General features: G+C 56.3%; 50 protein-coding genes (1 of these 50 running past the window's edge). 28 read left to right on the top strand and 22 right to left on the bottom strand.

Translation table 11 applies throughout. The features are described 5' to 3' along the window. From ACT3XD_RS11740 to urtE, 10 genes are all read left to right on the top strand, one after another. Window positions 1-506 carry the 3' end of an ATP-binding protein gene (locus tag ACT3XD_RS11740; protein WP_192538655.1) on the top strand. Its footprint begins 1,177 nt before the window's first position, so only the last 506 of its 1,683 coding nucleotides appear in the window; its start codon lies beyond the left edge, outside the window; it ends in the stop codon at window positions 504-506. A gap of 32 nt (window positions 507-538) precedes the next feature. Next, window positions 539-1,270 (top strand): response regulator, encoded by a 732-nt coding sequence (locus tag ACT3XD_RS11735; protein ID WP_192538654.1) that lies wholly within the window; start codon window positions 539-541, stop codon window positions 1,268-1,270. A gap of 188 nt (window positions 1,271-1,458) precedes the next feature. Beyond that, window positions 1,459-2,457 carry a Bug family tripartite tricarboxylate transporter substrate binding protein gene (locus ACT3XD_RS11730; RefSeq protein WP_192538653.1) on the top strand — a complete coding sequence of 333 codons (999 nt, stop codon included), beginning with the start codon at window positions 1,459-1,461 and terminating at the stop codon, window positions 2,455-2,457. Between the two features lie 111 nt (window positions 2,458-2,568). Then, entirely contained in the window at window positions 2,569-3,051 is a 483-nt protein-coding gene (locus tag ACT3XD_RS11725) for a tripartite tricarboxylate transporter TctB family protein (protein ID WP_192538652.1), read from the top strand. A 38-nt stretch (window positions 3,052-3,089) separates the two neighbouring features. Continuing rightward, entirely contained in the window at window positions 3,090-4,589 is a 1,500-nt protein-coding gene (locus ACT3XD_RS11720) for a tripartite tricarboxylate transporter permease (RefSeq protein WP_192538651.1), read from the top strand. A gap of 486 nt (window positions 4,590-5,075) precedes the next feature. After that, window positions 5,076-6,365 (top strand): urea ABC transporter substrate-binding protein, encoded by a 1,290-nt coding sequence (urtA, locus tag ACT3XD_RS11715; protein WP_225736215.1) that lies wholly within the window; start codon window positions 5,076-5,078, stop codon window positions 6,363-6,365. 89 nt (window positions 6,366-6,454) lie between these two features. Next, window positions 6,455-8,071, top strand: a complete 1,617-nt coding sequence (gene urtB, locus ACT3XD_RS11710; protein WP_192538649.1) for an urea ABC transporter permease subunit UrtB — start codon at window positions 6,455-6,457, stop codon at window positions 8,069-8,071. A gap of 6 nt (window positions 8,072-8,077) precedes the next feature. Beyond that, window positions 8,078-9,256, top strand: a complete 1,179-nt coding sequence (urtC, locus tag ACT3XD_RS11705; RefSeq protein WP_192538662.1) for an urea ABC transporter permease subunit UrtC — start codon at window positions 8,078-8,080, stop codon at window positions 9,254-9,256. Continuing rightward, complete coding sequence (gene urtD / locus ACT3XD_RS11700) at window positions 9,253-10,089, top strand: urea ABC transporter ATP-binding protein UrtD (RefSeq protein WP_192538648.1); 837 nt, start codon at window positions 9,253-9,255, stop codon at window positions 10,087-10,089. The genes urtC and urtD overlap by 4 nt, the downstream gene beginning before the upstream one ends. After that, complete coding sequence (gene urtE, locus ACT3XD_RS11695) at window positions 10,089-10,796, top strand: urea ABC transporter ATP-binding subunit UrtE (protein WP_192538647.1); 708 nt, start codon at window positions 10,089-10,091, stop codon at window positions 10,794-10,796. The genes urtD and urtE overlap by 1 nt, the downstream gene beginning before the upstream one ends. Window positions 10,797-10,903: 107 nt before the next feature. On the opposite strand, the gene ACT3XD_RS11690 is transcribed toward urtE, so the two are convergent. The 7 genes from ACT3XD_RS11690 to ACT3XD_RS11660 all read right to left on the bottom strand — a co-directional run bounded on the left by ACT3XD_RS11690 (window position 10,904) and on the right by ACT3XD_RS11660 (window position 20,449). Beyond that, window positions 10,904-13,006 carry a TonB-dependent receptor gene (locus ACT3XD_RS11690; RefSeq protein WP_303393867.1) on the bottom strand — a complete coding sequence of 701 codons (2,103 nt, stop codon included), beginning with the start codon at window positions 13,004-13,006 and terminating at the stop codon, window positions 10,904-10,906. A gap of 248 nt (window positions 13,007-13,254) precedes the next feature. Beyond that, the gene (locus ACT3XD_RS11685) at window positions 13,255-14,226 is read right to left on the bottom strand and encodes a siderophore ABC transporter substrate-binding protein (protein ID WP_192538646.1); all 972 of its coding nucleotides are present in this window, start codon (window positions 14,224-14,226) and stop codon (window positions 13,255-13,257) included. Then, window positions 14,223-14,999 carry an iron ABC transporter ATP-binding protein gene (locus tag ACT3XD_RS11680; RefSeq protein WP_087110694.1) on the bottom strand — a complete coding sequence of 259 codons (777 nt, stop codon included), beginning with the start codon at window positions 14,997-14,999 and terminating at the stop codon, window positions 14,223-14,225. The genes ACT3XD_RS11685 and ACT3XD_RS11680 overlap by 4 nt, the downstream gene beginning before the upstream one ends. Beyond that, window positions 14,996-15,943, bottom strand: coding sequence for an iron chelate uptake ABC transporter family permease subunit (locus tag ACT3XD_RS11675; RefSeq protein WP_087110697.1), 948 nt, complete (start codon window positions 15,941-15,943; stop codon window positions 14,996-14,998). Before ACT3XD_RS11675 ends, ACT3XD_RS11680 begins: the two co-directional genes overlap by 4 nt. Then, window positions 15,943-16,884, bottom strand: coding sequence for an ABC transporter permease (locus ACT3XD_RS11670; RefSeq protein WP_087110699.1), 942 nt, complete (start codon window positions 16,882-16,884; stop codon window positions 15,943-15,945). Before ACT3XD_RS11670 ends, ACT3XD_RS11675 begins: the two co-directional genes overlap by 1 nt. Continuing rightward, window positions 16,884-18,644 carry an ABC transporter ATP-binding protein gene (locus ACT3XD_RS11665; protein ID WP_225733845.1) on the bottom strand — a complete coding sequence of 587 codons (1,761 nt, stop codon included), beginning with the start codon at window positions 18,642-18,644 and terminating at the stop codon, window positions 16,884-16,886. Before ACT3XD_RS11665 ends, ACT3XD_RS11670 begins: the two co-directional genes overlap by 1 nt. 2 nt (window positions 18,645-18,646) lie before the next feature. After that, entirely contained in the window at window positions 18,647-20,449 is a 1,803-nt protein-coding gene (locus tag ACT3XD_RS11660) for an ABC transporter ATP-binding protein (protein ID WP_087110703.1), read from the bottom strand. A 201-nt stretch (window positions 20,450-20,650) separates the two neighbouring features. Here ACT3XD_RS11660 and ACT3XD_RS11655 point away from each other — a divergent pair, with 201 nt between their 5' ends. Beyond that, window positions 20,651-21,268, top strand: a complete 618-nt coding sequence (locus tag ACT3XD_RS11655) for a TetR/AcrR family transcriptional regulator (RefSeq protein WP_192538645.1) — start codon at window positions 20,651-20,653, stop codon at window positions 21,266-21,268. 63 nt (window positions 21,269-21,331) lie between these two features. Here ACT3XD_RS11655 and ACT3XD_RS11650 read toward each other — a convergent pair whose 3' ends face one another. The 6 genes from ACT3XD_RS11650 to ACT3XD_RS11625 form a co-directional block, all read right to left on the bottom strand. Continuing rightward, window positions 21,332-22,252, bottom strand: a complete 921-nt coding sequence (locus ACT3XD_RS11650; RefSeq protein ID WP_087110707.1) for a metal ABC transporter permease — start codon at window positions 22,250-22,252, stop codon at window positions 21,332-21,334. Next, window positions 22,249-23,340 (bottom strand): metal ABC transporter permease, encoded by a 1,092-nt coding sequence (locus ACT3XD_RS11645; protein WP_192538644.1) that lies wholly within the window; start codon window positions 23,338-23,340, stop codon window positions 22,249-22,251. Before ACT3XD_RS11645 ends, ACT3XD_RS11650 begins: the two co-directional genes overlap by 4 nt. Before the next feature lie 3 nt (window positions 23,341-23,343). Continuing rightward, on the bottom strand, window positions 23,344-24,126 hold the full coding sequence (locus ACT3XD_RS11640; protein WP_087110711.1) for a metal ABC transporter ATP-binding protein: 783 nt from the start codon (window positions 24,124-24,126) through the stop codon (window positions 23,344-23,346). Window positions 24,127-24,141: 15 nt separating this feature from the next. Beyond that, window positions 24,142-25,116 (bottom strand): metal ABC transporter solute-binding protein, Zn/Mn family, encoded by a 975-nt coding sequence (locus tag ACT3XD_RS11635; protein ID WP_192538643.1) that lies wholly within the window; start codon window positions 25,114-25,116, stop codon window positions 24,142-24,144. Between the two features lie 398 nt (window positions 25,117-25,514). After that, a complete protein-coding gene (locus ACT3XD_RS11630) occupies window positions 25,515-26,885 on the bottom strand; it encodes a PepSY-associated TM helix domain-containing protein (RefSeq protein WP_192538642.1) in 1,371 nt (456 codons plus the stop codon). Window positions 26,886-26,969: 84 nt separating this feature from the next. Then, window positions 26,970-29,159: a TonB-dependent receptor domain-containing protein gene (locus ACT3XD_RS11625; protein WP_193057258.1), complete on the bottom strand. Its 2,190-nt coding sequence runs from the start codon at window positions 29,157-29,159 to the stop codon at window positions 26,970-26,972. Window positions 29,160-29,372: 213 nt separating this feature from the next. Between ACT3XD_RS11625 and ACT3XD_RS11620 the strand changes: the two genes are divergently transcribed. The 8 genes from ACT3XD_RS11620 (at window position 29,373) to ureG (ending at window position 35,470) form a co-directional block, all read left to right on the top strand. Next, window positions 29,373-29,576, top strand: coding sequence for a hypothetical protein (locus ACT3XD_RS11620; protein ID WP_253926969.1), 204 nt, complete (start codon window positions 29,373-29,375; stop codon window positions 29,574-29,576). A 403-nt stretch (window positions 29,577-29,979) separates the two neighbouring features. After that, window positions 29,980-30,855, top strand: coding sequence for an urease accessory protein UreD (locus ACT3XD_RS11615; protein WP_192538640.1), 876 nt, complete (start codon window positions 29,980-29,982; stop codon window positions 30,853-30,855). A 22-nt stretch (window positions 30,856-30,877) separates the two neighbouring features. Then, the gene (locus ACT3XD_RS11610; RefSeq protein WP_172116959.1) at window positions 30,878-31,180 is read left to right on the top strand and encodes an urease subunit gamma; all 303 of its coding nucleotides are present in this window, start codon (window positions 30,878-30,880) and stop codon (window positions 31,178-31,180) included. Between the two features lie 52 nt (window positions 31,181-31,232). Continuing rightward, complete coding sequence (locus ACT3XD_RS11605; RefSeq protein WP_172117035.1) at window positions 31,233-31,553, top strand: urease subunit beta; 321 nt, start codon at window positions 31,233-31,235, stop codon at window positions 31,551-31,553. After that, on the top strand, window positions 31,550-33,265 hold the full coding sequence (gene ureC / locus ACT3XD_RS11600; RefSeq protein WP_192538639.1) for an urease subunit alpha: 1,716 nt from the start codon (window positions 31,550-31,552) through the stop codon (window positions 33,263-33,265). The genes ACT3XD_RS11605 and ureC overlap by 4 nt, the downstream gene beginning before the upstream one ends. A gap of 278 nt (window positions 33,266-33,543) precedes the next feature. Further along, window positions 33,544-34,128, top strand: a complete 585-nt coding sequence (ureE, locus tag ACT3XD_RS11595; protein WP_444280589.1) for an urease accessory protein UreE — start codon at window positions 33,544-33,546, stop codon at window positions 34,126-34,128. After that, a complete protein-coding gene (locus ACT3XD_RS11590) occupies window positions 34,118-34,828 on the top strand; it encodes an urease accessory protein UreF (protein WP_087110732.1) in 711 nt (236 codons plus the stop codon). Before ureE ends, ACT3XD_RS11590 begins: the two co-directional genes overlap by 11 nt. A 12-nt stretch (window positions 34,829-34,840) precedes the next feature. Beyond that, window positions 34,841-35,470 carry an urease accessory protein UreG gene (gene ureG, locus ACT3XD_RS11585; RefSeq protein ID WP_192538637.1) on the top strand — a complete coding sequence of 210 codons (630 nt, stop codon included), beginning with the start codon at window positions 34,841-34,843 and terminating at the stop codon, window positions 35,468-35,470. A gap of 422 nt (window positions 35,471-35,892) precedes the next feature. Here ureG and ACT3XD_RS11580 read toward each other — a convergent pair whose 3' ends face one another. From ACT3XD_RS11580 to ACT3XD_RS11560, 5 genes are read right to left on the bottom strand one after another with little or no spacing between them, the layout of a single operon-like run. Further along, window positions 35,893-36,144 (bottom strand): formate dehydrogenase subunit delta, encoded by a 252-nt coding sequence (locus tag ACT3XD_RS11580; RefSeq protein ID WP_192538636.1) that lies wholly within the window; start codon window positions 36,142-36,144, stop codon window positions 35,893-35,895. A gap of 11 nt (window positions 36,145-36,155) precedes the next feature. Further along, complete coding sequence (gene fdhD / locus ACT3XD_RS11575) at window positions 36,156-37,007, bottom strand: formate dehydrogenase accessory sulfurtransferase FdhD (RefSeq protein ID WP_192538635.1); 852 nt, start codon at window positions 37,005-37,007, stop codon at window positions 36,156-36,158. Then, complete coding sequence (fdhF, locus tag ACT3XD_RS11570) at window positions 37,004-39,886, bottom strand: formate dehydrogenase subunit alpha (protein ID WP_192538634.1); 2,883 nt, start codon at window positions 39,884-39,886, stop codon at window positions 37,004-37,006. The genes fdhD and fdhF overlap by 4 nt, the downstream gene beginning before the upstream one ends. Beyond that, the gene (locus tag ACT3XD_RS11565; protein ID WP_192538633.1) at window positions 39,883-41,439 is read right to left on the bottom strand and encodes a formate dehydrogenase beta subunit; all 1,557 of its coding nucleotides are present in this window, start codon (window positions 41,437-41,439) and stop codon (window positions 39,883-39,885) included. The genes fdhF and ACT3XD_RS11565 overlap by 4 nt, the downstream gene beginning before the upstream one ends. Next, entirely contained in the window at window positions 41,436-41,930 is a 495-nt protein-coding gene (locus ACT3XD_RS11560; protein WP_018916916.1) for a formate dehydrogenase subunit gamma, read from the bottom strand. The genes ACT3XD_RS11565 and ACT3XD_RS11560 overlap by 4 nt, the downstream gene beginning before the upstream one ends. Before the next feature lie 140 nt (window positions 41,931-42,070). Between ACT3XD_RS11560 and ACT3XD_RS11555 the strand changes: the two genes are divergently transcribed. Further along, a complete protein-coding gene (locus tag ACT3XD_RS11555; protein WP_192538661.1) occupies window positions 42,071-43,138 on the top strand; it encodes a substrate-binding domain-containing protein in 1,068 nt (355 codons plus the stop codon). 207 nt (window positions 43,139-43,345) lie between these two features. On the opposite strand, the gene ACT3XD_RS11550 is transcribed toward ACT3XD_RS11555, so the two are convergent. Then, complete coding sequence (locus ACT3XD_RS11550) at window positions 43,346-44,323, bottom strand: LysR substrate-binding domain-containing protein (protein ID WP_192539885.1); 978 nt, start codon at window positions 44,321-44,323, stop codon at window positions 43,346-43,348. 485 nt (window positions 44,324-44,808) lie between these two features. On the opposite strand from ACT3XD_RS11550, the gene ACT3XD_RS11545 reads away from it, so the two are divergent. From ACT3XD_RS11545 to ACT3XD_RS11515, 7 genes are all read left to right on the top strand, one after another. Beyond that, the gene (locus ACT3XD_RS11545) at window positions 44,809-45,699 is read left to right on the top strand and encodes a dihydrodipicolinate synthase family protein (protein WP_192539886.1); all 891 of its coding nucleotides are present in this window, start codon (window positions 44,809-44,811) and stop codon (window positions 45,697-45,699) included. Window positions 45,700-45,722: 23 nt separating this feature from the next. Then, window positions 45,723-47,051, top strand: a complete 1,329-nt coding sequence (locus ACT3XD_RS11540; protein ID WP_192539887.1) for an NAD(P)/FAD-dependent oxidoreductase — start codon at window positions 45,723-45,725, stop codon at window positions 47,049-47,051. A gap of 69 nt (window positions 47,052-47,120) precedes the next feature. After that, window positions 47,121-48,626 (top strand): aldehyde dehydrogenase, encoded by a 1,506-nt coding sequence (locus tag ACT3XD_RS11535; RefSeq protein ID WP_441676194.1) that lies wholly within the window; start codon window positions 47,121-47,123, stop codon window positions 48,624-48,626. Window positions 48,627-48,871: 245 nt separating this feature from the next. Next, window positions 48,872-49,903: a TRAP transporter substrate-binding protein DctP gene (gene dctP / locus ACT3XD_RS11530; RefSeq protein ID WP_192539763.1), complete on the top strand. Its 1,032-nt coding sequence runs from the start codon at window positions 48,872-48,874 to the stop codon at window positions 49,901-49,903. 71 nt (window positions 49,904-49,974) lie between these two features. After that, a complete protein-coding gene (locus ACT3XD_RS11525; RefSeq protein WP_192539764.1) occupies window positions 49,975-50,493 on the top strand; it encodes a TRAP transporter small permease in 519 nt (172 codons plus the stop codon). A gap of 21 nt (window positions 50,494-50,514) precedes the next feature. Continuing rightward, window positions 50,515-51,813, top strand: a complete 1,299-nt coding sequence (locus tag ACT3XD_RS11520) for a TRAP transporter large permease (RefSeq protein WP_192539765.1) — start codon at window positions 50,515-50,517, stop codon at window positions 51,811-51,813. Window positions 51,814-51,998: 185 nt separating this feature from the next. Then, a complete protein-coding gene (locus ACT3XD_RS11515; protein WP_192539766.1) occupies window positions 51,999-53,045 on the top strand; it encodes a GlxA family transcriptional regulator in 1,047 nt (348 codons plus the stop codon). A 64-nt stretch (window positions 53,046-53,109) separates the two neighbouring features. Here ACT3XD_RS11515 and ACT3XD_RS11510 read toward each other — a convergent pair whose 3' ends face one another. From ACT3XD_RS11510 to ACT3XD_RS11500, 3 genes are read right to left on the bottom strand one after another with little or no spacing between them, the layout of a single operon-like run. After that, window positions 53,110-54,372 (bottom strand): TRAP transporter large permease, encoded by a 1,263-nt coding sequence (locus tag ACT3XD_RS11510; protein ID WP_192539767.1) that lies wholly within the window; start codon window positions 54,370-54,372, stop codon window positions 53,110-53,112. Further along, a complete protein-coding gene (locus tag ACT3XD_RS11505; RefSeq protein ID WP_192539768.1) occupies window positions 54,369-54,896 on the bottom strand; it encodes a TRAP transporter small permease in 528 nt (175 codons plus the stop codon). Before ACT3XD_RS11505 ends, ACT3XD_RS11510 begins: the two co-directional genes overlap by 4 nt. Further along, the gene (locus ACT3XD_RS11500; protein WP_192539769.1) at window positions 54,897-55,916 is read right to left on the bottom strand and encodes a TRAP transporter substrate-binding protein; all 1,020 of its coding nucleotides are present in this window, start codon (window positions 55,914-55,916) and stop codon (window positions 54,897-54,899) included. It abuts the gene before it with no gap. Between the two features lie 322 nt (window positions 55,917-56,238). On the opposite strand from ACT3XD_RS11500, the gene ACT3XD_RS11495 reads away from it, so the two are divergent. Continuing rightward, on the top strand, window positions 56,239-57,624 hold the full coding sequence (locus tag ACT3XD_RS11495) for an FAD-binding oxidoreductase (protein WP_192539770.1): 1,386 nt from the start codon (window positions 56,239-56,241) through the stop codon (window positions 57,622-57,624). Window positions 57,625-57,671 lie beyond the last annotated feature (47 nt).

Below are 57,671 nucleotides of genomic sequence, written 5' to 3'. Positions count from 1 at the left end.
AGGCACAGATGAGTTTCTTGATGCGCAATGTCGCCGATACGGTGCTCAGCGGTACACTGTTGGGTAAACTTACCCGGGCACGTGAACTGGGCGTGACGCTTGAGATCGACGAGCAGAGCTCGCTCTCCTGCCCGCTGACCCCGACCGGGCAGGAAGTCATGATGAGTGTGGTCGGTAACCTGCTGGATAATGCCTGTTACGCCGCGCTTAACGGCCCTAATAGCAGCGCGCCCAGCGTACGACTGTTTTTCACTGATTTGGGTGAGCAGTTGCTGATTGAAGTAGAGGATAATGGTCCAGGCGTACTCCCCGAGCATGCCGAGTCGGTGTTCCAGGAAGGCTTTTCTACTAAAGCGGGCAAGCATTGCGGCATCGGCTTGGCGCTGGTGGCAAGGCTTTGCCGACAGCATGGTGGTGCCGTAACGCTTGAAGAGAGCGAGCTGGGCGGCGCCTGCTTTATTGCAGTGCTGGACCGCTCACTGTGCGCTGAACCTGATGCGCCCTAAGCATAATAATGACGCCCGTAAAAGGAGTGAGCATGCCTGCAACCCAATACGGCATTCTGGTTGTCGAAGACGATTTTCGCATCGCCGACATCCACAAGACCTTCATTGAGCAAAGTGATGCCTTTCACGTAGTGGGTATGGCGCGCAATGGCAGCGAAGCCAAAGCCCTGATGGCCGAGCATGCTGACCATATCCATTTGATCTTGTTGGATGCCTATCTGCCGGATGTAGAGGGGCTAGAGCTTCTATGGGCCATTCGGCGCGACTATGTGCATGTGGATATCGTGATGGTGACCGCTGCACGCGAGGTCGACACCATCGGTGAAGCGCTGCGCTGTGGTGTTTTTGACTACCTGATCAAGCCCATCGAAGCCTCTCGAATGCACCAGACGCTCATGCGTTTTCAGCGTGAGCGCGAAGCGCTGGCCAATCAAAATGAAATGAACCAGGATGAGCTGGATCAAGTATTGGCACGCTTGATGCCTGACGCCAGCCCCCGCACGCCGGTGGGCAGTTTGCCCAAGGGGATTGATCGATTAACGCTGCGCAGCGTGATCGACGCATTGACGATCTCGTCGCTGCCGCTAACGGCGATGCAGGTGTCTAAAGCCATGGGCGCAAGCCGCTCGACTGCCCGCCGCTATCTGGAATTTCTGGTCGCCGAGCAGAGCGTGGCTGCTGAGCTAGGTTATGGCGATGTGGGGCGTCCCGAGCGCCGCTATCGCCTACTTGAGCGGGGCCGGGAGTGGATGGACACATTATAAATTCTATTTACAAGCCCTATTTATAAACCCAGTGCGTGAGCATAATGAACAAAACGCTCACAATGCACTTTTTGTTCTTTATGTTCACAAACTTGTCGGCAAGGGGCGACCTCTTCTAACGTTCGCGGCGTAACCACGAAATAATAACAGTGGACCACACAACAACATATATATGTGGAGAACGCCAAATGACCTCGCTTTCCTTGAAGCGCTTAGCCGTAATTGCCCTACCGATGGCCGCTCTGGCGGGTATGAGTGTCACTGCCCAGGCTCAGGAGTGGACGCCGAGCAAATCGATTGAGTTCGTTGCCCCCGCCAACCCGGGTGGCGGCTGGGATACGCTGGTGCGCACCATGTCGCGTGTTATTCAGCAAGAAGAACTGGCTGACAAGAACTTTGCCGCAATCAACGTACCTGGCGGTGGTGGTGCGGTGGCCTGGGCGCAAATCGCTCGTGATAGCGGTAACCCACACAAACTGTTTGCTACTAGCCCACCAGTGATTCTGGTTCCGCTTGCCGGTGCGTCGCGCTACGATCACACCGACTTCACCCCGGTGGCACGCATCAATACCGATTACTCGATCATTCTGGTAGCCGCAGACTCTGAATATCAGGATCTTAACGATCTGTTTGCGGCACTCAAAGAGAATCCCCGCCTGAGCGTGGGCGGCGGCAGTGCGCCGGGCTCGATGGATCATATTTCTGTCGCAGGCCTTGCTTCGGCAGCTGGCCTTGATGCTTCAAGCATTAACTATATTCCGTTCTCAGGCGGTGGCGATGCCATGACCAACCTGATGGGCGGGCATATTGAAGCGGTCATTACCGGTGCGGGTGAGTCGGTGGGCCAACTGGGTGAGGGCAGTCAACTGCGCGCCCTGGGCGTATCTTCCGAAGAGCGTCTGGGCGGTGGATTAGCTGACGTGCCGACCTACCAGGAACAAGGTATCGATTACACCTTCGACATCTGGCGTGGCGTGATGGGCACCCCGGATATGCCCGAAGAAGCAGTTGCCTACTACGAAGATCTGTTCGCTGAAATGCTCGAAACCGATGCCTGGCGTCAGGCAAGCGACCAGTTAGGTTGGATCGATGCCTATCAGAACAGCGAAGAATTTGGTGTCTTCCTTGATGAGCAGCAAGAGCAGTTCAGCAGCGTGCTGAGCGACCTTGGCCTGCTGCGCCAATAAACACCCTATAGAGCAATGCTGTGTTATCCCAGCGGCCAATGTGCCGCTGGGTGCGTCTGTTCGTGACGTCCCTGTCCGAAACGACTGGGCGTGTGCTCCCGGAGAATTCCAATGACTAAATTGAATACCAACCAGTGGCTGGCGGTGGTACTGGCGCTCTTCGCTGCTGCCTATTTGGCCATGGCGTGGCAAGTGCCTACGTTTCCGTTGCCACGCCCGGTCGATTCTGACCTGTTCCCCAAGGTATTAGGTGTCGCTCTGCTGCTGCTGGCGGCCTTTCTGTTTTTTGAAAAACCTGGCGCGATAGCCGGCGCAGATGAGATTGACGAAGAAGCCACTCAGGGCCCGCTGCTGCTGACGCCTTGGGCGCGCGTTATTGTCACGTCACTGGCGATTGCAGCGTATGCGCTGCTACTAGTGCCGTTAGGATTTGTCCTGGCTTCCACGCTGCTATGCGTAGGGTTGACTGCCTACTACGGCTATCGCCGCCTAATAGTCAACATTGCCACGTCGTTGGGAGTGGTATTAGCCCTCTATCTCACCATGACACGGGTCATGGATGTGTATCTACCGACGGGCGTTTTGCCTTTCTAAACAAGCCGTTTTAGCAGGTCTTTAAGAGGGTAACTCTCATGGATGCCTTGAATAATCTTATGTACGGCTTTGGCATCGCGCTTGAGCCGATCAATATCGCTTACGTTTTTGCCGGCGTGTTTGCTGGCACGATTATTGGCATGCTGCCGGGGTTAGGCCCCATCAGTGCACTTGCCTTGATGATTCCGATTACCTTTGCCATGGAGCCATCTTCTGGCTTGATTCTCATGGCGGGAGTTTATTACGGGGCTATTTTCGGTGGCTCCACGTCATCCATCCTGCTTAATGCGCCAGGGGTGGCGGGCACGGTGGCTACTTCGTTTGACGGCTATCCCATGGCCAAGAAAGGGCTGGCGGGTAAAGCGCTTGCCATAGCCGCCTATTCATCTTTTGTGGGCGGCACGGTGTCGGTCATTTTCTTGATGCTGGTGGCTCCGTTGCTCTCCAAGGTGGCGGTTAGCTTTGGTCCGGCTGAATATTTTGCCCTGATGGTATTGGGCCTGACCGCCGTTGTGTCGCTGTCTGATAAGTCGCTGGTAAAAGGCTTAATCGCCGCGGTTGTCGGGGTAATGATCTCGATTGTCGGCATCGATATGCAAACTGGTACTGAGCGCTTTACCTTTGGTTCGGCGCAGTTGCTTGACGGCATTGATTTCCTGGTGGTCGCGCTGGGTATTTTTGCGCTCGCTGAGGTGTTCTACATGCTGCTGCGTGGCGGGGGCGGTAAAGAGACGCCACGCAATGCGATTGGCTCGCTAAAACTAACCCGTTCTGAAGTGAAAGAGATCGCCGGACCGGTTGGCCGCAGTTCGGTACTGGGCTTTTTCACCGGCGTTTTGCCTGGTGCTGGCGCCACTATTGGCTCGTTTCTGGGCTACAGCATGGAAAAGCGTATTGCCAAAGATGGTAATACCTTCGGTCAGGGCAACATTAAAGGGGTGGCAGCTCCTGAAGCCGCCAACAATGCGGCGTGTACCGGCTCATTTGTACCATTATTGACGTTGGGTGTACCGGGTTCGGGCACCACGGCGGTACTGCTGGGCGCGCTGTTGGTGATGGGCGTTACACCTGGCCCGATGATGCTTGAGCAACGCCCGGACGTGTTTTGGGGCGTGGTAGCCAGTATGTATATCGGCAACATCTTCCTGCTGGTCTTGAACCTGCCGCTGATTCCGCTGATTGCCAAAATTCTCGACCTCCCCAAGCCGCTGCTGCTGTCGCTGATTCTAATCTTCTGCATGATCGGCGTTTACGGCATGAGCTTTAGCGTGTTTGACCTGCTGCTGCTGTTGGGCTTTGGCCTGCTGGGCCTGGGCATGCGCCTGTTTGGCTTCCCGGCGGCCCCGCTGATCCTGGCGTTGATTCTGGGCAATATCATGGAAGAGTCCATGCGCCGTGCGCTGCAGATCTCCGGCGGTGACTGGACGACGTTTATTGATAAGCCGATTTCACTCTCGCTGTTGGTAATCGCGTTACTGTCGCTTGGCTTACCGCTGTTGAAAAAGCGTCGTAAGCGGGCGGCAGCGGCTGCCGAATAAGCATTTTTTAGTGCTTTTTTAAGTACTTTTTGGGTACTTCTTTAAGTGCTCTTTCAAGCTCTAATCCAAAACGCCCTGGAGTTTCCTAGGGCGTTTTTTTGTATCTGAAGCCTTAACGTGCACTGTTGGTGCAAAGCGTCGTCCTGGTGCATAAGAAGTGTGCGCCGCAAATGCATGGACGCGCTACCGCAGTGCAAAAGATCAGAATGGTAGCTTTTTAAATATATCCAAGCAATTGATTTAAAAGTTAATACTAGCTTTTGTTTCAATGTGGCGCACCCCTTGCAAATGCTAGTGGCTAAGTCCTCGTGGACGTACCGAGTCGATGCCGTACCCATAATAATCACGCGTAATGGCAGTCAGCTCGGTCGCGAAGCCCTCATAACAAGCCCCAGCTATAAAGGGTGCAAGGAGATTCAAGTGGCCATACAACATCACAATGTCCTTTCTCGCCGTTTTATTACTTCTCTACTGGCCGCCGCAGTGATGGGTGCAAGCGCCCAGGCCATTGCCCAAAGCGGCGATCAGAACGACGACCCGATCAAGGTCGGTATCCTGCACTCTCTGTCCGGCACCATGGCGATCAGTGAAACCGTTCTCAAGGATACGGTCGAGATGCTGATTGAGCAGCAAAATGACGCTGGGGGCTTGTTGGGCCGCCAACTGGAGGCGGTAGTGGTTGATCCGGCCTCTAACTGGCCGCTGTTTGCCGAACGTGCCCGTGAACTGCTGGCCCAGGAAGAGGTTGATGTCATTTTCGGTAACTGGACGTCGGTATCGCGTAAGGCCGTGCTGCCGGTGGTCGAAGAGTTAAACGGCCTGCTGTTCTACCCGGTGCAGTATGAGGGCGAAGAGTCATCAGAAAACGTGTTCTACACCGGGGCGGCGCCTAATCAGCAGGCCATTCCTGCCGTTGAATATCTGATCAATGAAGTCGGCATTGAGCGCTTTGCGCTGATCGGTACCGACTACGTTTATCCGCGCACCACTAACCGTATCCTCGAAGCCTTCCTTAAGGATGAGCACGGTATTGCGCAAGAAGACATCATGGTCAACTACACACCGTTCGGCCACTCCGATTGGCAGAATATCGTGTCAGAAATCCGTCGTTTTGGTGAAGAGGGCAAACCGACCGCCGTGATTTCGACGATTAACGGTGATGCCAACGTGCCGTTTTATACCGAGCTTTCTAACCAGGGGATCGACGCCGCCGATATTCCGGTTATCGCCTTCTCGGTTGGCGAGCAAGAGCTTACCGGTATTGATACCGGCCCGCTGGTGGGCCACTTGGCTGCCTGGAACTACTTTATGAGCGTCGATAACGACGATAACTACGACTTTATCGACGCCTGGATCGATTACACCGGCGACGAAGAAACCGTCACCAATGACCCCATGGAAGCGCACTACATTGGCTTCAACATGTGGGCCGAAGCGGTGCGTAAAGCGGGTACTACCGATGTCGATTCGGTAAAAGACGCCATCATCGGTGTGACCGTACCCAACCTTTCCGGTGGCTATGCGGCGATGATGCCTAACCACCACATCACCAAGCCAGTGCTGATTGGTGAAATTCAGGACAATGGCCAGTTCGACATCGTTTGGCAAACGCCCTCAACGGTAGCGGGTGATGCCTGGTCTGATTACCTGCCCGGCTCGCGTGATCTGATTGCCGATTGGCGCAAGCCCATGGAGTGCGGCAACTTTAACGTCGTGAACGGCTCGTGCGGTGGCAGCACCGCCGCTGAAGAAGCCGAAGCGGCACTCGCCGAGTAATTAACTGCGCTAAAACATCTCCCTTGCCGCGCCCCGGCGCGGCAAGGAGCACGCTACCTTCTCACCTGGATAACCAAAGGAAGAACCCTATGAGGCGTTTCCTTTCCTTGGCGATGCTCTGCTGCCTGCTGTTGGGGGTCACCCTCACCGCGCAGGCACAAACAAACACCGCCAATTCCTCACCTAATGATACCGCTGCGCTTGCGCTTCTTGACGCACTGGATGTTGATTCTTACCGCGATAAAGGCGAGGCCATCACCGCCATTTTACAAAGCGACGACGAGCGCGCCCGTGATTGGCTGCAGGCCCTGCTGGATGGCCGCTTGCAGCGTGCCGACGATGGTCAATTTGTTGTCGTACTCGATAACAGTGGCCGCGAGTGGCCGGTGGCAGACGCCTTGACGAATGAACCGCTGGGTGAAATGTCACGTCGCGATCTGGACCGCGTGGGCATCAATAACGCCCTGCGTAACCAGCTGCGCAGTGCGATTGCCGTGGTGGATCTCTACTCGCCCAATCTGGAACGCCGCCGCACCTCCGCCGCTCGACTGCTGGGCGAAGTGGACAGCGAGCTGGTCGAACCGATCAATGAACTGATACTGGAAGAAGACGATAGTCAGGTGCGCACCCGGCTAAGCCAGGCGGTGGCGATTTATCGCGCCGAGCAGGGAGAAATGGCCGGCGTCGAGGCGCTTACCGGCAGCCTGCATCCCCGTGCTCGGGTGGCTCTGAACCGCGCAGCCAATGGCGACGACCCGGTAGTTGCGGATGCCGCCCGCGCCGCGCTTGTCAGCGTGGAACAGAACCTGAAAATCAACCGTGGGGTTGAAACGCTCTACTTTGGCTTGAGCCTGGGGTCGGTACTGGTACTGGCCGCCATTGGTCTGGCGATTACCTTTGGCGTGATGGGTGTGATCAACATGGCCCACGGCGAGCTGATGATGCTGGGTGCTTACACTACCTGGATGATGCAGCAGCTATTGCCCGGCCAGCCGGGGCTGGCGCTGGTGCTATCCATCCCGGCCGGCTTTCTGGTCGCCGCCCTCGTGGGTGTCGCGATTGAGCGCAGCGTTATTCAGTTTCTGAAAGGCCGCCCGCTGGAAACGCTGCTCGCCACTTTCGGTATCAGCCTGATTCTGCAGCAGCTGGTACGCACCGGCATCTCACCGCTTAACCGCACGGTGATTACCCCTGAGTGGATGAGCGGCTCGCTGGTGATCAACGATGCGCTGTCGCTAACCATTAACCGCATGGTGGTGCTCATCTTTGCCTTGGTCGTTTTCGCCGCGTTGATGCTGATTATGCGCCGCACGCGCCTGGGGCTTGAAGTGCGTGCCGTGACCCAGAACCGCGCCATGGCACGCTCCATGGGCATCCGTGCGACACGTGTGGATATCATGACGTTTGCGCTGGGTTCGGGGGTTGCCGGGCTTGCCGGGGTCGCGCTTTCCCAGCTCACCAACGTGGGGCCGAACCTCGGCCAGAACTACATCATCGATTCGTTCATGGTGGTGGTATTCGGCGGTGTGGGCAATCTGTGGGGGACGCTGGTGGCCGGGCTGTCGCTGGGCGTGATCAACCAGGTGCTGGAGCCCTGGGCGGGCGCGGTGCTGGCCAAGATTATCGTACTGGTGTTTATCATCCTGTTTATTCAAAAACGCCCGCGTGGACTCTTCCCGCAGAAGGGCCGGGCTGCGGAGGGCTAACCCATGATGACACGATCTTTTTCAAAACCGTCACTTTCAACAACCCCGTCACCATCAAGCCAGTTTTGGCTCACCCGCCCGTTTGGCGAGCGCGCCACGCAGATTTTCCTGGGCGTGTTGTTGGCTGCGCTGCTGCTCGTCACGGTGCTGCATACCGTGGTGCCTCAAGGTAGCCCGCTGCACGTTAACGCCTACACGGTTAACCTGTTCGGCAAGTACTTAAGCTATGCGCTGCTTGCCGTTGCGGTGGATCTGGTGTGGGGTTATCTGGGCATTTTAAGCCTGGGCCACGGCGCATTTTTTGCCATTGGAGGCTATGCCATGGGCATGTACCTGATGCGCCAGATTGGTGACCGGGGCACCTACGGCCACCCGGAGCTGCCGGATTTCATGGTTTTCCTGAGCTGGGACAGCCTGCCCTGGTACTGGCAGGGCTTTGATATGGCCTGGTTCTCGTTTGCCATGGTGCTGCTGGCGCCGGGGCTTCTGGCACTGGTGTTCGGCTTTCTGGCGTTTCGCTCGCGGGTTACCGGGGTGTATCTCTCAATTATTACCCAGGCGCTTACCTTTGCGCTGATGCTGGCGTTCTTTCGTAACGAAATGGGCTTTGGCGGCAACAACGGCCTGACCGATTTTCGCGAGATTTTAGGCTTTAACCTACGCAGCAACGACACACGTCTGGGGCTTTTCCTGGCCACCGGCGTCGCACTCGCGCTGAGCTATATCCTGTGCCGGGCGATTGTTTCCAGCAAGCTGGGCCGGGTGTGTGTGGCCACACGGGATGCTGAAGCGCGTACGCGCTTTATCGGCTACCGGGTGGAGCGCTTTCAGCTGTTTGTGTTTGTGGTTTCCGCGATGATCGCGGGGCTGGCCGGTGCGCTTTACGTGCCTCAGGTGGGCATCATTAACCCCAGCGAGTTCTCCCCGCTGTTCTCCATCGAAATCGTACTCTGGGTTGCACTTGGCGGGCGGGCCACCCTGTATGGCGCGGTCATCGGTGCGATTTTAGTCAACTACGCCAAGACCATCTTTACCGGGGTAATGCCCGATGCCTGGCTGTTTGCCCTGGGCGCGATGTTTGTTCTCGTGACGGTATTTCTACCCAAAGGCGTGGCGGGGCTTCTGCGTAAGCGCCGCCGTGCCGCTACATCAGACAGCGCGGGTACTCAGGAGGCTATCGTATGAGTTTGCTGCAATCACTCAAAGCCCGCGACCGGGTGTTTGACTTTATGGCGCCAGACGCCTCGCCAGTTGATGTTCGCCATGGCCCGATTCTGTATATGGAAGACGTCACGGTAAGCTTTGATGGCTTCAAGGCGATCAACAACCTCAACTTGACCATCGATGACGGCGAACTGCGCTGCATTATCGGCCCCAATGGCGCGGGTAAAACCACCATGATGGATATCATCACCGGCAAGACGCGGCCCACCGAGGGCAGCGTTTGGTTCGGCAGCCGCCATAATTTGCTTCATATGAACGAGCCGGAGATCGCGAGCCTCGGCATCGGGCGCAAGTTTCAAAAGCCCACGGTGTTTGAAGCGCTAAGCGTGTTTGAAAACCTGGAGCTTGCCATGGCGACTGACAAACGAATATTGCCCACGCTAACGGCGCGCATGACCGGCGAAATCAAGGACCGCATCGACGAAGTGCTGCAAACCATCGGCTTGGTGCCACTGCGCTATCAGCCCGCCGGGATCCTCTCTCATGGTCAAAAACAGTGGCTGGAAATTGGCATGCTGCTGATGCAGCGCCCTCGCTTGCTGCTGGTGGATGAGCCGGTCGCGGGGATGACCGAGCAGGAAATGGAGCGTACAGCCGAACTGCTGACCGGTTTGGCGGGTAAGCAGTCGGTGGTCGTCGTGGAACACGATATGGGTTTTGTGCGCTCAATTGCCCGCAAGGTGACCGTGCTTCACCAAGGAAGTGTGCTGGCCGAAGGCAGCATGGATCAGGTCTCAAGCGACCCCAACGTAGTCGAAGTGTACCTGGGTGCTGACGACGAGGAGGCTGCCTGATGCTGGCAATTGAAAAGCTCAACCAGTTTTATGGGGAAAGCCATACGCTATGGGATCTGGACCTGGACGTACCCGCTGGCCAGTGCACCTGCGTGATGGGCCGCAACGGAGTGGGTAAAACCACGCTGATGAAAGCCATCATGGGCGAAGTGGCGGTAAAAAGTGGCCAGTTGCGCTACCAGGCGAGCAGCGAAGCGGTTGAGCTAACCCAAAAAGCCGTGGAAGCGCGCTCGCGGCTGGGCATTGGCTTTGTACCGCAAGGGCGGCAGATTTTTCCGCTACTCACCGTAGAAGAGAATCTGCGTACCGGCCTTGCCGCACGCAGCGACGGACTAAAAAAAATCCCCGAGCGTATCTATGAACTGTTTCCAGTGCTCAAGGAGATGAAGCACCGCCGCGGCGGTGACTTATCCGGCGGGCAACAGCAGCAGCTTGCCATTGGCCGAGCGCTGGTAATCGAGCCCAAACTCTTGATTCTGGATGAGCCGGGGGAGGGCATTCAGCCCAATATCGTCGCGCAAATTGGCCAGGTGATTCGCCAGCTGATTGCCGAAGACGCCCTAACGGTGCTGCTGGTCGAGCAGAAGCTGCCCTTTGCGCGCAAATACGCCGACCGCTTTGTGATAATGGACCGCGGCCGCCCGGTGGCCAAAGGTGATATCAGCGAGCTTTCCAACGAGCTGATCAAGCAGCACCTAACGGTTTAAGTTATCCACACCTACGCCCGCTCGGCGAGCGTAGGTGGGGAGGTTTTACGGAGTTAGTAGTGAAAAATATTCGGTGTTATGGCATTAGCACCGCTTGTTACAGTCGTCTAGAAGTCCAGTGAGGCCGAAAACATAAAGGTGCGGGGGGCGCCTAATGCGAGGCTTGAGAGTTGTGGCATTGCCCAGTACGTTTTATCGGTCACATTGTTAACAGTGGCACGCAGTGTGAGTGGATAGCCGGAAAGGTTAGAGGCGTAGCGTGCTCCAACGTCATAAATAGTGTGTCCGGGTACTGATAGGGAGTTGTCACTATTAATGTACTGCTCTGACATCGCGGTGGCATTAGCGGTCAGTGTCAGCCCTGGTGCTACGGATAGATCCCATTCAGTGCCTAGCTTGGCTTGCAGGTCTGGTACGCCGGTTGCCTGATTGCCTTGTTCTTCATCGCTCGCGGCGCGCGTGATTTCTGGGTTTACATAAGCGATGCCCCCCATCAGGCGCAGGTTGCTGAGAGGACTGCCGAAGAAACTCCACTCCACTCCTCGGTTCCGCTGCTCGCCCCCAACCGAGAAGATATTGGTTGCCAGGTCGGTGTAGCTGCTGGGCCGCTTTATTTCATACAGGCTAAGCGTGTGTGAAAAATCACCCAGATCAAGTTTCACGCCAACCTCGCTCTGTTTGGTCTTGTAAGGCTCGAACACCTCACCAGCGTTGGCGGCAGTCATAGGTGCCGTGGCCCCCTGGCTGAGCCCCTCGATATAGTTGGCGTAGAGCGATACCTGGTCGGTCGCTTTGAAAAGTAGTGCTGCGGCGGGTGTGACCGCGCTTTCATCATAGCGGGAGATACGTGTGCCGGTCATCACGCTGTAGGTGTCGCTCACCACTTCCTGGCGTCGGGCGCCGAGCGTCAGCTGTATGCGATCATCGGCAAACGAGAGCGTGTCTGCCAAACCGTAGCTGTTCAAGCGTAGCTCTGTATGCATGATGTGCGGTGTAATGAAATCAGCGGCGGGGCCCCATTGCGGATTGTATAGGTTGGTGATCCAGTCCGCATCGGGAACGCTTCTGCGCCCGTAATCGTGCTGCTCGTGCTCATAATGGGTGGCATTGACGCTGATGTCGTGACTGACAGCGCCGGTCTGGAAGTGACCGCGAACCCCGACTTCCGCCGATGTTTTTTCGACATCGAAGGCAAGCTGACCAACGCTTGTGCGATAGTTGCCTTGATCATCAAGCACCTGGGCTGACATGGCACCGTTGTAGGTGTAATTGGTTTCGCTTTGACCTATTGACGCGTACCCCATGATCTCGTCGGTAAAGTCGAATTCGCCACGCAATATGGCCCCCTTGTCGCGCGTGTCGGCAAAGGCCCAGTCCGGGTTGATCAGTGTATCGGGGGCGGGAGGCGTCGGAACTGCCAGGCCGGGGGCCAGGTTGATACCTCGAGCGGGTCCATCAATATGGTCGTCCGCACTGTACAAGTCGGCTGATAGTCGAGCGTGATCACCGCGCCAGTCCAACCCCAGAGAGCCCATTTGAACCTTTGGTGTCTGGTTATCCACAGCCCCCTCGCCGTCGCGGTATACGCCGTTAACGCGAACGCCAAACTGCTGGTCGTCACCCAGGCGTCGGCCGACATCAAGGTGCCCGCCAATCTGGGCGTCGGACATATACGTGGTGGTGAAACGCGTCAACGGTTCATCGCCAGCCCGTTTGGGAACCAGGTTAATGGCACCGCCAACGGAGCCACCTGGCGGCATCCCGTTGAGTAGTGCCGAAGGCCCCTTGAGCACCTCGATACGCTCGAACATTTCTGGAGACGTACGGTAGTAGGGGGCCATCCCGGCCAGACCACCGAACGTGACGTCACGTGTGCTGGCGTCAAAACCACGGATCGAATAGGTTTCGCTCCAGGCACTGGTGACGCCGTTGCTGAAGACACTCGGATCCGTCGCTGCAATTACATCGGTAATACTCTGAGCTTGTTGATCCTGGATAAAGCGATCCGTATAGCTGATGGCATTGAAAGGCGTCTCCATGAAGTCTCTTTTCCCCAGGAAGCCCGCCCGGTTGCTGTAGGTGACTTGGCCGCCGGCATACGTATCGTTAACGGATGTCGCTTCTCCGTGTACGGTGATGGGTGCTAGGGCAGTAGTACTGCGGGTCTCGGTCTCCTGGGCCTGTGCGAGAGCTTGTGAAGACAGCAGCATGACAGCACTCGCGCTCAGAGCGAGCAGAAATGCGCTCCTGACGAGCGATAAAGGGTTTGAGCAAGAGGCGCAATGTAGTGCTCTCGTCGGCTGTAGGGGACGGTGGTGGCAATGTAAGGGCATGTCGATCTCCATTTTTAAACACAGAGGAACTACACCGCTTCAATTGAGCGCCTGTTAAAAGGCGCATTGAAGCAGTCGATGAAAGCGTTTTTTTAGGTGCTTTAGTGCTTTAGTGCTATGGTCTGCTAGTGCCGGTAGCCGTCGATAATGTCATCCGCGATGATCGCCAGAGCGCTGACGCTGGCGGCGGTGACATACCAGGCTTCGGGGTCGACAAAGACCACCCGGTCATTTCGCCAGGCGTTAGTTTGGCGTAATAGGGGGTTGGCCAGGCTGTCGGTACTCATGGTGGGCCGGTGCTCCATTACGGCAGTACGATCCACGACATAGATGATGTCGGGGTCGGCCTGCTGGATGAATTCGCTAGAAACCGGCTGGCCGTGCAGGCCGGTATCGATGTCGGGAGCGGCGGGGGCAACGCCGAATTCAGTGAAGATGAAGCCGTAGCGTGACTGCACGCCAAAGGAGTGGAAGGCCCCATTATTATGCAGCAGGATAAGGGCTTTCTCAGGGCGGCCTTGGGTAACACGCCGGACCTCCTCGACGGTATGAAGCAGCTCGGCTGCCCGCTGACGGGCCAATTTCTGTTTGCCAAAGATCTGCCCAAGATCCATGAGATGATCCATGACAACGTCAATGTGGTTGGTCTGACTGTTGCGGTAATCCACGTCAAAGTGCAGCGTGGGTGCGATCTGAGTCAGCTCGTTATAGTCGTTGGCCTGTAACGACGTCATAAGAATGAGGTCAGGGTTAGCGCGATGCACTCGCTCAAGGTTAGGGCGTACGATAGCGCCCAGATCTTCAATCGTCGGGTCGTCTCGATACTTCTCCAGAAAATGGGGAATAAAGTCCTTTGGCATGCCCACCACCGGAACGTCCAACTGATCCAGAAAATCGACTTCATTCATGTCTAATGCCGCTACCCGGTGTGGACGGTGATCGATCACGGTGCTTCCCAGCGCGTGGTGAATCGTGATCGGTGTTATGGCCTCCTGTGCGGACATATTGTTGGCTGAGGGCTGATCGCACCCTTGTAGCAACGCCACCAAGGCGAGTGGGAGAAGGCGTGCCAAGCGGTTGTTTAGAGATCGTTTCATTCCAGGTTTCCTGAGGGCTTGAAGTAATTACATAGATAACCGCGTTCGTTATGGGCGATGTCGAACTTCAGTCCGTAAAGCTCACTCAAGCGCCGTTCGGTGATGACGTCGGTGACGTTGCCATCGCAGTGCACTTCCCCATCCTTCATGGCGACGATGTAATCGGAGTAGTTGGCGGCAAAGTTGATGTCATGAACGACCAGGATGACCGTTCGTCCATGCTCGTCGCAGAGACGGCGAAGAGCCTGCATGATCTGAACGGCATGTTTGATATCGAGGTTATTCAGTGGCTCGTCGAGCAGCAGGTAATCGGTTTGCTGTGCAATGGTCATGGCCAGGAACGCCATCTGGCGTTGGCCGCCGCTGAGCTCGTTCAGATAAGCACCGCGTAGTGCCGTCAGCGATAGAAACGACAGGGCGTCGTCAATCACACGATGGTCGTGCCGAGTGAGTGTGCCACGGCTATAGGGAAAGCGGCCAAAGGCGACCAACTCCTCGACGGTCAGGCGTAGGTTGAACTCAGGCGTCTGGCGTAGCGTGGCCACCTGCCTGGCATACTCGCTGATGGGAATGCGCGTTACCTGGGAGCCGTCGAGTCGAATATCCCCCCGAGAGGGCTTAAGTAGTCTCGCGAGCATCATCAGAAGCGTCGTCTTACCCGCGCCGTTGGGGCCCACCAGGGACGTCAACTGACCTGATGGAAAGCAGAGATTGATCGCCGATAGCACCGAACGGTCGCCGTAGGTTTTATGAAGGTCTTGAACCGTGATCATGCTGCGCCTCGCGTACGCACCATCAGCGACAGGAAGTAAGCCCCACATACGAGGTTGACGAGGATGCCGACGGTGGTTGTGTAGTTGAAGAGATGTTCGACCAGCAGTTGGGCGAGGATGAAAAGGGCGATGGCGAGGGCACAACCCACCGGTAGCGTGACCCGATGACGGTAAGTGCCTGCAAGCGCATAGGCCGTATTGGCCACGAAAATGCCCATGAACGCCGTGGGGCCAAGCAGGCTGGTCGATACAGCCACCAGCGAGGCGATCAGAAAGAGCTGGTGTTGCACGCAGCGTCGATAATCGATGCCAAGTGACATGGCCTGCTCTCTGCCCAGCAAGAGCACATCTAGCATTGGGAGGCTTTTCAGTCCCACCAGACAAATCGCGGCCACGATCAGTGTGGCGTATAGCAGTTGTGTGGTGCTGGCGTTACCGAAAGCGGCTTGGCTGTAACCCATCAGAATGGAAAACTCGCCTGGACTCATTTTGAGCTGAACGAACTGTGTGAAAGTGGTAATGACCATTGTCAGTACCAGTCCTACCAGCAGCAGGAAATAGACATTGTCTCTGCCGTCTCTAAACAGCCATCGATGCAGCGTCCAGGAGTAGCCAAGCATCAGCAGGACCGAGAGTGCGGCGTTGCCATGCTCGCCGAGCACCATCAGACTGTGGGTGCCCAGCACCAGCATCAACAGGGCCTGAAACAGCAGATAGACGGCCTCATAGCCCATGATGGCAGGCGTTAATATCCGGTTACCGGTAAGGCTCTGAAACGTAATGGCGGACCAGGCGACACAAATGCCACCGATCACCATGGTGGCCAAGCGCTCAAGTCGTTTCGGTATCACATACTCGAAGTCGAAACCGGAGCGTACAAAGACAAAAGCGAGCGCAAGAGCGATCACGGCCGCCCAAACGGTGTGGCGAGCTTTGATAGTCATCACTGTGCCCTCCTGACAATCAGGATCAGAAACAGCACGCCTCCGACACAAGCCGACGTTAAGCCGATGGGCACTTCAAAGGGATAGATCAGCAGGCGTCCCGCAATGTCGCAGACCAGCAGCAGTGTTGCCCCCGACAGTGCTACGGCGGGTAGGGTGCGAGCCAGGTTATCGCCGTAGTAGAGCGCTACCAGATTGGGAACCACTAATCCGACAAAGGGGATGGCGCCCACCGCGATGACCGTGACCGAGACAGTAATGGCCACCAGCATCAGCCCAATGGCGGAGGTGACGAGATAGTTCACGCCTAAACTCGTCGCCATGTCTTCGCCCATGCCCAGCACCGTGAAGCGATGAGCGTAGACGTAGGCGAGCACAACGACCGGCAGGATTAGGTAGATGATTTCGTAATGGCCCTGGACGATCTTTGAAAAATCTCCCAGCAGCCAGCCCTGCATGCTTTGCAGGATGTTATGGCGGTAGGCGTAGAACTCGGCTAGGGCGCTTAGCACGCCGCCGTACATCAAACCGATGACGGGAACCAGTACCGTGTTGGTGAACTTGATGCGGCGAACGATAGCGATAAAGACAACATTCGCAGCGAAGCAGAAGAGCAGGGCTGCAAGCATTCGTGATCCAGCGCCAGCCGTAGGCATTAGAGACAGCGATACGAGAATGCCCAGTTTGGCGGCATCAAGCCCACCCGAGGTGGCGGGCTCCACGAACTTATTGCGCACGATATGCTGCAAAATCACACCGCAAATCGCGAGGCCCACTCCGGTCAAGGACACCGTGATCAGGCGCGGCAGTCGGCTGGCCGTCAACGTCAACCAAGCATCATCTGACAGGGTGATAAGTTGGTACCCGCTTATCTGCCGCGCGCCTGTCAGTAATGACATCCCGCACAGCAATACAAACAGGAGAGGCAGATACACGCGCATCACTGTGAGGTTTCTCCCGTTTTATCCGGGGTGATGCGCCACCCTTTGGTGGTTTGGCGTTGGTCAAGAAACGTGGCGTATCGCCCCTGCTGAGCGAGCAGTTCATCGGGCGCGCCTTGCTCAATGATGCGTCCGTCATCTAGCACGATGATCTGATCAGCCATGCTCACCGTAGAGAGTTGGTGGGCGATCACCAATAGCGTACGTTGGCCTCTCAGTCGCACCAGCGCCTGGGTAATGATGGCTTGATTTTCCGCATCCAGTGCGGCAGTCGCTTCATCCACCAGCAGAATGGGCGCATTCTTAATGAGTGCTCGGGCGATGGCGATACGCTGCCGTTCGCCGCCGGAAAGGCGGGCGCCTCCCTCGCCCACTGGTGTGTCCAATCCTTGGGGCAGGCGTTCGACGATCTCGATGACACCGGCCAGACGCACGGCGTCCATCAGGTCGGCATCGCTGGCGTCGGGATGGCCAAAGCGAATATTGTCAGCAATGCTGCCGGCAAACAGGTAGCTCTCCTGGAAGATCTGGCTGACGTGATCCGCCAGCTGGGTACTAGACATATCGCGGACGTCCACGCCGCCGACGAGCACACTACCGTGATCTGCATCGAAAAATCTCGCGACCAGGCGCGCCAGAGTGGTCTTGCCTGAACCTGACTCACCGATCAATGCGGTCATGCTACCGGGCGTGATAGATAGGCTAACCCCGTTGAGCACGTCGGGCTCATGCGGCGCATAGCGAAAGCGGACGGCTCTCAATTCGATGGAGGCATCGCGCGGTGGCTGAGGGACCGTTGGCTCGGTTAGGGGGGCAGCGTCGAAAATCGCCTGGATCTCTTCGAGTTGCCCCCTTGCACTACGCAAAATGTCGCTGTGTTGAGCGATGTCCAGCAGCGGTTCGACGAACCGGCTTACCAGTACCAGCGCAATGATGACGCTTATAATGCTCGCTGCCGTCAGTGATCCTTCCAAAAGCGTATTGATCCACAGGGTTGTGACGATCAGCAGCACGGCAAAGACTGTCTGCACTGCCCAGGCATTGAGCAGCGCCGAAAGTGCCGATAGGCAAGCCAGCCTTGTTCCCGAGCGGTGCTGTTGTTCCATGGCCTGTTCTAAGAAGCGTGTGCTGTGGTTGTTCCCACTAAAGGCGCGTAAGACTGTCTGGGCACTGGCGAACTCGACCATGCGCTGACTGGTATCAGAAAAGTGTTGCTGGAAGGCCCTGTCGGCATGCTGGGCAAGCTTGGCGGTGAGTAATAAAACCCCCAAAAGTAGCGGCAGCGCGACCAGCGCCGCAATGCCCAGCGGTGCATGCAACACCAATAGCGCGGCAAGGAGAACGATAGGCGTGACAAGCCCGCTGATCACCGGTGTAAAGACGTGAGCAGGAAGCTGGGCCACCGCCATCATACCCTGCGTGGTTACATGGCTAAGGCGCGCGGTATTTGTCGCGGTAAACCAGCCAACCGGCAGATGGATCACGTGTTCGCCAAGGCGATGGCGGCCCGACTGCAAGATGGCGACGCCGACACGGACGCCTGCCTGCTCCACGTGCCATCGCACTCCCCAACAGATTAGGATGCCGAAAAGCAGCACTACTAGCCATGTGGTGGCCACACTGAGTTGGCCAATCAGGAGGTAATAGAGAAGAGGGATAAGGGCCAAGATGGTCAGACCGCTTAGCACACCATAGACAGTGACCAGACCGAGATAGCGACGCAAGAGCGCGGTGTCTTCGCCAAGCAGTTGATTGAGCATTTTCAGCACGCTGCCACCTTCGATTCCAGTGAGTTTGTTTTCTCTTCCAGTGCCCAAAGGCGAGCATAAAGGTCATTGCTGGCCAGTAGCTGGTCGTGATTGCCTTGCTCAGCAACCGTGCCGCCATCGAGTACCAGAATATGGTCGGCGTGGATGATCGACTTTAGGTGATGCGAAATAATCACAAGCGTCCGCCCCCGGGTTAAACGCGACAGAGCCTGCTGGATGGCCAGCTCATTGCTGGCGTCAACCGCTGCTGTCGGCTCGTCCAGCACCAATAGAGGCGGATCAAGTAACATGGCGCGGGCAATACTGACGCGCTGTTGCTCGCCACCTGACAGTTGAATATCCTCGCCAACCATCGATCGATAGCCGTTAGGGAGTGCGGCGATACGTTCGTGAATATTCGCCGCGCGAGCGGCATCCTCGATTTCCTGTTGGCTGGCCGAAGGGCGGCCCAACGCAATGTTGTCTCGAATGCTGGCATGGATCAGACGCACGTCCTGCAGAACAAAACCAATCCGCTGGTAGAGCGTTGACATCTCAAGATGGCGCAGATCCACCCCGCCTAACGTAATGCGCCCATGGGTGGGGTCAAAAAAGCGCAGCATCAGGCGTGCCAGGGTGGATTTGCCTGCCCCCGAAGGGCCAACAATCGCCGTAACGCTGCCAGGTGCAAGAGTAAAGTGCAGGTTCGATAGCCCGTTTTGGGCATTGTTATAGACGTAACTGACATTTTCAAAGCGAACTTCATGATCGTTGGGGAGCTGGCACTCACTGGAGGGGATTGATGGCAATACCGGCGTTTCAAGCAGTGCCATGACGCGTTGGGCGGCGCCAACGGCACTGCCTAAGTCGTGCAGCAAGGTATGCAGCAGCAGTAACGGAGCACAGATACCGGGGGCTACTAGAATGAATGGCAACAGATCGACCGGTTCTGACCAGCCGTTGGCGACGCAAAATATGCCAACCGTGAGCGCCAGTCCCAATATCGTCACCGTTGTCACCATCGCATGAACATGTGCCATAGAAGCGACCAGAGGGCGGGTAAATTGCTCAAATGCATGGGCAAAGCTATCCACTGCTGCTTGGTAGCCACGATAGGCTTGTCCGGTCGTACCGAAGGCCTTGACGACGGGAATGCCGCAGACAAATTCATTAATGGCGTTATTCATGCGCTCAAGCTGGGCAATAAACTCACCCATATTGGCTTTGCTGGCTTGCATGAGTCGGCGCAGGAAAAGAAAGAAACCGGGAAGAGGCAGTAACGTAATAACGGCGATTTTCCAATCCAGCATGATCAGGTAGACCACCGAGATCAGTAAGGCGCCAAACGCGCGTCCTACCGCCGTGTAAAAGTGCGCGGTCAGGCTGTGCAGCGTCGCAATATCGTCTTGCATCGCCTGTTTTACGTCGCCGGATGCGCGGCTGGTAAACCAGCCAAGCGGTGCTTGGGACAAGCGTCGCATAACAGCCAAGCGTAGCTGGTAGGTGAGTTTGTTATCCGCCAGGTGCGCTACCAGCTCGCCGAGAAACATGCACCCCATGCCGACAAAGAGGCTCACGATGCTGGCTGCTACCACCCAGCCAATTTCACGCATGCTGGCGGTTGATAACTCCCAGGCGGCGCCTGGATCAGACACAAGAATCTTGGCGATATGTGCCATACCGGCAAGCGGCACCATCGTTAATATCGTGCCGATGCCCGCCAGCATTGCCGCGGCAAAAAGCCGTGTGCGTATAGGGGCCAACACTTGGCTGATGGGGCTCTTACCTTGGGATCTCGATGTATCGTGCGTGCTCATGAAGCGTTATGACTCGGCCATAGGGGATTATCGAACCTGCATAGCAGTAGTTTGTAACGAGAATTAGTCGCGTTTAAATAGGCTAATAGATAATTAGTTTCATGGCAATAAACTAATTAATATAATTGCATGCCAATCAACTAATTGACCCTAAAGTGAGTGAGTGGCTAGATAAGGAACGTCAGCGATTAAGGATGCAATATGACCACGCAACAGCCAGTTAAAGCACGCGGGCGGCCGCCTACCATCACGCTTGAGCGTATTGCGAATGCGGGTATCGAAATCGGCCTACCCAACATCACCTTTGTCGGGGTGGCCAGCGCGCTAGGCATCAGCCATATGGCGCTTTATAAGCATGTGCCCAATTTAAAGGCGCTGAAATGCTTAGTGGCCGAAGAAATATTTCAACGTTGGAATATTCCACGAGCTTCCAATGATGCGCCCGGGGAATTGAAAGAGTATCTATCCACTTTTGCCGCATCGATAAGCGAGTTTGTCAAAGCTCACCCAGGATTAACGCCCTATGTGATCCGTCGCTTGGCTGCCACTCAGCCCATGATTGAAAAAAATCGTGCACATCAAAACCATATTGCTGAGGTTTATGATATCTCCCAGGAGCAAGCTCGCTGGCTTCTGGCGACCATAGCTTTTCAATGCTTTTCCGTCGCCGATACGATTTATTCGGTAGTGGGGAAAGAGCCTGTCGAGGGGGCGAGCCGCGGCCTGGAGGAGGCCGAAATGGAGGCGGAATTAGAGGAAGGTATGCGAGCGCTTATTACTGGTGCGCTAGTAATACTGAACGAGCGCTCACGTGGATAGGGCCTTTATAAAAGCGTGCGTCTTCGTCGTTGCAAGTGGCGCCCTGGTCTGGCGTTTAGCCTTTCAAAACAATGAAGGCGGCTCCATCGGCGCCTGCCGCGCCCGGCGGCGCTTCAGCATTTGGGTAATCAGCCCGTAGCGCGGCCCGCCCAAAAAGGCCAGTATCAGAAATACGCCGGTCATTACCGCCATCATGCCACCGATGGAGACGTTGAAATGCACCGCGAGGAAATAGCCGGAAATGCTCGAGGCGATCGAGATCAGCGCGCCGAAAATGAACATCATCCACAGGCGGTCAGTCAGCAAATAGGCGGCGGAGGCGGGAACAATGGCAAAGGCGATGAACAGCACCGCCCCCACGGCGTCGAAGGCCGCCACGGCGGTGGAGCTGGTCAGCATCAAAAGTACATAGAACAGGATCGTCGGCATGAAGCCAAAGGTTTTGGCCAGCGCGGGATCGAAGGTGGCGAGCTTCAGCTCTTTATAGAAGAGCCCGATAAACGCGTAGTTGAGCAGCGTCATTACGCTCATCGAGACCAGCGCCTGGGGAATCGGCAGGCCGAAAAGCTCGACGGTATCCAGCCAGACAAACCCGATTTCACCCAACAGCACGGTGTGGGTGTCGATATGCACGTCGTGGGCGTAGATATTGAGTAGTAACACGCCAATGGAGAAGAGTGCTGGGAACACCAGTCCGATGGCGGCGTCCTGCTTCACCCGCTTGGTATTGGCCAGCGCCTCGGTGAGAAATACTGTCAAAAGCCCGGTCAGCGCGGCGCCGATGAGCTGCACCGGCCCGCTCTGCTGCTTGGTCAGTATCCAGACGATCACGATGCCGAACACGATCGAATGGCTGATGGCATCCGACAGCATGCTGTTGCCGCGCAGCACCAAAAACGTGCCCACCGCTGATGAGGCGATACCCACCATGGCGCCGACCAGAATGATGGGAAGCGCGGTACTGTTGAGAAGCTCTGCGATCATGGCGCGACCTCCTCGAACGTGGCGACCACCTGGCGCGCTTTTGCCTGCCCTGTTGTCGTCAGCCCCCAGTCCGCTTCACCTTGTGAGCGGGTCAGGTAGCCTTGGCGTTTTAACAGGGCAAGGGTGAGCCGTGCGCTCAGCGATAAACGCCGTGATGCAGGCCGGGCCGGGTGTTTATATAGCGTGTAGAGAAGCTGGCGTTTTTGAAGCTCGGCTTTCTGGCGGTAGTGTTTCATGATGCCCCATAAAAGCCCGCGCCCTGGCGCCAGCGCCAGCGACAGCAGCACGATGGCCGTGGCGGTTAGTACGATCAGCGGGCCGGTAGCAAGCCCGCGCGACAGCGTGCTGATCGTCGCGCCGGAGACTCCGCTGACGATACCCACGCCCGCCGCGATGGCAAGCATGGTGCCCAGGTGGCGGCTCCACTGGCGCGCGGCCGCCGCCGGGGCAACGATCATCGCCGCCATCAAAATGACGCCGACCATCTGCAAGCCGACCACCACCGCCAGTGCGACCATGGCGGTCAGTGTCGCCTCGATGGCCGTGGCGGGCATGCCAAGCGTTCGGGCGTACTCGGCGTCGAACGTGACCAGCTTGGCCTGCTTCCAGAAGGCGGCGAGCAGCGAAAGCGTTACCAGCGTCACGCCACCCATCACCCACAGATCCGAGCGCAGCGTGGCGGCGGCCTGGCCGAATAAAAAGGCCTCGAGCCCGCCCTGGGCGGCGTTGCTGGTGCCTTGAATGTAGGTGAGCAGCACGATACCAACGGCAAAGAAGAGGCTCAGGCAAACGCCTAGCCCCGCATCGGTTTTCAGGCGGCTTTTGCGGGTGAGCAGCAGCATGATCAGCGCTGCAAGAGAGCCGGTAGCAAGCGAGCCGATCATGATGCCGCCAATATCGCGGCTGCCGGTAATGATGAAGCTCAGGCATATTCCCGGAAGAGCCGCGTGGGAGATGGCGTCGCCCAGCAGGCTTTGACGGCGCAGCACCGCAAAGCAGCCCAAGGGGCCGCTGATCAGGCCCAGAAGCGAGGCGCCGATCACCACGTTTTGAAAGGTATAATCCGATAGAAGTTCGAGCCACTGCATGGGTCAGGTCACTTTTGAGGCGGGAAACGTTAATGACTCGTGGTCACCCAGCAGCGCGATCTGGCCGCCGTAGGCCTGGCGGAGGTTGTCGATCTTGAAAACGTCTTTGGCGTCGCCACTGGCAATCACGCGCACGTTCAGTAGCAATAGCCAGTCGAAGTAGGTACCGACAGTTTGCAGATCGTGGTGGACGACGATAAGCGTCTTTCCCGCATCACGCAGGCGGCGCAGTATATCGATGATCGCCCGTTCGGTGGTGGCATCGACCCCGGCCATGGGTTCGTCCAGAAAGTAAACGTCGGCCTGTTGCACCAGTGCGCGGGCCAGAAACACGCGTTGTTGCTGGCCGCCGGAAAGCTGGCTGATCTGGCGGTGGGCAAGCTCGCTCATGCTGACCATGTCGAGCGCGTCCATCGCCTCTTTACGTTCTCGGCGCCCGGGGCGCTTGAACCAGCCAAGGCGCCCGTAAAGGCCCATGGTCACCACATCGAGCGCGGTGGTGGGAAAGTCCCAATCCACGCTCGAGCGCTGGGGCACGTAGCCCACCCGCTTGCGCTGGGCGGCATAAGGCTTGCCGTGCACCAGCACCTCGCCGGAAAGCGATGGCACCAGCCCTAAAAGGCTTTTGATCAGCGTGCTTTTGCCTGCGCCGTTGGGGCCGACAATTCCCGCCATCACGCCCGCCGGGATATCGAGATTGATATCCCAAAGCACGGGCTGATTATGATAGCTCACGGTCAAATTGTTGATGCTGAGAGCGGGCTCGGCACTTGCAGATGTTACCATCGAGAGTATGCCCTTCTATCCCTGTTGGTCGAGCTGCCACTCGCTTGCCCAGTCATTGAGCTCATCGGGCAGTGGGGAAAGTGTGCCGCCGAGTGCGTTAACGATATGCTGGGTATTGCGGTAGATCATACCCATATAGGTGCCGTCGACGGTACCGTCATCGCCCATGGCGTCGGAATAAAGCTCGCCGCCAACCACAACGTCATGGCCACGCTGCTTGGCCGCGTCGATCACCGCCTGGACGGTGCGCGGATTGATGGTGCTTTCAACGAACACCGCCGGTACGTCGCGCTCTACCACACTCGTCGCCATGTTGCGGATATCGGCAATGCCGGTTTCGGTTTCGGTGCTGATGCCTTGAATACCTTCAACGTCGATATCGTAGGCGCGCCCATAGTAGCTAAACGCATCGTGGGCGGTCACCAGCACGCGCTGACTCTCGGGAATGGTCGCGATACTCTCCTTGACCCACTTGTGGAGCGCCAACAGTTCGGTCTGGTAGCGCTCGGTGTTGGCTTCAATAGTATCCGCGCAGTCGGGGCGCGCTCCAATAAAGGTATCGCTTAGCGTCGGCAGCGTTTGCGCCCAAAGCGAAACATCCATCCACAGGTGCGGATCGATGCCGTAGATATCCTGCGCGGTAATCAGCGATGAAGGGTCGATCGAAGAGGGCGCGACAGCAAGCGTCGGGGTGCGCGAAGAGAAATTTTCCAGCACCGAACCCAGCTGGCCTTCCAGGGCGTAGCCCGAGTAAAGAATCTGTTCGGCGCCGCGCAACAGCGAAACATCGCTGGCGCTGGCCTGGAAAAGATGCGGGTCGATCCCGGGGCCCATCATGGCCTGGACGCTAACGCATTCGCCGCCTACCTCCTGTGCCACATCGGCAATCATGCCAATGGTTGCCACCACGTTGAGGGGCGTTTCATCAGCCGCTGCCAAGGTACTGAAAGGCAGCATTCCCAATAGAATCACAGCATGTTTTGTTGCCATTATTAAGCTCCAGACTCGACATGAGGTAGATAGTAGACGAAGCAGTGTTACTCCGTGTAATCATTTTGCGCTGTGGAAACAAGTATAGCCTCGGCTAAGTTTGTGGCGCAAATAATTTAATGTCAAGCGGATAAACGTGCTGAGGTAGACTGAAATAGGCATGAGTTTATGAGGCAATAAGCGCAAATGCGCTATTAATGTATCGCTTTAGTTGGCCAAGGCATCAACGGGTCTTGCGCTGGCATCGTTCGATACTTGAAGGCATACCGATAGTGGCTATTCTGTGGCGCGTGTGAGTAGCGGGAAAGATAGAGCGAGAGGCGTAAATTGAGATTTAGATAAACCTGAGCTTCTGGCCCCAAGGGGGCCAGAAAGAGGGAGTGATAGAAACTGAGGTGTTACCTTGGCTGGTTAACCAGCCTCCGCTCCTGGAGCGGGCGCACAATCAGCCAATCAAGCAGCAGCATGACGATCAACGACGCGCCTACCAGCGGGAAAATCAATCCGCCTATCGCCAGAATGGCAATCAGACCCCGGAAAACGCGTTTGTCTGCCGGTAGTGGCGGTACGCCCATTGCGCGTGAGGGGCGGCGCTTCCACCACATTACTGCGGCCGATACCGCCAGCAGGATAATCGCCACGCACACGGTCAAAAAGAGCAGTTGGTTGGCCAGACCAAACTGCTGGCCCATATGCACGTTGATACCAAATTCCAACCAGCGACCCAGGGGCCCGTAATCGGAGTAGCTCATGTCGATCAAGCGCTCGCCGCTGTACTGATCAAGATGCACCACGCGCTGTTGGCTAAGGTCATTAGGATAGACTGATCCGGTGTACACGCCGGTCTCTGTGGTGGGCAGGCTGACCGCATAGCCATGATGCAATCCCAGCTCATCGAAGATGGCGACAGCGCCGTCAAGGCCAATGCTCGTTGCCTGGCCTGGTCCCTGTGTGGATTCTGGAATTTGTGCCTGTTCGAGTGACCAGTTTGTCGGGCTTTGCGCGTTTAAACGCGCTTCCGACATGGGCACTTCAACGCGCACACCAGAGGGGTAGCCGAAATTGTTACCGTTAGCCCACTGATTAACCTGCGCGCCCCACACGCCCGACCAAGGCATTCCGGTGATCGCCAGAAAGACGATAAACCCACCGACAAAAATACCCAGCACGGCATGCAGATCACGCCAGAACACGCGGCTTTTTGGCTTGCCGCGCACGCTAATCACGCCGCCTTTGCCTTTACGCCGTGGCCACCAGAGGTAAATGCCGGTGAGCACTAGCAGGGTTGCCCAGCCGCCGGCTATTTCAATCAGTTTGCGCGCTGTAGGTCCAAAGTATTTCAAACTGTGCAGATAGCGAACGGTCCACATCACCGTGCCGCGGTCATCCAGCGCCCCCAGCACATTGGCAGTATACGGATTGACGTAAACGGCTAACCGCTCGCCCGAGGCAGTATTCACTGTGATCTCCGCCGAGCTTTTCGGCGTGGCGGGGTCGGTGAATTTTACGGCAGTGCCAGGGTGAGCCGTAAGGGCTGCGCTTACCAGCGTAGAGGGAGGGAGCGTCGCCTCTTGAACGGCTACGCGCTTCACATCAGCGTGTATGAGTGCATCCAGTTCGTCCTTGAAAAGATAAAGGCCCCCAGTAATTGCCAGGGTGATCATGAACGGCAGAACCAGTAAGCCTGCGTAAAAGTGCCAGCGCCAAACGGCGCGATAAAGGTCGAAGGTCTTGCGTTGACCTTCTTGTGGGGGTGACGTGGTCGACATGAAGTCTCTCCAGACCACCAAGCATCTAGCCTGGTGGTTTAAGCGGTAAGGGTAAACAGGTGCTCTACTGAGCACCTGAGTGAATCAGAAACTGAAGTCGGCCCGTGCCCACACCATGCGGCCAGGCTCATTAATGCCGCGATCCAAATCAGCGGGATAGCCAAAGGCCGCATTACCCGCTAGATTCAAGTGTTCGGTGTAGGTGGTATCGAAAACGTTATCCACCCCCACACTTAGCGTTAGGTGGTTGCTTGCTTGATAGGCGCCGTTAAGCGAGAACACCCCGAAGCCTGACGACGATTCCAGATCCTGGCCGACGACATTGCCTTTTTCGAGCGCAATACGGTTTTGTGCCGCAACACCACGCCATAGGCCACCCACAGAGTAGTCATCGTGTGCATAGGACAGGCCGACCTTGGCTTCCAGCGGTGGGATCTGTGGTAATGCCTCATCGTCGTTGGCATTTCGCCCCCAGGCATAGGCCAGCGAGGCATTGCTTACCCAGTTGTCGGTTAGTTGATAGCTAGCGCCCACTTCGGCACCCGCAATCTGAGCATCAATGTTATCGATTTGAGTACCGCTCATGCCCGCGGTGTTGTAATCAAACAAGATGAAATCGTGAACGTATCCTGCATACCCGGACACCCATGCGCTTAAGCGCTGGTCGTTGTACTGCGCGCCGATATCCAGCTGGGTAGTTTTTTCGGGTTGAACACCGCCAAAGGCATTCAAACTACCGGCCGGACCTGCCTGACTAGAGCTCAATTCCCAGTAATCGGGAAAGCGTTCCACATGCCCGACCCCGGCATACCAGGTGACCGGTGCTGAGGCTAAATCCTGCTCATAGCGGATAAAAGCGCTGGGCAGAGTGTCGCGGCGGGTGAGGCCTGCGGTAGCTGTGTCCAGGCTTTCGTCACTGACGCGATAGCGGTCTACGCGGGCGCCGCCAATAAGACGGTCACGTTCATCGATAAAACGGGTGACTTCGCTGAAGGCGCCAAACTGGGTCTGCTCGTAGTCGGGCTGCCAGTGTTCGCCATCCAGATTGCGATGTACCTGATGCTCGACATCGACACCGGCCGTCCACGTGGTGTTTTCCCACTCCCACGTTGATGCGACGCGCGCGCTGCGGGTGCGACGGTCTAGCCGCATGGCCATGCCGTCACTCATGTCCATACCGCCATCCATATCCATGCCGCTGCCCATGTCCATGCCACCACCCATGTCCATGCCGCCGCCCATGTCCATGCCACCACCCATGTCCATGCCGCTGCCCATGTCCATGCCACCACCCATGTCCATGCTGCCCGGTGAGCGCAGCGTGAAGTTATCCATAATATGGTCGGCATAGGCATAGTTGGCCTGCATTTCCAGACGTTTCCAGTGTTCACCTAAATTCTCGCGCTGAAAACGGATGCCCACGGTTTCGCGCAGAAATTTGCTGCCATCCATACCTCGCCCGGCATAGCGCGCTTCGCCGTCTCCTCGGCCTGCGGTGACTTCAAGCCAGGTATCGTTGTCGGGTGTCCATCCAAGCGCTATGTCACCGTTCCACTTATCCCATAACGAGGGCACGGCGTTGCCATCGCCATCCTGATAGTCATTAGCTTCGGATTGATTGCCGGTAATGCGCAGGTAGCCGTCTTTATTGCCTAAAGCGGCATCAATGCGGCGATCAAAGCGCCCATAGGTACCCAGCATGACGCTGCCATCCACTCGCACACCGGCTTCATCGAACTCCTCCGGGCCGCGGTCAAAGCGCACCGTTGCCGCTGAAGCGCCGGGGCCCCACAGAACGGACTGCGGCCCTTTGGTGACGGTGAGGCTGTCGTAATTTTCAGGTGAGATATAAGACGTAGGCGCATCCATTCTTGCCGGGCAGGCGCCTAGCATTTGGCTGCCATTGGTCAGCACGCGAAGACGTGAGCCAAACATGCCACGGAACACCGGGTCACCGTTGGTGCCGCCATTGCGAATGGCAGAGAACCCAGGGATGGTCTGAAGATAGTCGGCGCCGTCGCTGGCAGGGGCCGGTTGCCGCGGTATACGCGGGTCGGTTTCCACCGTGAGCGGTGAGCTTAGCGGTACAGCGGTCACGACCATCGTGTTTAACGCATGATGATGCTCGTGGTGAGCGGCAGTCGCCTGTGCCCATACGCCTTGAGCAACAACGCTCGATGCGGCAGCGACGCTTAATGTCAGTACGTGTCGTTGAAAACGTTTTTTTAAGCGGGCAGGCGTAACGACGCCATGCCCAATAGTTAGATGCGGCATGATGATCCCTTTTTTGGGTGTAGACAGACGCCAGCCAGAAGCAAACTTCAGGCTAAAAAGGCTGACGATGTGGCGTTACACGATCCGAAAAAAGGGCGGAGCGCGCGTTAGCGCGTGGGGGTAGTTATCACAGGACTTTATAGCCTGCGTCGGTTGCGTCAGCAGCTTATTATGCGTAATAAACGCTTGTAAGCTGATCGGAGGGAGAGAGGTATGCGCCGTTGGGAACTGTTGCCAGATGGCACAGTAACCACATTGGTGGAACCAGTTAAATATCGGTTCTACTTCATCAGCATGGCCCGCATGGTGGTGGTTTGCTTGAGGGGCAGTATGTTGATGATGACCGCCGCCTTGATGGTTAGAGTGATGACTAGCTTCGTGATGTGCGTGATGTTGCCCATCGGACTGATACTGTGAAATCAGCGGCCCAACTAACAGCAGCTGCATCGCCACAAACGCCATACAAAGCGCAATGCGATACCAGAGCTTGTTTGCTGAGCATTGTAACTGCACGAAGCCATCTACCTTGGTGGGCAACAGACAAGCTGTTGACGGAGGATGGCCCAATAGTATCGGAAAGTTCCCAAATAAGAAGTGTTGGGCGTGTGGTCTTTTGACACACAAGGGGCGGTTAACTACTTGTTCTTTTTGGTGCGGCCGACCCTTTTAATGATCTTTTTTGGTGCAAAAAGCCGTTAGTGCTGATGGGTTATGACGGCTAAAACTTTGCAGCGATAGTAAAAGTCCACTTTTCACCATTTTGGCGCATTCCTTGCATTTGAAAGGCTATGACCTATTCAAAAGGATGCGATCGTCTTCCATGACCTTGCGCGAACTCGCTACACCGTCCGGCCACCGCTTTGATCAGGAACGCCACTGGGCGGCCTCACTGGCGCTGCGTTTTGCCAAGCGCGATGGCGCTACGCGGTTAATCCAGGCACGTCACCAGGGGCCACTTCGGGTCCAGCGGCCGTTTTATCCTGAAGGCCGCCAGGAGGCGTGCCATATCTACGTGCTGCACCCACCCGGAGGATTGGTCAGCGGCGATGCGCTCACCATCAAGGCGCACGTCGAGCAAGGCGCACATGCCCTGCTGACTACCCCCGCGGCGAATAAGCTTTATAAGGCTGACAGCCAGGGGGTTGCCTGGAGCCAGTGTACCGAGCTTGAGGTCGCCGATAGCGCAACGCTTGAGTGGCTACCTCAGGAAACCATTGCCTTTGATGGCTCTAAAGGTGAACAGCGTACGCATATTGATCTTCATGGTAGTGCTCGCTGTTTAGGCTGGGAAGTCATGGCCTTGGGTCGCCCCGCGAGCGAGTTGCCGTACTTGTCAGGGCGCATTGAACAGTTTTTTCGTTTGACGCTGGATGGCAAGCCGCTATGGCTAGAACGCCAGCCGTTAGACCCGTTACACCCGCGCTTTACGGGACGCTGGGGGCAGGGCGGCGCTACGGTGCAGGCCACGCTTTGGGCGGTGGGAATGAGTGATGCGCCAGCGGCGATTGAGGAGTTGCGTAATGCCCTGCCGGATAATCCACGCTGGGCGGTAACGGTGCGCCAGGGCGTTTTATTGCTGCGCTATCTGGGTAACTCGCGAAATGAAGCCTGGGCGTTGTGCGAACAGGCCTGGAAATTGCTGCGCCCGCGCTGGATTGAGCGTGAGGCCCATATTCCGCGTATTTGGTTAACTTAATCGACTCTGTTGGAGACGCTCTATGGAATTAACCCCAAGAGATAAAGACAAGCTGTTGCTGTTTTCCGCCGCCCAGCTTGCCGAGCGGCGCAAAGCGCGAGGATTAAAGCTCAATTATCCCGAAGCGGTCGCGCTGATCAGTTTCGAGATTATCGAAGGTGCCCGGGATGGTCGCAGTGTGGCTGATTTGATGAGCTACGGGCGCGAGATTCTTGGCCGTGATGACGTGATGGAAGGCGTGGCTGAAATGGTCGACGAAGTTCAGGTCGAAGCCACTTTCCCGGATGGTACGAAACTCGTGACTGTTCATACGCCTATCAACTAGTTATCAGCAACCAGCAATCAGCCATCAGGAGGCTGCCATGATTCCCGGCCCAATGATTCCAGGACAGTATCAGTTAAAAGAGGGTGATATCGAGCTGTGCGTAGGCCGCGAGCGCATCACGGTAGACGTGGCGAACACCGGCGACCGACCGATTCAGCTCGGCTCCCACTACCACTTTGCCGAGGCCAACCCGGCGCTCGTGTTTGATCGCGACAAGACCCGCGGTTTTCGCCTTGATGTCGCCGCAGGTACCGCGATCCGCTTTGAACCTGGCCAGACCCGTGAAGTCACGCTGATTCCGTTTGTGGGTAAGCGGGAAATCTATGGCTTTCGTGGCGAGGTAATGGGACCGCTGGACGGAGATAAACAATGAAACCGGGTAACAAGATTAGTCGGCAGGCCTACGCCGATATGTACGGCCCCACGGTAGGCGACCGGGTGCGCCTGGGCGATACCGAGCTGTGGATCGAGGTTGAAAAAGATGCCACCCACTATGGCGACGAGGTCAAATTCGGCGGCGGCAAGGTGATCCGCGATGGCATGGGTCAGAGCCAACGTAACGATGAAACCGTCATGGACACCGTCATCACTAACGCGCTGATTCTCGACTGGTGGGGCATCGTCAAAGCCGATGTGGGGCTACAGAACGGACGTATTGCTGCGATTGGCAAAGCGGGCAACCCTGACGTGCAGCCCGATGTAGATATCGTGATTGGCCCCGGCACTGAAATTATCTCGGGCGAAGGCAAGATCCTGACCGCAGGTGGCATCGACGCGCATATCCACTTTATCTGTCCCCAGCAGGTAGACGAAGCGCTGATGAGCGGTGTCACTACCATGCTGGGCGGCGGCACCGGTCCGGCCACCGGGTCGAATGCCACCACCTGTACGCCGGGCGCGTGGCACCTTGGCAAAATGCTTCAGGCAGTGGATGACCTGCCCATGAACATCGGCCTGCTGGGTAAAGGTAATGCCAGCCTGCCGGAAGCTTTGGAAGCCCAGCTGGAAGCAGGCGCCATGGGCCTCAAGCTTCACGAAGACTGGGGCACGACGCCCGCCTCGATTGATACCTGCCTGAGCGTGGCCGAGCGTTATGACGTGCAGATAGCCATTCACACCGACACGCTTAACGAATCGGGCTTTGTGGAAGACACTTTGGCGGCGTTTAAAGAGCGCGGCATTCACACCTACCACACTGAAGGCGCGGGCGGCGGGCACGCGCCGGATATCCTCACTGCGTGTTCCAAAGAGTACGTGCTGCCGTCATCCACTAACCCCACGCGGCCCTACACGGTGAATACTATTGATGAGCATCTGGATATGCTCATGGTCTGCCACCACTTGGACCCCAACATTCCCGAAGACGTGGCATTTGCCGACTCACGCATTCGCCGTGAAACGATTGCCGCCGAAGATATCCTGCACGATTTGGGCGTGATCTCGATGATCGCCTCCGACTCTCAGGCAATGGGACGGGTAGGCGAAGTGGTCTGCCGCACTTGGCAAACCGCGCACAAGATGAAAGTACAGCGTGGCTTGCTACCTGAAGACGAAGCCTTGGGTGCCGATAACCTGCGTGCCAAGCGCTATATCGCCAAATACACCATCAACCCGGCAATTACTCACGGTATCGCTCATGAGGTGGGCTCTATTGAAGTGGGTAAACTGGCGGATTTAGTGCTCTGGAAGCCGGCGTTTTTCGGTGTGAAGCCCTCGTTGATATTGAAAGGCGGGATGATTGCTGCTGCCCCCATGGGCGATCCCAACGCCTCAATCCCCACGCCCCAGCCGGTGCATTATCGGCGCATGTTCGGCGCTTTTGGCCGCGCGGCCAGCCAAACTCGGCTCAATTTTGTCAGCCAGGCGGCGATTGATGCAGGCCTCAAGGAGCGCTTGGGACTTCAGAGTGCGCTTGCCGCGTGCAAGAACGTCCGTGGGGTGCGCAAGAAGGATATGAAGCTCAACGACGCCTGCCCCGAGCTGACCGTGGACCCGCAGACCTATGAAGTGCGCTGCGACGGCGAGCTTTTGACCTGCGAGCCCGCCACCGAGCTGCCGCTGGCCCAGCGCTATCACCTGTTTTAGATGCAACCCCGGCAGTGCTGCGCACTGCATCGCTAGCTGAAGCTACTCCTACAGGGGGTGTGTGAGCTACTCCGGCGGGGGGTGCATGCACTTTAACCGGTAGGAGCTGAGTTCACTCGGCGATGGCGGCGTAGCCGCCCTTGGGTGGCGGGGCGCGGTGCATGGTGTTAGCCACCAACCCCGGCAGCGCTGCGCACTGCATCGCTAGCTGGAGCTGCTCCTGCAGGGCGTAGGCTGATTGGAAAGGTTCAATGTATTGGGCGATTAAGAGGTTAATGATGCTGAAACTGATAGAACGTTTAGGCCCGGTGGATGAAAGCGCAGCCAGCGATACGCTCACACTTCCCTTTGAACTGCGCATCCGTGGGCGCCTAAAAGCCGAAAGCGACAATGGCCAGGCGCTGGGGCTATTTTTAGACCGTGGCCCCGTACTGCGCAGTGGTGAAGGGTTAAAAGCGGAAAGCGGCGAGGTCATTCGCGTATGCGCCGCCATTGAACCGGTAGTGACCGCACGAGTAAGTGCTGGCTTACCCCTGGCGCGGTTGGCCTACCACTTGGGCAACCGCCATGTGCAGTTGGCGCTGGGCGAAGACGAGCGCGGCGGCTGGGTACGCTTTCCGCCCGATCACGTGCTGGAGGAGCTGGCTGAACTGCTGGGCGCAACGCTTGAACGTCACGCGGCCACGTTTGATCCAGAGCCGGGCGCCTATAACCAGGTGGGTGGACATGGTCATTCACACAGGCACTCGCATGCTCACGACCACGACCACGACCACGACCACGACCACGACCACGACCACGACCACGACCACGACCACGACCACGACCACGACCACGACCACAGCCATCACCATGCCCACTGAATCCGCAGCGTTGGGCAGCCAGCCTGATCTAGCCCTGCTCGGGCTGATGCAGCTAGTCAGCCCGGCACTGCCCATCGGGGCCTTTGCGTTTTCTCAAGGGCTGGAAAGTGCCTTTGAACTTGGCTGGGTTCACGATGAGCAGACGTTGGCCGAGTGGCTTTCCGGCGTGCTGGAAGATGGCCTGACCCGCTGTGAACTACCGGTAATTGTCCGCTTATATACGGCGTTTACGCAGCACGACAGCGCGGCGATTGCCCAGTGGGATGGTTGGCTGAGTGCCACGCGGGAAACCGCCGAGCTTGCCGCTGAAGACAGTCGCTTGGGAGCCTCTCTCAAGCGGCTGTTGGGTAGCCTTGGCCTGCTACCCAGTGAGGGCTTACTACCGTCCTTGTTACCGGTTCAGCCGGGCTATGTCACGCTGTTTGCGTTTACCGCCCATGCGCGAGGCGTAAGCATTCGTCAGGCGCTGATCGGGTTTGCCTGGGCATGGCTTGAAAACCAGCTGGCGGTGGCCTGTAAAGCGCTACCTCTTGGGCATACGGCCGCTCAGCGGATTATCGAACAGCTGCGATCGCCGCTGGTTAGCGCGGTAGATGAAGCATTAACGCTCGACGATCACGACCTTGGCCCCATATTGCCGGGGCTGGCGCTAGCCAGTGCCCTACACGAAACTCAATATTCACGCCTATTTAGAAGTTAGGAGATACTTACCATGACTCACTGTTTACGTATTGGTGTGGGCGGCCCCGTTGGTTCGGGTAAAACGGCGCTACTCAAGCAGCTCTGTCTGGCGCTGCGCGACTATTACGATATCGCGGTGGTGACGAACGATATTTATACCCGCGAAGACGCTGACTTTCTGCTCAAGCACGATGCCCTGGCGGCTGACCGTATTCTGGGCGTAGAAACAGGCGGCTGCCCGCATACGGCCATTCGTGAAGACGCCTCGATGAATTTGGCGGCCATTGATGAGCTACAGGCGCGCCACCCCAAGCTTGAGCTCGTGTTGGTGGAGTCGGGGGGCGATAATCTTTCGGCGACGTTTAGCCCCGAGCTTTCCGATTTAACCCTTTATGTAATCGACGTCTCGGCGGGCGATAAAATCCCCCGTAAAGGCGGACCGGGAATTACTAAATCGGATCTGCTGATTATCAACAAGATTGATATTGCCGAGCAGGTTCACGCGTCGCTTGAGATCATGGAGCGCGACTCAAAAAAAATGCGCGGCGAACGGCCATTCGTGTTTACCAATCTGTATGACGGCGTGGGGCTTGAGGAAATTATCCGGTTCATTCTGGATAAAGGGATGCTGGACGAAAGACGCCCGCAAGCTATTGAATAAATATAAACAAAAAGGCTGCCATGACCAGGCGGTAAAAGGTCATGGCAGCCAAAAAAAGGTGGTTGGCTTCATGCCAAACGGGCCATCCCTGGCCACCACGCCGTTACAGTGAACGTTGTAATTCTTTATATCCTTAACCTAGGTTATGAATTTAAATTTATACTGTGTTTTAACGCTGTATTGGTCAAAAGATCAGCGTAAATAATGAGAATGTTGATAAAAGTCAATTTGATAGCAGTCATTTGGCGACTGATGAACAGTAGGAAAAATAACTCAATAAGTAGTTGGCTTACCCAATAAAACGATCCTCAGCGCGCATGCTGAAGATGAGTGAGAAGTGCTCAAACGTAAAATAAAGATGTGCGGATGCAAAAAAGGCTTGCCGCGCGGCAAGCCTTATTACGCTCTAACACGATCACTTTCTAACGCGTGATACTTTGCCGTTCTAAAAGCCGGGTCGCCAGCAGCGTGGCAGCACGCCGCGCCAGGGGGGAAAATTCGACGCCCTCAAGTTCGAGATTGGCAACGAGGCGATGCTTCATGGGCCGCGCCCAGAAAGTTTCCAGGTGGCGGCACGTAGCGGTCGCGGCGGCTTCTTCGTCGCGCCCGCCGCCCAGGTTGGCGGCGATCTGATTAATCATGTGAACCAGGTTCGCATCGGTGTGCGTCGACATCGCGTGTCTCCTCAGCATTGAGCCATAGCAGCGGCCGCCACAGGGCGGTGGTAGATTAAATGACGGCCGGGGCGAGCAAAGCCCGCCAGCAGCAAGCCCGCCGTGCGTGCCTGCTCTACCGCCAGGGCCGTCGCGGCGGAAACGGCCACCAGCGCGCCGATCCCGGCACTGGCACATTTATGCACCATTTCGTAGCTGGCACGGCTGGAAACCAGCACAAAGCCCTCTGCAAGCGGCGCTGCATCGCGGGCAAGCGAGCCAATCAGCTTATCCAGGGCATTATGGCGGCCTACATCTTCGCGCAGCCGCTGAATGCGCCCGTGTAAATCGCACCAAGCGGCACCGTGTACGGCGCCTGTCGCCGCCTTTAACGGCTGGTAGGCGGCAAGTTCTCCCAGGGCGTGTTGAATAGCCGCGTCATCAAGTTGCGGCGCTGTTACCGCGGGGATCGGCCGAATGGCCTGTTCAAGGGCTTCTGTGCCGCATAGCCCGCAGCCGGTGCGCCCGGTCAGGCTACGGCGACGCTGCTTGAGTTCGGCCAGCCGCTGGGTGGCAATGGTCAGGTGAACGGCCAGACCCTGGGCTTCCTCACGAAGCTCCAGGTCGTAGCATTCGTGGGGATGAGCCAGAATGCCCTCCGTTAGGCTGAACCCCAGGGCCAAATCTTCAAGCTCCGAAGGGCTTGCCATCATCACCGCATGAGAGATGCCGTTGTAGACCAGCGCCACCGGCACTTCCTGGGCCAGGGTGTCCTCCTGCATATCGGCGAACCAGCCGGTTGCGCTCTTGCGCACCTCAACCGGCAGACGCGCCAGGGCGGTATCCGGTTGAGGTGGCGTGCCGCCTTCGCGGTCTGCGCTCATGGCGCCTCCTGTTGTGCCTTCTCCAGATAGCCGCGCTGGGCCTGATCAAAGGCGTTAAACCGCTGCTGCCAGGCGGAAGGTTGGCTGACTCTTTCTACCTGCACGGCGGTAACCTTGTATTCGGGGCAGTTGGTGGCCCAATCGGAGTTATCGGTAGTGATAACGTTGGCGCCGCTGCCCGGGTGGTGGAAGGTAGTGTAGACCACCCCCGGCTGCATGCGTTCGCTCAGCCTGGCGCGCAGCACCGTCTGGCCCGAGCGGCTGGTAATCCCCAGCCAGTCGCCGTCGCGCACGCCGCGCACTTCGGCGTCACTTGGGTGCAGTTCCAGCACGTCCTCGTTGTGCCAGTGCTGGTTATCGGTGCGCCGGGTCTGGGCGCCAACATTGTACTGGCTGAGTATCCGCCCGGTGGTCAAAAGCAGCGGGAAACGCCGATTGGTACGCTCTTCGGTGGCCACGTATTCGGTAATTGCAAAGCGTCCCAGGCCGATGGGGAAGTTGATTTCATGCATGGTCGGCATGCCTTGCGGGTGCTCGTCGTTGCACGGCCACTGCAGGCTGCCGTACTCTTCAAGCTTGGCGTAGCTCACACCTGTGAAGCTCGGTGTTAGGCTAGCGATTTCATCCATGATTTCGGATGGATGGACATAGTTCATCGGGTAGCCCAGCGCATTGGCCAGATCCTGAGTGATTTCCCAATCCTGCTTGCCAGCTACCGGTGGCATGACCTTGCGCACCCGGTTGATACGTCGCTCGGCATTGGTAAAGGTGCCGTTCTTCTCCAAAAAGCTCGAACCTGGCAGCAGCACATGGGCGAACTTGGCAGTCTCGTTCAAGAAGATATCCTGAACGATCAGGCAGTCCAGCGAGCGCAGCGCCGCCTCGACGTGCTGGGTGTTGGGGTCGGACTGGGCGATGTCCTCGCCCTGCACGTAAAGCGCCTTAAAGGTGCCTTCAATGGCGGCATCGAACATATTAGGAATGCGCAGCCCTGGCTCGTCGTCAAGCTGCACGCCCCAGGCGGCTTCGAAACGGCCACGCGCGATTGGGTCGGCGACGTGCTGATAGCCCGGAAGCTCATGGGGGAAAGAGCCCATGTCACACGAACCTTGTACGTTGTTCTGTCCGCGCAGCGGGTTGACGCCCACGCCCTCGCGGCCGATATTGCCGGTGGCCATGGCCAGGTTGGCGATCCCCATCACCATGGTGGAGCCTTGGCTGTGCTCGGTAACACCCAGGCCGTAGTAGATAGCGCCGTTACCTGCCGTGGCATAGGTGCGTGCCGCTTGGCGTACGGCTGCTGCGGCCACGCCGGTGATCGCCTCGCTGGCCTCCGGGGAGTGGCGCGGGTCGGCGATAAACGTGCGCCAGCTCTGATACGCCTGGGTGTCGCAGCGTTTGGCGACGAACGCCTGGTCTTCCAGGCCTTCGGTGATCACCACATGCCCAAGCGCATTGATCAGCGCGACGTTAGTACCGGGGCGCAGCGGCAGGTGCTGGGCTTCGTTCAGGTGCGGGGTCTTGAGCAGGTCGATACGGCGCGGGTCGGCGACGATCAGCTTGGCACCCTGGCGCAGGCGCTTGCGCATCATTGAACCAAACACCGGGTGGGCGTCGGTGGGGTTGGCGCCGATCACGATGATCGCATCGGCCTTCATCACCGAGTCAAAGGTCTGGGTGCCCGCTGATTCGCCCAGCGTGGTTTTCAGGCCGTAGCCGGTGGGCGAGTGGCAGACTCGCGCACAGGTGTCGGTGTTGTTGTTGCCAAACGCCGCGCGAATCAACTTCTGAACCAGATAGGTCTCTTCGTTGGTGCAGCGTGACGAGGTGATGCCGCCGATGCTTTCGCGGCCATGCTCGGCCTGAATCGCCTTCAGACGGCTGGCGGCAAAGCCGATGGCTTCTTCCCAGCTGGCCTCGCGCCATGGCTGGTCGATGCTCTCGCGAATCATCGGAGTAGTCAGGCGGTCCGGGTGAGTGGCGTAGCCGAACGCAAAGCGCCCCTTCACGCACGAGTGGCCGTGGTTGGCGTCGCCACCCTTGTACGGCACCATGCGGACCAGCTTATCGCCCTTCATCTGAGCCTCGAACGAACAGCCCACACCGCAGTAGGCGCAGGTGGTGACGACGCTTCTATCCGGCACGCCGTGATCGATCACGCTGTTTTCCATCAGCGTGGCGGTTGGGCAGGCCTGAACGCAGGCACCACAGGAGACGCAGTCCGAGTCCATGAACGCTTCGTCCTGCCCCGCCGCCACCTTGGAATCAAACCCGCGTCCGTCGATAGTCAGCGCAAAGGTACCCTGGACTTCCTCGCAGGCGCGTACGCAGCGCGAACAGACGATGCACTTGCTCGGATCGAAGCTGAAGTAGGGGTTGGATTCATCCTTGACAGCATCAAGGTGGTTCTCGCCCTCGAACCCGTAGCGCACTTCGCGAAGGCCCACACTGCCCGCCATGTCCTGCAGCTCGCAGTCGCCGTTGGCCGGGCACGTCAGGCAGTCCAGCGGGTGGTCGGAGATGTACAGCTCCATCACGTTGCGGCGCAGTTTAGCGAGACGCTCGTTCTGGGTGGTGACCTTCATGCCTTCCACCACAGGGGTGGTGCAGGAGGCTGGCAGCCCACGGCGGCCCTCTACCTCTACGGCGCATAACCGGCAAGAGCCGAACGGCTCCAGGCTGTCGGTGGCGCACAGTTTGGGAATATTGATATCGGCCAGTGCCGCTGCGCGCAGTACCGAAGTGCCTTCCGGTACCGTGATGGTGATGCCATCAATTTCCAGGTTCACCAGCGCCGTACCGGTTGGGAAAGGCGTGCCCAGGTCTTTATCGTGGGCGGCGCTTCTGGCGTACTGTTTAGGGTCAAAGTGTCCGATCATGATCTGTCTCCGTTCGCGGCCCGCTGGAAATCGTCAGGGAAGTATTTGAGCGCGCTTTGTACCGGGAAGGGGGTCATGCCACCCATGGCGCAGAGCGAGCCATCCACCATCGTTTCGCAGAGGTCATGGAGCAGGGCGAGGTTGTCCTCGCGGTTATGATTGGCGCGGATACGGTCGATGACCTCCACGCCACGGGTCGAGCCGATACGACACGGCGTGCATTTGCCGCAGGACTCTACCTTGCAGAATTCCATCGAGAAGCGCGCCTGTTCGGCCATGTCCACGCTCTCGTCAAACATCACTACGCCACCGTGGCCCAGCACCGCACTTTCTGCCGCGAAGGCTTCGTAGTCCAGCGGCAGGTCCCACTGCGCTTCAGGCAAATAGGCACCCAGCGGGCCGCCTACCTGCACGGCACGCAGCGGTTTGCCGCTTAGCGTGCCGCCGCCAAACTCCTCCATTAGAGTGCGCAGCGTGGTGCCGAAGGCCAGTTCTATCAGCCCTCCGCGCTGAACGTTGCCCGCCAGCTGAAGTGCCAGCGTGCCCCGCGAGCGACCCATGCCGTGCGAGGCGTAAGCCTCAGCGCCTTCAGCGAGGATAAACGGCACGGCGGCCAGCGAGAGCACGTTGTTGACCACGGTCGGTCGGCCAAACAGACCTTCAATGGCGGGCAGCGGTGGCTTGAAGCGCACCAGGCCGCGCTTGCCTTCCAGGCTTTCAAGCAGCGATGTTTCTTCACCGCAAATATACGCCCCCGCACCCAGGCGCACTTCCAGATGAAAGGCGCGGCCGCTGCCGCAAAGGTTCTCACCCAGAAAGCCGGCCTGCTCGGCGCGGGCAATGGCCTCGTCAAGAATCTCCTTGGCCAGCGGGTATTCCGAGCGCAGATAGATGTAGCCCTGAGTTGCCTTCACCGCGAGCCCGGCAATGGTCATGCCCTCGATCAGCATGTAGGGGTCGCACTCCATCACCAGCCGGTCGGCGAAGGTGCCGGAGTCGCCTTCATCGGCGTTACACACGATGTACTTTTGATCGGCGGGCGTGTCGAGCACCGTCTGCCACTTGATGCCGGTAGGGAACGCCGCGCCGCCGCGACCGCGAAGCCCGGAGGCCTTCACTTCCTCGACGATACCCTGCGGCTCAAGGGCCAGCGCAGCCTCAAGACCAACAAAGCCGCTGTGGGCGCGATAGTCATCAATCGATAGCGGGTCGGTGATGCCGATACGCGCAAAGGTAAGACGCTGCTGGCGGGCGAGATAGTCGATGTCTTCGGTTGGCCCCAGCGCCAGGGAATGATTAACGCTGCCTTCCAGCATGCCGCTTTCGAGCAGAGCGGGTATATCGGCAGAGGTAACCGGGCCGTAGGCGAACCGGCCGGTTGGGGTTTCCACCTCGACCAGCGGTTCCAGCCAGGCAAGCCCGCGGGAGCCGTTGCGCACCAGCGTAATGGGCTCGCCACGGGCCGCGGCTTCACGCGCCAGCCGGTTGGCGATAGCATCGGCGCCCAGCGCTAGTGCAGTGGTATCGCGGGGGACAAAAACGCGAATGCTCATGCCATCACCTCCAGCGGCCGGGTTTGCAGCTCATCGAGCAGCGCATCGAAGGCTTCGGGCGTAACCCGTCCGCGAACGCTGTCGTCCACACGGATCGACGGGCCGCAGGCGCAGTTGCCAAGGCAATAAACGGCTTCAAGGGTAATTTCGCGGTCGGGCGTCGTTTGATGGTAATCAACCCCCAGGCGCGCCTTGGCGTGAGCTTCCAGCTGGCGCGCGCCTACCGACTGGCAGGCCTCGGCACGGCAGATCTGTACCACGTGGCGTCCCGGTGGCGTGGTACGAAAATGGTGATAAAAACTGATAACGCCATGCACTTCGGCACGGGTCTGTTGCAGTGATTCGGCAATAAGGGGTATGGCCTCTGAAGGAATAAAGCCGAAGCGGTCCTGGAGAGCATGCAGAATTGGCAGCAACGCGCCTGGTTTGTGATGAAGAGCGTTGATCTCAGTCTGGATCGACTGCAACGACCATTCTTGAGACTTGTTCATCATGTCTCTCCTGGTGCTGATTATTGTTTGCATATATGCACGCTTATGCTTATTTAGAGTAGATATGAAAAAGGCGTGCACCACGGTCTATGTAACGCTAGCATCAAGCTAACAGAGACAAAATATGAAAATTTATGCCAATGAAAAAAATTACCGTCATTCCCACCTGGTGCTTTCGCGATGAGGCGGGGAATCAGTTGGATTTACAGCTACTTCGCCTGCTGAGTGCGGTATATAGGCGGGGTAAGTTAACGCATGCCGCCGCAGACGTGGGTATCTCATACCGGCACGCCTGGAACTTATTGCGCCAGGGCGGCGATTTTTTTGGCGTGCCGCTGGTCGAGTTGCAGCGTGGGCGGGGGGCGCAGCTTTCGCTACTGGGCGAAAAGCTGCTGTGGGCCGAGCAGCGCGCCATCGCCCGTTTAGGGCCACAGTTGGAAAGCCTGGGGTCTGAACTCAATCTCGCCATTCAGCAACAGCAGCAGGGGGCGCTATCGGTTTTGCGTCTACATGCCAGTCACGGCTTTGCCGTTGAACTACTCCCTAAGCATCTGCAAGAAATACCGCTAGATTTACAGTACTGCAGCCCGCAGGAGTCGCTGGCAGCGCTCAATCGAGGCAGTTGCGATGTGGCGGGCTTTCACTTGCCGCGTGGTGCTGTGGGCGAGCGCGTTCGCGATACGTACCAAGGTCTTTTAAAGCCCCGCGAGCACCGGGTGATTGGCTTTATCGCCAGAACCCAGGGGCTAATGGTCGCGCCGGGCAACCCGCTAGGCATCACCGGCGTAGAGTCGCTTATTAATAAGGCCGTACGTTTCGTAAACCGCCAGGCATCGTCAGGCACGCGTTCGCTGCTGGACTGCCTGCTTTCTGAAGCGGCGGTTTCAAGTACCAACATTCGTGGTTATGAAATCGAGGAGTACACCCACTCGGCCGTTGCGGCGTATGTGGCGGCGGGCATGGCGGATACCGGCTTTGGCGTAGAAGCCGCCGCGCAGAAGTTTGGCTTGGATTTTATACCACTGGCTATCGAAGATTACCTGCTGGCCTGCCACCACCGCTCCCTGAAAGAACCTCGGTTTCGCGCTTTCCTGGAAATACTGCAGGGTGAAGCCTTCCAGGAAGCGGTCGGGCGCCTGCCGGGCTATAGTCCAAGTCAGTGTGGTGACGTGATGCAGGCAGAAGACATACTCTCAATAATACCGTAAGCAGCTATTGGAGAGGTCGAAGGCATGACTATGCCAAGGTGTCTCAAAAGGTATAATTCAAAAAATTGTGAAGTTCTTCTGCAGTTTGCGCACTTCCATATGCTGTCAGTTAAAGAAAGCCACGGACAGTAATGGAATAAAATAGAGACATAGAGCGAAGCTGACTGCGATTGTGAAGACCTATTGCGGGTCACATGTATGCGTTTTTCAGAGTGTTACGCTCATATCGCACTCGGCGGTAAACCAATCACGAAAGCGCTGTATCTCTTCGTCATCGGCCCGATTTTCGCGATAACAAAGATAGTGACGCGTTTCCTCCAACACTACCTGTTCGTCAACGGGCCTAATCAGCCTTCCCTCAGCGATTAACGGTCTTACTAGATGATCCCAGCCCAATGCGACACCCTGATGGTTTAATGTCATCTGAATCAACATGTTGTAGTCATTTGCATTGAAGAAGTGGGAGCTATCCTTAGAATTCCTAGCGATATCTAGCTGATGAATAGCCATCCATACCCCCCAGTCAACATGCTCGGCGACCTGAGCACGTCCATAGGGGCTAAGGTTGAGTAGTACAGCATCACGTCTTAATCCATCTAGAGTGCCGACCTCTGGATGTTTCTCCAAGTAGCTCGGCGAACACACTGGGTAGATTACATCACAAAACAACGGAATGCTGATGTAGCCTTCCATAACACGCGACAGCTTGGTGATAAAGATATCTGGAGAAACACCTGGTTCCATGGCAAGGAAATTCTGCGTTGTCACCAAGTTGAGATCGATGTTCGGATTGGTACTAAAGAAGCTGGGCAGGCGGTGAGACATCCATAGCGCCGAGAAGGCAGGAGAGCAACATAGCGTTAGCGATCGCCGAGCAACGTTACCAAAATCATCTCGGATGCGATCAGCGGCCTGAGCGATATTAATAAACGAGAGCTGAGCAGCATCGAAAAAGATAGAGCCTGCTGCCGTTAGTTCAACAGCACTTCCCACACGCTTGAACAGAGGCGTTTGCAGGAAGTTCTCCAGTTCGCGCACCTGGCGGCTGATGGCCGCCTGGGTCACGCATAACGCCTCTGCAGCGCGAGTGAAGTTCTGATAACGCGCCGCTGCCACAAACGACCTTACTGCCCGCAGCGAAGGCATCTTCAACAGTGTTTGATCAGGAGCAGTGTGTCGGCTCATTACGGAAAATCCTCAAACGCTCGGATAAAAAGGCAGTTCTGCTCAGCCTGTTGGTTGCTCAGACCACAGTCAAATAGATCAGTATCGCGACATTGTGGGAAGACTACCCCAAAGCAGTGGCTGTCACCAAACCCTTATGCTTTTAGGTAAGTCAGAGAGTGGAGGGCGTTCAATCTTCAGCCGGCTCAGCGCCTTGATACCCCACCGCCAGCTCGTGTGGAGCTATGACTTTCTAGCCATCCGAGTGGCTAATGCACTTTTGACGCTATCTCCTAAGGCGTTGGCATTTATGTAATGTCTCGGCCTCCTCATAACATCTGCTCATGATTTGACACTAGAAAAGGTTTCTTCCGTTGTCATGGCATCGCTACTTATCCTGACCTTTCTTCTCAACTGAAAATATATGAATAACCGCGGCCGCATAAACGTTCGTAAATACTTAACGGGGCGCCGCTCTTAAATCATCTCTTCCAAAAGGTAACAATATGAATTTCGACGGTATCTGGACTCCTGTTGTCACGCCCTTCAACGAAGATGGGTCTCTAAAGCTCGACGTTCTGGACAAGTTGATCGATACCCTCATTACGCAGGGTGTGCATGGTTTGATCATCGGTGGTACTACCGGTGAATACTACGCCCAAAATATGGATGAGCGGAAAACTCTCCTTAACCGAGTCGCTGAGTGTGCGAAGGGGCGGATCCCGTTAATGGCAGGCATCAATGCTACGGCTACAGCAGACAGTCTGGAACTGGGACAATATGCAAAGAGTATCGGCTTCGATGCCCTTCTTGTGGCTGCCCCCTACTACTGCCAACCGGCTCAGGATGAATTACTGGCCCATATCCAGGCTATCGATGACGCCTTCGACATGCCGATTATGCTCTATAACTTTCCTGACCGTACCGGTGTGCCGATGACCATGGAGCTGATAGAGGCTCTTCGCGATCGCCCGAACATACAGGCGATTAAAGAAAGTACGGGTTCTATCGAGCGTATGCATGCTTTAGCCACCGAACACGCCGATCAGCTGCAGCTAAGCTGCGGCATGGATGACCAGGTGCTGGAGTTCTTCGTGTGGGGCGCCCGAAGCTGGGTGGCGGGTGCTTCCAACTTTCTGGCCCCTGAGCACGTCGCTCTATATAAGGCGTGCGTCATAGACAAGGACTTCATCGCTGGGCGGGAACTGGCCACGAGGCTGCTACCGATGCTCAATCTATTGGAGCAGGGTGGCAAGTTTTGTCAATACATCAAATATGGCTGTGAGCTGGCTGACCTGCCCGTCGGCCCGGCGCGACGTCCGCTGCTGTCATTGAACGAGCAAGAGAAAGCTGTTCTCAAGCAGACCTATGATGCGTTAGTTGCCTGCCGCCGCTGACACCTTGCTGTGGAGCACTTCTCATGAAGCTGCAATGCAAGTTTCTTCCTCAGGATGATGGACGCTGTGGCTGGTATGAAACCTTACCTCCACCTCCCCCAAGTACGCCGCTTCTCGGCAATGTACGTGCCGACTGGGTGGTGTTGGGGGCTGGACTGGCCGGATTGGCGGCGGCTCGGCGCCTGGCCGAATTGAAGCCAAACGACAGCATCGCTCTGATTGATGCTCGGCGTGTCGGCTTCAGTACTGCTGGGCGCAATTCGGGATTCATGATCGATTTGCCGCATGACATAAACTCTCACGACTATACTGGCGACCGGACCCATGATCTTGAGCAGATGCGCCTTAACCGGGGCGCAATCGACTACATGCGCGAGATCGTGCGGCACCACGCTATTGACTGCGATTGGCGCGAGCAGGGAAAACTGCATGGCGCGGCGAGAGATCAAGGCATCCGTGTGCTGGAAACGTTTGCCAAGGGGCTTTCTGCGCTGGGCGAGCCTTACCGCGAATTAAGCGCTGATAACATGGCGGCGATTACCGGTACGCGCTTCTATAAAGCTGGCGTACATACTCCCGGCTGCGTGCTGGTTCAGCCAGCGGCGTTAGTACGAGGCCTGAGCCAGAACCTGCCCGAAAATGTGCATTTATTTGAGGACAGCCCGGTACGCCATATAGAAGTAGGCAAGCCTCATGTGCTAGTGACCGATCAGGGCTGTATTGAGGCACCCAGACTGGTGCTGGCCAACAATGCCTATGCCGCTCAGTTCGAACAACTGGGGCTCAAAGGTCGTCTGCTGCCGATTTACACCTACAGTAGTTTGACGCGTCAGTTGAGTGATGCAGAGTGCGACAGGCTGGGTGGCGACGATAGCTGGGCGTTGATACCGGCAGACCCGATGGGTACAACGGTCCGACGCATGGGAGATGGACGTATCTGCATTCGAAACTCCTTCACTTATAACCCTAACGTCAGTACCAATGCTCGCCAGTTGGCAAAGGCGCGGTTCGCCCATCTGCGCGCCTTTAAACGGCGCTTTCCTATGCTGCCGGACGCGAGTTTCGAATACACATGGGGGGGGGCTTTATGCTTGACCCGCAACAATGGCAGACCGTTTGGTGAGCTCGCCCCCGGCGTGTTCAGCGCCTTGTGTCAAAACGCCTTGGGGCTGACTGGCGGCACCATCTCCGGCAAGCTGATCGCCGAATACGCAGTCGGCGTCGATAGCGAGTTGCTTAATATCATGTTGAAACAGCCCAAGCCGGCAGCCAACCCACCCGAGCCTATGCTGGGGATCGGGGTGCGTAGAACCCTTGCCTGGAAGGAGTGGCGAGCCGGAATTGAGCGCTAAGTAATCGATAAATAACTATACGGCGCAAAAAGACATGCGCACTCGAGAGACCAATACGGGAGTAAAATAATGTCCAACACCCTCACTCAATCGGATATCACACAGCAGCTTGAACAGCTTGAATACCGCAATCTGGCCTTCATTGATGGGCAGTTCGTGCCAGCAAAATCAGGCAAGACCTTCGACACCCTTAATCCTGCCACCGGGAAGGTTATTACCCAGCTGGCTGCGTGTGAAGCTGACGACGTAGACATTGCCGTCAAGGCTGCCCGCCGAGCCTTTGAAGAGGGTGTCTGGTCGAAAATGGCGCCCGCCGAGCGAAAAGTGATCATGCAGCGCTTCGCCGACCTTATTGAAGAAAACTGCTTGGAGTTGGCGGTTCTCGAATCCATTGAGGCCGGTAAGCCAATCAGTGAGTGTTTTAATGTTGATATCCCTGATACCGCCAATACCATTCGCTGGCATGCCGAAGCCATCGACAAGCTTAACGATGCCGTGACGCCCACCGAGAGCGGCGTGCTTTCCATCGTCACTCGCGAACCGATCGGTGTAGTGGGCGCGGTGTTGCCGTGGAACTTTCCGGCCATGATGGTCGGCTGGAAGCTGGGGCCAGCGCTTGCCACGGGAAACAGCGTGATTCTCAAGCCTGCCAAGTTGACGTCACTGAGTACCACTCGCATGGCTGAGCTGGCCTTTGAAGCAGGCGTACCTGCAGGGGTGCTCAATGTCCTACCCGGCATGGGGTCAACGGCTGGCCAGGCAATCGGCATGCACCCTGATATCGACTTAGTGGGCTTTACGGGTTCCACCGAGGTGGGGCGCATGTTCCTTGAATACTCGGCAGCCAGCAACCTCAAAGAAGTCTTGTTGGAGTGTGGTGGTAAAAACCCTCAGGTAGTAATGCCCGATATTCGCGATCTTAAGACGGTAGCCAGTAACGTTCTCGCCGCCGCTTTTTGGAATATGGGTGAGAACTGCTCAGCGGGTTCGCGACTGATTGTGCACCGTTCCATCAAGGACGCCTTGCTCAAGGAAGTGCTGGCCCAGTTGGAAAGTGATTGGAAACTGGGTGACCCTCTGGATCCTGAGGTCAATCTCGGCGCCTTAGTCGAGGAAGCTCACATGGAGAAAGTGCTTTCGTATATCGCAACAGCCAAACAAGAAGGACTTACACTGCTCACCGGCGGTGAGCGGGTTCGCGAAGAGAGCGGCGGCTACTTCGTGCCACCGACGATTTTCGATGATGCCACCCCTGAATCAACCATTGTGCGTGAAGAGATTTTCGGCCCGGTGCTGGCGGTAATGGCATTTGATACTGAAGAAGAAGCTATCGCTCTCGCCAACGACACCTGCTACGGCTTAGCAGCATCACTTTGGAGTAACGACCTGAATACCGTGCATCGTATGTCAGCGGCAATTCGTGTTGGCACTGTAACGGTAAATTGTTTCGGGGAAGGCGATATCACCACGCCGTTTGGCGGATTCAAACAATCTGGTTTTGGCGGGCGTGATAAATCTATTTATGCCCATGATCAGTACTGCGAACTCAAGACAACCTGGATCAAGCTCACCTAAATAAAGCAAGGGATAGCTACTCAAGGCGCCTGTTACGCATCTGTCTTTCCAGTTAGGCACCTGGAAAGACAGCCCTGCAAAGCCAAGTAAATCTTTTCATCCATAACACAGGGTTGTGGTTTGTTAGTCAAAAATGTCGTTTCCACTACTTATCTCACCAAAGTAATTTAAACGCATAGCTGTAATAAAAAGATAACGAAAGACGCCAGATTACAATATTTCCACTACAAAAAGGCTGCTAATAAATGAAAGCTTCATTAAAGCTCAAACACAGCACTATTATGAATATCCTCATTGCTTCTGCTTTGATAACTCCCAGCGTAGCTATAGCGAGCGATGATACCTACCGCTTTCGGATGGTAAATGCAGAGGATACTGCTGATTCTCCGGCAGGGCGAGGCATGCAGAGGTGGGCTGATTTGATCGAAGAGCGCTCCAATGGACGCATGACGGCCCAAGTATTTCACCAAGGCGCGCTTGGCAACGTCAGCGAGGTTTTCGACCATATGCTAATGGGCGGTGTCGACATGGTAATCGCCACTGCCCCGACTACCTACGACAACCGCGTTGGCGTAATGTCGCTACCTTATTTATTTTTGGATTGGGAGGAAGCACAGGCAGCGTGGGAACGTGGTGGATGGATGAACGAGGTCGTTGAACCGATCTTCACCGATATGGGCCTTAAGATGTTTGGGTCTTATCCATGGGGGTTCACAGGCGTCGCGACTCGTGGCGATTATGCGTTAAGTCTCGATGAAGCCCAGTCGAAAGCATTGAAAGTGCGCGCCATCCCCGCCTTTCCTGTACCGCAAACTGTACAAGCGATGGGCTACCATTCGGTGCCGCTTGACTGGAATGAGGTATATACCGCCATTCAAACAGGCGTAGTGGATGGCGACGCTGGCAACATCATTTATTGGGATTACGAATTTTTTGGCGAAATCCTCGATTACTTTGTGCACACCAAACACTTTTTCGGCCAAGCTGCGCTGATGATGAATCAGGATACCTGGGAGTCGTTAGACGAAGAGGATCAGCAAATTGTAGCGACTGCAGCCTATGAGGTCGTTGACCAACAGTTTGCTGATGCCCAGGCCGAAGATGAGTACTGGATTGCCACGGCACAAGAAGGGGGCATGGAGTACATCGAACTATCCGACCAGCAACTGACCGAGTTGGCAAAACACGTGCGCGAAGAAGTATGGCAGCAGGCCGAGGATGAATTTGGTTCTGAGCTGATTCAGGAAATTCTCAGTCACACTCAACTGGAAAATTGATTATAAGGGCAGGGTCAGCGCTGACTCTGCCCTTGTTTTATATCCAGATCATTACGGAGCTGAGAAATACTATGATCATCTTCAAGTGCATTGATTGGCTGCTCGACAGAGTTATTACACCTATTGTGTCGATTATAGGGGTGTTTGTCGCATTAGCTTTTGTAGTAGGCATTATTGCACGTTCGTACTTAGGGATCGCTTTTTTCGGCATGGAAGAGTTGATTCTAATAGCCGTTATCTGGTTTTACATGCTGGGCGCTATGCTGGCATCTAAGGAAGGCGCTCATCTACAGGCAGACTTTATTCCGGTCATTGTTAAAAACGAGAAAGTTGTCGTGATCTTTCGTATTGCCGCCACCGTAATTTCTATCCTGATGGCGGGGCTTTTTATTTCATGGAGCAATGAGCTATTCCAGTGGGCCCTTAAGCGCAATCAGACAACACCTGTGTTCTCGATACCTATTTATGTTTCGCAGGCTAGTCTACTGATCGCCGCTGTTTTCATGACTCTATATCTGGTCAGGGATCTCGTTAATGAGATCCGGACTTTAAGTTGCCACAAGAAGAGTAGTACACCGGCTAAGCGGTAGTGCTATTTGAAGGAGTAGATTATGGGTGCTTTAATAGCCATTGCCGTGGTAGTTCTATTAATGTTAGTGGGTGTGCCAGTGGTGTTTTCATTCGCCGCAATGGTTGCAACATTAGCTTTCTTATATGATGTCGACGTAGCTTTTCTTGCCACAACAGGCTTTTCTTCGATTAACTCGATTATTCTTATTGCCCTGCCTTTATTCATCATGACCGGCTATCTTATGCAGTCGGGCGGATTGGCCGCCAGGCTGGTAGCATTTGTCGAAGCGCTGACTGGACGCTCCCGCTCTGGAATGGGATCGTCTATGGTTGTGGCTTGCGGTATTTTTGGGGCGATTTCCGGCACTGCCTCCGCCGCAGTGGCCTCCATAGGTTCCATTATGGTTGGCCCCATGCAAAAACATGGTTATGAAAAACCGTACATTGCCGGGCTGCTGGGCATCTCATCGCTATTAGGGCTATTGATACCACCTAGTATCACCATGATTCTTTACGCTATTGTGACCCGTCAATCGGTTGCTGCAAGCTTTCTTGCCACTATCGGCCCCGCCATATTATTGATATTTTTTCTATGCGTTTATAACGCGATTAGAATACGGCTGACACCAGGGATCGTCAGTGAAAAAATGCCGTTTAACGAACGAGCCAAGGCAATTGGTGATACCGGTTGGAAGGCCATTCCGGCCTTGATGCTGCCAATAATCATACTCGGTGGTATTTATGGTGGCATCTTCACTCCCACCGAAGCGGCAGCTGTTGCCGTAGTCTATGCCATTCCCGTAGGCATGTTCGTTTACAAGGGGCTCAATCTCAAAAAAGTCCTGCAGTGTATGGTGGCTGCTGCCACGACATCTGGGATCATAATCATCATTCTTTTCTTCTCGTTTATTGTCAGTCGTATCCTCACCCTGGAAGGTGTACCCCAGCAACTGACCACTTTCCTGCTGGACACATTTGAGAACAAGATTGTCATTTTACTGATGGTAAATGTGTTCCTGATCATGATCGGCATGATCATGGACGATGTGAGCGTGATTGCGATTGCCAGCCCTTTGTTAGTGCCGGTGGTAGCACAGCTCGGGATTGATCCGATCCACTTTGCAGCGATCATTGGAACCAGTGTGGTGATTGGTTGTAACAGTCCGCCCATGGCACCGATTCTTTTCATGTCGTGCCAAGTCACCGAGGTTGGTGTCTCTCAAGCGATCCGCCCCGCACTGAGCTTGATGTTATTTACCGCTCTGCCTGTAATGCTAATCACCACTTACTGGCCGCCATTAGCGCTTTATTTACCGAGGTTGCTCGGCTATGTAAGCTGATGTTTACTTGAAAAAACTGAAGTTTCTGAAGTGTGCCATTATTCTACGGCTAGATATTTTGAATGCCTAATGCCAGCGTAGACTAAACTATATTGATATAAATTATAAAATGCTTTTAATTAAAAAATGTTAGCCTTTATTTTTAATATAGTTAGTTATGGTGTCGCTATTGCGAGAGATTCAATATGAAAGATAACGTTTCAAGCTTATTGAAGAATAAGAATATGGCTTATCTCGCATCAGAAACTTCTCATGCTAGTGAAAAAAAAGTGAAGAGGATAGCTTTTTTATTGCTTGAAAATTTTTCTCTGATGGCGTTTACAGGCGCAGTTGATGCGCTGATCACCACTAACTTGATGAAGTCGAAAACGGTTTACGAGGTGTTAGTGGTGGGCAGTGAGGAGGGAGTGACTGTTTCTGACGTAGGTATCGAAGTTAAAAACGATATTTCTCTAGCGGCGCTGGATATTTATCATATGCCGTTGGATGTCTTGATAGTGTGCGGTGGGCTTCGGGTAAGGCCCAAAACGACAGCGCTTTTACGTAATAAGCTAAAAAGTGCTGACAGCCACGGAGTGGTGCTGGGGGGGTTGTGGAATGGAGCTTACTTTCTTGCAGAAGCAGGCCTATTAAATGGCTACCAGTGTGCCTACCACCCCGACGGGCGGGCAATGATGCTAGAAGAATTCTGGGAAGTATCAATATCGACCCGCAGCTTCATTGTGGACCGTAATCGGCTGAGCTGTGCAGGCGCTAGTAGCTCTTTAAGTATGATGCTAGAAGTCGTAAGAGCGGATTGCAGCAATGAGGTAGCCAGCGCCGTTGAAGAGATGCTTAGCTGTGATAAAGGGTTGGACTCGCCTGACATATCCACTATTTCGGTTGATCAGAATCAAACCCTGCCAGAAAAGCTCAAGACGTCCTTGCAGCTAATGAAAAATAATATCGAGGAACCTCTCTCCATCTCTGAAATAGCGAACTGGGTCAATATTTCTAGACGTCAGCTAGAGCGCTTATTTTGTAACTACGTGAACGCTAGCCCGTCTCGCTACTATATGGAGCTACGTCTAACCCGCGCCCGCCAGCTACTTCAGCAAACTAATAAACCCGTTGCTGAAATAGCGGTGGCGGCAGGGTTTGTAAGCATGTCTCATTTTCGTAGCTGCTTTTATCAGCTGTTTGACATCACGCCCGGCCAGTTTAGGAAGTCGTGTCAGACCGAAAGGCACTAACTAGCATCGGCTTAAGCAAAAAAGGAGCCGGTAGCTGGCCCCTTTTTTGAACGCTTAGGCGCGGTTAATGACCCGACCAGCCCATAAAGATAGGCACGTAGACGACTAACAGCAGCACCCCGATCAAGCCCAGCATATACGGCACAATGGCCCGCGTAATGCGCTCAAGCGGCAGCTGCGTGACGGAAGAAGCAACGTACAGGTTGATCGCCACCGGTGGGGTAATCATACCTATCGAGAGCCCTACCACTATAATCAGACCGAAGTGAATCGGGTCGATCCCCAACTGCAGCACCAGCGGTAGCAGCACCGGCGTTAGGATGATCAGCGCGCTTGCCGTTTCGATAAACACGCCGGTCAGCAAAATGACGGCGACCACCAGCAGCATGATGATCAGTGGGTTGGTTGAGAGCGAGAGCACCGATTGGGCGATAGCGCCGGGCACCTGCCAGCTAGACAGTGTCCAGCTCAGCACTGCCGACATGGCGATTACCAGCATGATCACCGCGGTGGTCATGGCTGAACGGATCAGCAGGCGATATACCTGGGGCAGGGTTAAATCGCGATAGATGAACAGTGACACCAACAGTGCATAGTTCACGGCCACCACCGCCGCTTCAGACGGCGTGAAGATTCCTGTGAAGATACCCCCCAGAATAATCACCGGCGTCATCAAGCCCCAGCTTGCCGCCTTGAAGGTGCGCAAGATAGTGGTGATGGAAAGCGGCGTACCCTTGGGATACTGGCGTTTATAGGCCTGCGTGATAGCAATGGCCATCAGCCCCAAGCCCATGGCCAAGCCGGGTAAAAAACCGCTTAAAAACAGCTTGGACACCGACTGCTGGGCGATGACTGCGTAGATAATCATGGGTACTGATGGCGGGATAACCACGCCGATGGTGCCGCTAGCGGCGATCAGGCTGGCCGCCGAGGCGGGGTCATAACCTTTACGCTTGAGCTCCGGCACCAGGCTTGAACCGACCGCCGCTGTGGTGGCCGCCCCCGAGCCCGAAATAGCGGCAAAGAACATGCCCGCCATGACCGATACAATCGAAAGCCCGCCGCGCATAAAGCCCACCAGCGAATCGGCAAAACTCACCAACCGCTCGCTCACCTTGCCCTGAGCCATTAAGTCACCGGCAAGAATGAACATGGGAATCGCCACCAGCGCGAACGAGTTGATGCCCTGGAACATCTGCTGGGTCACCACCATCAGCGGCACGCCCGACTGGTACAGGGCATACAGGGTGCTTGCGCCAATCGCAAAGGCAATCGGCACGCCCATCAGCATAAACAGGAAGAACAGGCCAAATAGCAGCATGGTCATGGTGTCTGTTCTCCCATGGGCTGCGAGGGTTTGCCTTCAAGTACCAGCTCAAGCAGATCGATTAGAGCATACCAGGCCATGATGGCCGCACTGATAGGCATCACGGCATACACGTACGACATCGGCACGCGCAGCGAGGCGGATTTCTGGAAGCTCTGCACCTGCATATAGCGATAACCGATCACCACCAGCGTGATCATAAAGGCGATAACCGCCATCACGGCCAGGATCCGCGCTACCTGACGTAAACGAGCGGGAAGCGCGTCGACGGCAAAGGTAACGGCAATATGATGCCCGCGCTGAAAAGCCAGCGTACCGGCCAGAAAGGTAATCCAGATGAGCAGAAAACGGGCGACCTCTTCGGTCCAGCCGACCGCGGTAAACAGCACCCGCGAGACGATCTGCAGCGTGATCACCCCGATCAGAGCCGCCATGCCGATAAACACGACAGGCTGGATGATGCCATCCAGCCCGCGCTCGATCAGCCGCAGCGGTGTTAACAACGTTTGAGACAAAGTGGCCACTTACTGCAAAGCCTCCTGGATACGGGAAAGGTAGTCACCGAACTGCTGACCGTATTTTTCATACACTGGGGCAACGGCCGTCTGAAACGCTTCGATATCCGGCGAGTCGTTGATTTCCATGCCTGCGGCTTCCAGCGCCGCCAGCTGCTCGGCTTCCATCTCGGCATTCTGCTCGCGGGCGTAGGTTGAAGCCTCGCGCGCGGCGTCAAGCACTAGCGTCTGGACCTCTTCGGGCATGGCGTTCCACTTGGGCAGGCTCATCACGAAAAGCGCCGGCGCGTAGATGTGGCGCGTCATGGTCAGGTAGTTCTGAGTTTCGGCCAGGTTAAAGGCGTAGATGGCGTTGATCGGGTTTTCCTGGCCATCAATGGTGCCCTGCTGTAAGGCGGTCAGCGCTTCGGTCCAGGCCATGGGCACGGCGTTGGCGCCCAGCGTGCGGAAGGTATCCACATACACTTCGTTTTCGATCACGCGCAGGCGCAGCCCATCGAGGTCATCTGGAGTGTTGATCGCGTTGCGGCTATTGGTGATGTTCCGAAAGCCGCGCTCAGCAAAAGCCAGCCCTTTCAGGTTAACGCCTTCGAGCTTACCGAGAATCTCCTGACCTATCTCGCCATCCAGCACTTCATAGGCAGCTTCTTGCGTGGGGAACAGGAACGGCAGCTCGAACACCGAAAACTCATCGACAAAGTTCGCCACCGGGCCGTTGGTAATCACGCCCATATCTACCGTGCCGATCTGCATGCCTTCAAGCAAGGTGCGCTCATCGCCAAGCGAGGCATTAGGGAAAATCTCGACGCTAATCGCACCGTCGCTTTTTTCGCTCAGCAGCTCCTGAAAGCGCGTGGCGGCAATATGGTAGGTATCATCGCTATTCACCACGTGGGCCAAACGCAGGTTGGTCTCTGGCACGTCGGCGTGGCTTGCAAGCGAAAGCCCCAGAAGGCTAGCGCAGGCTAAGGCCAGGGTTGCGCGTTTAAACAGGGTGCGGGGCGTGCTGGAAAGTGCAGAGGTGTCCACGTGATCTCCTTGAAGTGATCGATTTTTTTATAGTGTGAAAAGGGGGTGTCCTTAATAGGCGCGTCATCTATACCATATTGGTTTTAGCGAACAAATAATTGATTGTAACCCTGCCATTCGTCTTAGAGCCTACTGGCTATTCGCGCTGGCAATAAAAAAAGCGTTTCAGGGCCAAGACTTGAGCAAATGCCCGGTTGAGGATAGCCTCATCGCCCAGGCAAATCCGGAACGTTAAAACGATCTTCCCGATGATGCATTCCCATCGCTTGCGTAAAATAACGAATCTTCTCATCGCACCGACCGGCCAAGACAGGAACAGACAATGGACACGCTGATTAAAGAGCTTGAAAACATCGTAGGCAAAACGGGTGTGCTGCTGGGTGACGATGTCGCGCAGCGCAGCGTCGACTGGTTCACCAAAGCGCCCTGCGAAGCCAAAGCGATCATTCGGCCGCAATCCACCGAGCAGCTTAGTCAGGTGATGGCCAAGTGCCATGCCGCCAAGCAGGCCGTGGTGACGCATGGCGGGCTAACCGGTGTAGTACACGGCGCCGTTGCCAGCCCCAATGAGCTAGTGGTGTCCCTTGAGCTGATGAACCAGATCGAAAACATCGATGCGGTCGGCTCGACCATGCAGGTACAGGCGGGTGTCACACTTCAGCGCGTTCAGGAAGCTGCCCAAGAGATCGACATGCAGTTCGCGCTCGATTTGGGTGCCCGCGGTTCCTGCACCATCGGCGGTAACATCGCCACTAACGCCGGCGGCATTCGGGTTATCCGCTACGGCATGATGCGCCAGCAGGTGCTGGGGCTAGAGGTCGTCCTGAGCGACGGCACCGTGGTCAGCTCGATGAACACCATGCTGAAGAACAACGCCGGTTACGATCTGAAGCAGATGTTTATTGGCAGCGAAGGCACCCTGGGGATCGTCACCCGCGCCGTACTGCGCCTGCATCCCAATATGCCCAGTGAGCAGACCGCGCTGGTCGCTGTGCCGTCCTTTAATGCGCTGACCACGCTGCTCAAACTGGTTTCAAAAGAGCTCGCCAACAGCCTGAGCGCCTTTGAAGCGTTGTGGAACAACCACTACACCCTGATGACGTCTGAAACCACCAAGCACACCGCGCTGCTGGCTACCGACTCACCGTTTTACGCCATCATCGAAACGCTGGGTTCAGATGAAAAGCAGGAAGCCGAGGCATTCGCCCGCGTGCTGGAACAGGCGCTGGAAGCCGAGCTGATCACCGATGCGGTGCTTGCCAACTCCAATACCCAGCGCCAGGGCATCTGGGAAGTCCGCGAGGACATCGAAACCCTGGTACACGAACTCAACCCGATGTTCTCGTACGATGTCAGCTTGCCGATCGTCCATATGGATGAGTACGTGACCGCGCTTGAGAGCAAGTTGAAGGAGCAGTGGCCGGAAACCGGCGCGCTAGTGGTGTTTGGCCACCTGGGCGATGGCAACCTGCATATCATGATCACCGTGCGCGACGCCAGCCCGCACAGCCGCCATCAGGTAGAAGACGTGGTGTATGGGTCGCTTGCCGCCTATAACGGCTCGATCTCTGCTGAACACGGTGTGGGTATGGAAAAACGCGATTACCTGCATATCTCGCGCACACCCGAAGAGATCGCCCTGATGAAGCGCATGAAGCTGGCGTTGGACCCTAAAGGGCTGCTTAACCCCGGCAAGATTCTGGGCTAAACCACGCGCGTAAGGGAGGGCGCCTAGTAAAAAGGCCACCGCGCGGT

This window comes from Halomonas sp. AOP7-B1-5 (assembly GCF_052353045.1).
In the GTDB taxonomy this organism is placed as follows: domain Bacteria; phylum Pseudomonadota; class Gammaproteobacteria; order Pseudomonadales; family Halomonadaceae; genus Vreelandella; species Vreelandella colorata.
The sequence above is the reverse complement of the archived record's forward strand: the minus strand, read 5'-3'. Positions and strand labels throughout refer to the sequence as shown.

What these genes read in the sequence shown, in the direction of transcription:
- dctP (WP_192539763.1), top strand. Translation starts at nt 48,872, where the DNA reads ATGAAAGCTTCATTAAAGCTCAAACACAGCACTATTATGAATATCCTC.
- ACT3XD_RS11685 (WP_192538646.1), bottom strand. Translation starts at nt 14,226, where the DNA reads ATGAAACGATCTCTAAACAACCGCTTGGCACGCCTTCTCCCACTCGCC.
- ACT3XD_RS11640 (WP_087110711.1), bottom strand. Translation starts at nt 24,126, where the DNA reads ATGGTAACATCTGCAAGTGCCGAGCCCGCTCTCAGCATCAACAATTTG.
- ACT3XD_RS11565 (WP_192538633.1), bottom strand. Translation starts at nt 41,439, where the DNA reads ATGAGCATTCGCGTTTTTGTCCCCCGCGATACCACTGCACTAGCGCTG.
- ACT3XD_RS11630 (WP_192538642.1), bottom strand. Translation starts at nt 26,885, where the DNA reads ATGTCGACCACGTCACCCCCACAAGAAGGTCAACGCAAGACCTTCGAC.
- ACT3XD_RS11735 (WP_192538654.1), top strand. Translation starts at nt 539, where the DNA reads ATGCCTGCAACCCAATACGGCATTCTGGTTGTCGAAGACGATTTTCGC.
- ACT3XD_RS11545 (WP_192539886.1), top strand. Translation starts at nt 44,809, where the DNA reads ATGAATTTCGACGGTATCTGGACTCCTGTTGTCACGCCCTTCAACGAA.
- ACT3XD_RS11605 (WP_172117035.1), top strand. Translation starts at nt 31,233, where the DNA reads ATGATTCCAGGACAGTATCAGTTAAAAGAGGGTGATATCGAGCTGTGC.
- urtA (WP_225736215.1), top strand. Translation starts at nt 5,076, where the DNA reads ATGGGTGCAAGCGCCCAGGCCATTGCCCAAAGCGGCGATCAGAACGAC.
- ureG (WP_192538637.1), top strand. Translation starts at nt 34,841, where the DNA reads ATGACTCACTGTTTACGTATTGGTGTGGGCGGCCCCGTTGGTTCGGGT.
- ACT3XD_RS11590 (WP_087110732.1), top strand. Translation starts at nt 34,118, where the DNA reads ATGCCCACTGAATCCGCAGCGTTGGGCAGCCAGCCTGATCTAGCCCTG.
- ACT3XD_RS11720 (WP_192538651.1), top strand. Translation starts at nt 3,090, where the DNA reads ATGGATGCCTTGAATAATCTTATGTACGGCTTTGGCATCGCGCTTGAG.
- ACT3XD_RS11690 (WP_303393867.1), bottom strand. Translation starts at nt 13,006, where the DNA reads ATGCTGCTGTCTTCACAAGCTCTCGCACAGGCCCAGGAGACCGAGACC.
- ACT3XD_RS11525 (WP_192539764.1), top strand. Translation starts at nt 49,975, where the DNA reads ATGATCATCTTCAAGTGCATTGATTGGCTGCTCGACAGAGTTATTACA.
- ACT3XD_RS11615 (WP_192538640.1), top strand. Translation starts at nt 29,980, where the DNA reads ATGACCTTGCGCGAACTCGCTACACCGTCCGGCCACCGCTTTGATCAG.
- urtD (WP_192538648.1), top strand. Translation starts at nt 9,253, where the DNA reads ATGAGTTTGCTGCAATCACTCAAAGCCCGCGACCGGGTGTTTGACTTT.
- fdhF (WP_192538634.1), bottom strand. Translation starts at nt 39,886, where the DNA reads ATGATCGGACACTTTGACCCTAAACAGTACGCCAGAAGCGCCGCCCAC.
- ACT3XD_RS11670 (WP_087110699.1), bottom strand. Translation starts at nt 16,884, where the DNA reads ATGCGCGTGTATCTGCCTCTCCTGTTTGTATTGCTGTGCGGGATGTCA.
- ACT3XD_RS11610 (WP_172116959.1), top strand. Translation starts at nt 30,878, where the DNA reads ATGGAATTAACCCCAAGAGATAAAGACAAGCTGTTGCTGTTTTCCGCC.
- ureE (WP_444280589.1), top strand. Translation starts at nt 33,544, where the DNA reads ATGCTGAAACTGATAGAACGTTTAGGCCCGGTGGATGAAAGCGCAGCC.
- ACT3XD_RS11580 (WP_192538636.1), bottom strand. Translation starts at nt 36,144, where the DNA reads ATGTCGACGCACACCGATGCGAACCTGGTTCACATGATTAATCAGATC.
- fdhD (WP_192538635.1), bottom strand. Translation starts at nt 37,007, where the DNA reads ATGAGCGCAGACCGCGAAGGCGGCACGCCACCTCAACCGGATACCGCC.
- ACT3XD_RS11560 (WP_018916916.1), bottom strand. Translation starts at nt 41,930, where the DNA reads ATGAACAAGTCTCAAGAATGGTCGTTGCAGTCGATCCAGACTGAGATC.
- ACT3XD_RS11540 (WP_192539887.1), top strand. Translation starts at nt 45,723, where the DNA reads ATGAAGCTGCAATGCAAGTTTCTTCCTCAGGATGATGGACGCTGTGGC.
- urtE (WP_192538647.1), top strand. Translation starts at nt 10,089, where the DNA reads ATGCTGGCAATTGAAAAGCTCAACCAGTTTTATGGGGAAAGCCATACG.
- ACT3XD_RS11680 (WP_087110694.1), bottom strand. Translation starts at nt 14,999, where the DNA reads ATGATCACGGTTCAAGACCTTCATAAAACCTACGGCGACCGTTCGGTG.
- ACT3XD_RS11675 (WP_087110697.1), bottom strand. Translation starts at nt 15,943, where the DNA reads ATGACTATCAAAGCTCGCCACACCGTTTGGGCGGCCGTGATCGCTCTT.
- ACT3XD_RS11520 (WP_192539765.1), top strand. Translation starts at nt 50,515, where the DNA reads ATGGGTGCTTTAATAGCCATTGCCGTGGTAGTTCTATTAATGTTAGTG.
- urtB (WP_192538649.1), top strand. Translation starts at nt 6,455, where the DNA reads ATGAGGCGTTTCCTTTCCTTGGCGATGCTCTGCTGCCTGCTGTTGGGG.
- ACT3XD_RS11635 (WP_192538643.1), bottom strand. Translation starts at nt 25,116, where the DNA reads ATGGCAACAAAACATGCTGTGATTCTATTGGGAATGCTGCCTTTCAGT.
- ACT3XD_RS11730 (WP_192538653.1), top strand. Translation starts at nt 1,459, where the DNA reads ATGACCTCGCTTTCCTTGAAGCGCTTAGCCGTAATTGCCCTACCGATG.
- ACT3XD_RS11665 (WP_225733845.1), bottom strand. Translation starts at nt 18,644, where the DNA reads ATGCTCAATCAACTGCTTGGCGAAGACACCGCGCTCTTGCGTCGCTAT.
- ACT3XD_RS11650 (WP_087110707.1), bottom strand. Translation starts at nt 22,252, where the DNA reads ATGATCGCAGAGCTTCTCAACAGTACCGCGCTTCCCATCATTCTGGTC.
- ACT3XD_RS11660 (WP_087110703.1), bottom strand. Translation starts at nt 20,449, where the DNA reads ATGAGCACGCACGATACATCGAGATCCCAAGGTAAGAGCCCCATCAGC.
- ACT3XD_RS11625 (WP_193057258.1), bottom strand. Translation starts at nt 29,159, where the DNA reads ATGCCGCATCTAACTATTGGGCATGGCGTCGTTACGCCTGCCCGCTTA.
- ureC (WP_192538639.1), top strand. Translation starts at nt 31,550, where the DNA reads ATGAAACCGGGTAACAAGATTAGTCGGCAGGCCTACGCCGATATGTAC.
- urtC (WP_192538662.1), top strand. Translation starts at nt 8,078, where the DNA reads ATGACACGATCTTTTTCAAAACCGTCACTTTCAACAACCCCGTCACCA.
- ACT3XD_RS11620 (WP_253926969.1), top strand. Translation starts at nt 29,373, where the DNA reads ATGCGCCGTTGGGAACTGTTGCCAGATGGCACAGTAACCACATTGGTG.
- ACT3XD_RS11645 (WP_192538644.1), bottom strand. Translation starts at nt 23,340, where the DNA reads ATGCAGTGGCTCGAACTTCTATCGGATTATACCTTTCAAAACGTGGTG.
- ACT3XD_RS11655 (WP_192538645.1), top strand. Translation starts at nt 20,651, where the DNA reads ATGACCACGCAACAGCCAGTTAAAGCACGCGGGCGGCCGCCTACCATC.
- ACT3XD_RS11510 (WP_192539767.1), bottom strand. Translation starts at nt 54,372, where the DNA reads ATGACCATGCTGCTATTTGGCCTGTTCTTCCTGTTTATGCTGATGGGC.
- ACT3XD_RS11550 (WP_192539885.1), bottom strand. Translation starts at nt 44,323, where the DNA reads ATGAGCCGACACACTGCTCCTGATCAAACACTGTTGAAGATGCCTTCG.
- ACT3XD_RS11495 (WP_192539770.1), top strand. Translation starts at nt 56,239, where the DNA reads ATGGACACGCTGATTAAAGAGCTTGAAAACATCGTAGGCAAAACGGGT.
- ACT3XD_RS11555 (WP_192538661.1), top strand. Translation starts at nt 42,071, where the DNA reads ATGAAAAAAATTACCGTCATTCCCACCTGGTGCTTTCGCGATGAGGCG.
- ACT3XD_RS11725 (WP_192538652.1), top strand. Translation starts at nt 2,569, where the DNA reads ATGACTAAATTGAATACCAACCAGTGGCTGGCGGTGGTACTGGCGCTC.
- ACT3XD_RS11515 (WP_192539766.1), top strand. Translation starts at nt 51,999, where the DNA reads ATGAAAGATAACGTTTCAAGCTTATTGAAGAATAAGAATATGGCTTAT.
- ACT3XD_RS11535 (WP_441676194.1), top strand. Translation starts at nt 47,121, where the DNA reads ATGTCCAACACCCTCACTCAATCGGATATCACACAGCAGCTTGAACAG.